At 58.1% G+C, this 57671-nt stretch carries 50 protein-coding genes, 4 tRNA genes and 1 pseudogene (1 of these 55 running past the window's edge); 37 read left to right on the top strand and 18 right to left on the bottom strand.

Annotation, left to right across the window (positions count from 1 at the left end):
* Window positions 1-90 precede the first annotated feature (90 nt).
* The 11 genes and pseudogenes from CJU81_RS15355 to nadA all read left to right on the top strand — a co-directional run.
* Window positions 91-969, top strand: a pseudogene (locus CJU81_RS15355) (AAA family ATPase); the annotation flags it as partial.
* A 12-nt stretch (window positions 970-981) separates the two neighbouring features.
* On the top strand, window positions 982-1788 hold the full coding sequence (gene cpaB / locus CJU81_RS15360) for a Flp pilus assembly protein CpaB (RefSeq protein ID WP_095037331.1): 807 nt from the start codon (window positions 982-984) through the stop codon (window positions 1786-1788).
* Window positions 1789-1828: 40 nt separating this feature from the next.
* Window positions 1829-3169 carry a TadE/TadG family type IV pilus assembly protein gene (locus tag CJU81_RS15365; RefSeq protein WP_254924884.1) on the top strand — a complete coding sequence of 447 codons (1341 nt, stop codon included), beginning with the start codon at window positions 1829-1831 and terminating at the stop codon, window positions 3167-3169.
* An 8-nt stretch (window positions 3170-3177) separates the two neighbouring features.
* Window positions 3178-3648 carry a TadE/TadG family type IV pilus assembly protein gene (locus CJU81_RS15370; protein ID WP_095037333.1) on the top strand — a complete coding sequence of 157 codons (471 nt, stop codon included), beginning with the start codon at window positions 3178-3180 and terminating at the stop codon, window positions 3646-3648.
* Window positions 3648-4151: a TadE/TadG family type IV pilus assembly protein gene (locus CJU81_RS15375; RefSeq protein WP_095029601.1), complete on the top strand. Its 504-nt coding sequence runs from the start codon at window positions 3648-3650 to the stop codon at window positions 4149-4151. Before CJU81_RS15370 ends, CJU81_RS15375 begins: the two co-directional genes overlap by 1 nt.
* Complete coding sequence (locus tag CJU81_RS15380) at window positions 4145-5362, top strand: AAA family ATPase (RefSeq protein WP_095037334.1); 1218 nt, start codon at window positions 4145-4147, stop codon at window positions 5360-5362. Before CJU81_RS15375 ends, CJU81_RS15380 begins: the two co-directional genes overlap by 7 nt.
* 3 nt (window positions 5363-5365) lie before the next feature.
* The gene (locus tag CJU81_RS15385; protein WP_095037335.1) at window positions 5366-6805 is read left to right on the top strand and encodes a CpaF family protein; all 1440 of its coding nucleotides are present in this window, start codon (window positions 5366-5368) and stop codon (window positions 6803-6805) included.
* Window positions 6802-7788 carry a type II secretion system F family protein gene (locus CJU81_RS15390; protein ID WP_095029598.1) on the top strand — a complete coding sequence of 329 codons (987 nt, stop codon included), beginning with the start codon at window positions 6802-6804 and terminating at the stop codon, window positions 7786-7788. The genes CJU81_RS15385 and CJU81_RS15390 overlap by 4 nt, the downstream gene beginning before the upstream one ends.
* A gap of 24 nt (window positions 7789-7812) precedes the next feature.
* Entirely contained in the window at window positions 7813-8775 is a 963-nt protein-coding gene (locus CJU81_RS15395; RefSeq protein WP_095037336.1) for a type II secretion system F family protein, read from the top strand.
* 84 nt (window positions 8776-8859) lie between these two features.
* Entirely contained in the window at window positions 8860-9546 is a 687-nt protein-coding gene (locus tag CJU81_RS15400) for a type 1 glutamine amidotransferase domain-containing protein (protein WP_095037337.1), read from the top strand.
* A 213-nt stretch (window positions 9547-9759) separates the two neighbouring features.
* Complete coding sequence (gene nadA, locus CJU81_RS15405) at window positions 9760-10818, top strand: quinolinate synthase NadA (protein WP_016782293.1); 1059 nt, start codon at window positions 9760-9762, stop codon at window positions 10816-10818.
* 39 nt (window positions 10819-10857) lie between these two features.
* Here nadA and CJU81_RS15410 read toward each other — a convergent pair whose 3' ends face one another.
* Window positions 10858-12288, bottom strand: a complete 1431-nt coding sequence (locus tag CJU81_RS15410; protein WP_095037338.1) for a M48 family metalloprotease — start codon at window positions 12286-12288, stop codon at window positions 10858-10860.
* A 120-nt stretch (window positions 12289-12408) separates the two neighbouring features.
* On the opposite strand from CJU81_RS15410, the gene CJU81_RS15415 reads away from it, so the two are divergent.
* Both CJU81_RS15415 and CJU81_RS15420 read left to right on the top strand, forming a co-directional pair.
* Window positions 12409-12648 carry a sulfurtransferase TusA family protein gene (locus CJU81_RS15415; protein WP_016782295.1) on the top strand — a complete coding sequence of 80 codons (240 nt, stop codon included), beginning with the start codon at window positions 12409-12411 and terminating at the stop codon, window positions 12646-12648.
* A gap of 119 nt (window positions 12649-12767) precedes the next feature.
* Entirely contained in the window at window positions 12768-13838 is a 1071-nt protein-coding gene (locus CJU81_RS15420) for an AI-2E family transporter (protein WP_029611582.1), read from the top strand.
* A gap of 69 nt (window positions 13839-13907) precedes the next feature.
* On the opposite strand, the gene acnB is transcribed toward CJU81_RS15420, so the two are convergent.
* A complete protein-coding gene (acnB, locus tag CJU81_RS15425) occupies window positions 13908-16508 on the bottom strand; it encodes a bifunctional aconitate hydratase 2/2-methylisocitrate dehydratase (RefSeq protein WP_095037339.1) in 2601 nt (866 codons plus the stop codon).
* Between the two features lie 406 nt (window positions 16509-16914).
* Between acnB and CJU81_RS15430 the strand changes: the two genes are divergently transcribed.
* Entirely contained in the window at window positions 16915-17385 is a 471-nt protein-coding gene (locus CJU81_RS15430) for a DUF1289 domain-containing protein (RefSeq protein ID WP_095001720.1), read from the top strand.
* Between the two features lie 4 nt (window positions 17386-17389).
* Here CJU81_RS15430 and CJU81_RS15435 read toward each other — a convergent pair whose 3' ends face one another.
* The gene (locus CJU81_RS15435; protein WP_095004479.1) at window positions 17390-18253 is read right to left on the bottom strand and encodes a universal stress protein; all 864 of its coding nucleotides are present in this window, start codon (window positions 18251-18253) and stop codon (window positions 17390-17392) included.
* A 220-nt stretch (window positions 18254-18473) separates the two neighbouring features.
* On the opposite strand from CJU81_RS15435, the gene CJU81_RS15440 reads away from it, so the two are divergent.
* The 5 genes from CJU81_RS15440 (at window position 18474) to CJU81_RS15460 (ending at window position 24069) form a co-directional block, all read left to right on the top strand.
* Complete coding sequence (locus tag CJU81_RS15440; RefSeq protein WP_095037340.1) at window positions 18474-19082, top strand: tRNA-(ms[2]io[6]A)-hydroxylase; 609 nt, start codon at window positions 18474-18476, stop codon at window positions 19080-19082.
* Window positions 19083-19315: 233 nt separating this feature from the next.
* A complete protein-coding gene (locus CJU81_RS15445) occupies window positions 19316-19789 on the top strand; it encodes a MarR family winged helix-turn-helix transcriptional regulator (RefSeq protein ID WP_095037341.1) in 474 nt (157 codons plus the stop codon).
* On the top strand, window positions 19786-21261 hold the full coding sequence (locus CJU81_RS15450) for an efflux transporter outer membrane subunit (RefSeq protein ID WP_095037342.1): 1476 nt from the start codon (window positions 19786-19788) through the stop codon (window positions 21259-21261). The genes CJU81_RS15445 and CJU81_RS15450 overlap by 4 nt, the downstream gene beginning before the upstream one ends.
* Before the next feature lie 9 nt (window positions 21262-21270).
* Window positions 21271-22476 (top strand): efflux RND transporter periplasmic adaptor subunit, encoded by a 1206-nt coding sequence (locus tag CJU81_RS15455; RefSeq protein ID WP_095029590.1) that lies wholly within the window; start codon window positions 21271-21273, stop codon window positions 22474-22476.
* Between the two features lie 63 nt (window positions 22477-22539).
* The gene (locus tag CJU81_RS15460) at window positions 22540-24069 is read left to right on the top strand and encodes a DHA2 family efflux MFS transporter permease subunit (RefSeq protein WP_095029589.1); all 1530 of its coding nucleotides are present in this window, start codon (window positions 22540-22542) and stop codon (window positions 24067-24069) included.
* Between the two features lie 164 nt (window positions 24070-24233).
* Here CJU81_RS15460 and lpxH read toward each other — a convergent pair whose 3' ends face one another.
* Window positions 24234-24962 (bottom strand): UDP-2,3-diacylglucosamine diphosphatase, encoded by a 729-nt coding sequence (lpxH, locus tag CJU81_RS15465; RefSeq protein WP_095037343.1) that lies wholly within the window; start codon window positions 24960-24962, stop codon window positions 24234-24236.
* Window positions 24959-25462: a peptidylprolyl isomerase gene (locus CJU81_RS15470; RefSeq protein WP_095029587.1), complete on the bottom strand. Its 504-nt coding sequence runs from the start codon at window positions 25460-25462 to the stop codon at window positions 24959-24961. Before CJU81_RS15470 ends, lpxH begins: the two co-directional genes overlap by 4 nt.
* A 277-nt stretch (window positions 25463-25739) precedes the next feature.
* On the opposite strand from CJU81_RS15470, the gene CJU81_RS15475 reads away from it, so the two are divergent.
* Entirely contained in the window at window positions 25740-27437 is a 1698-nt protein-coding gene (locus CJU81_RS15475; RefSeq protein ID WP_095037344.1) for a glutamine--tRNA ligase/YqeY domain fusion protein, read from the top strand.
* 22 nt (window positions 27438-27459) lie between these two features.
* Window positions 27460-28842 carry a cysteine--tRNA ligase gene (gene cysS / locus CJU81_RS15480; RefSeq protein ID WP_095037345.1) on the top strand — a complete coding sequence of 461 codons (1383 nt, stop codon included), beginning with the start codon at window positions 27460-27462 and terminating at the stop codon, window positions 28840-28842.
* Between the two features lie 117 nt (window positions 28843-28959).
* On the opposite strand, the gene folD is transcribed toward cysS, so the two are convergent.
* Complete coding sequence (folD, locus tag CJU81_RS15485; RefSeq protein WP_095037346.1) at window positions 28960-29814, bottom strand: bifunctional methylenetetrahydrofolate dehydrogenase/methenyltetrahydrofolate cyclohydrolase FolD; 855 nt, start codon at window positions 29812-29814, stop codon at window positions 28960-28962.
* A gap of 280 nt (window positions 29815-30094) precedes the next feature.
* On the opposite strand from folD, the gene CJU81_RS15490 reads away from it, so the two are divergent.
* The 10 genes from CJU81_RS15490 (at window position 30095) to CJU81_RS15540 (ending at window position 39467) form a co-directional block, all read left to right on the top strand.
* A tRNA-Arg gene (locus CJU81_RS15490) sits at window positions 30095-30171 on the top strand.
* A gap of 41 nt (window positions 30172-30212) precedes the next feature.
* A tRNA-His gene (locus CJU81_RS15495) sits at window positions 30213-30288 on the top strand.
* Window positions 30289-30344: 56 nt separating this feature from the next.
* Window positions 30345-30429, top strand: a tRNA-Leu gene (locus tag CJU81_RS15500).
* A gap of 86 nt (window positions 30430-30515) precedes the next feature.
* A tRNA-His gene (locus CJU81_RS15505) sits at window positions 30516-30591 on the top strand.
* A gap of 360 nt (window positions 30592-30951) precedes the next feature.
* On the top strand, window positions 30952-32262 hold the full coding sequence (tig, locus tag CJU81_RS15510) for a trigger factor (protein WP_095037347.1): 1311 nt from the start codon (window positions 30952-30954) through the stop codon (window positions 32260-32262).
* Window positions 32263-32352: 90 nt separating this feature from the next.
* Complete coding sequence (gene clpP / locus CJU81_RS15515; protein ID WP_016782312.1) at window positions 32353-32994, top strand: ATP-dependent Clp endopeptidase proteolytic subunit ClpP; 642 nt, start codon at window positions 32353-32355, stop codon at window positions 32992-32994.
* Between the two features lie 107 nt (window positions 32995-33101).
* Complete coding sequence (gene clpX, locus CJU81_RS15520) at window positions 33102-34385, top strand: ATP-dependent Clp protease ATP-binding subunit ClpX (RefSeq protein ID WP_095029581.1); 1284 nt, start codon at window positions 33102-33104, stop codon at window positions 34383-34385.
* A gap of 163 nt (window positions 34386-34548) precedes the next feature.
* Window positions 34549-36945, top strand: a complete 2397-nt coding sequence (gene lon, locus CJU81_RS15525) for an endopeptidase La (RefSeq protein ID WP_095037348.1) — start codon at window positions 34549-34551, stop codon at window positions 36943-36945.
* Between the two features lie 148 nt (window positions 36946-37093).
* A complete protein-coding gene (locus tag CJU81_RS15530; RefSeq protein ID WP_095037349.1) occupies window positions 37094-37366 on the top strand; it encodes an HU family DNA-binding protein in 273 nt (90 codons plus the stop codon).
* A 229-nt stretch (window positions 37367-37595) separates the two neighbouring features.
* Window positions 37596-39467, top strand: coding sequence for a SurA N-terminal domain-containing protein (locus CJU81_RS15540; protein WP_095029579.1), 1872 nt, complete (start codon window positions 37596-37598; stop codon window positions 39465-39467).
* 240 nt (window positions 39468-39707) lie between these two features.
* On the opposite strand, the gene fabI is transcribed toward CJU81_RS15540, so the two are convergent.
* From fabI to gloB, 8 genes are all read right to left on the bottom strand, one after another.
* On the bottom strand, window positions 39708-40502 hold the full coding sequence (gene fabI / locus CJU81_RS15545) for an enoyl-ACP reductase FabI (protein WP_016782317.1): 795 nt from the start codon (window positions 40500-40502) through the stop codon (window positions 39708-39710).
* A 19-nt stretch (window positions 40503-40521) separates the two neighbouring features.
* Complete coding sequence (locus CJU81_RS15550) at window positions 40522-42132, bottom strand: ABC transporter ATP-binding protein (protein WP_095037350.1); 1611 nt, start codon at window positions 42130-42132, stop codon at window positions 40522-40524.
* A gap of 1 nt (window position 42133) precedes the next feature.
* On the bottom strand, window positions 42134-43153 hold the full coding sequence (locus CJU81_RS15555; protein ID WP_016782319.1) for an ABC transporter permease: 1020 nt from the start codon (window positions 43151-43153) through the stop codon (window positions 42134-42136).
* A gap of 1 nt (window position 43154) precedes the next feature.
* Complete coding sequence (locus CJU81_RS15560; protein ID WP_095037351.1) at window positions 43155-44228, bottom strand: microcin C ABC transporter permease YejB; 1074 nt, start codon at window positions 44226-44228, stop codon at window positions 43155-43157.
* Window positions 44229-46070 carry an extracellular solute-binding protein gene (locus CJU81_RS15565; RefSeq protein WP_095037352.1) on the bottom strand — a complete coding sequence of 614 codons (1842 nt, stop codon included), beginning with the start codon at window positions 46068-46070 and terminating at the stop codon, window positions 44229-44231.
* On the bottom strand, window positions 46067-47899 hold the full coding sequence (locus CJU81_RS15570) for an extracellular solute-binding protein (protein ID WP_095029575.1): 1833 nt from the start codon (window positions 47897-47899) through the stop codon (window positions 46067-46069). Before CJU81_RS15570 ends, CJU81_RS15565 begins: the two co-directional genes overlap by 4 nt.
* A gap of 153 nt (window positions 47900-48052) precedes the next feature.
* Window positions 48053-49453: a lytic transglycosylase domain-containing protein gene (locus tag CJU81_RS15575; RefSeq protein WP_095037353.1), complete on the bottom strand. Its 1401-nt coding sequence runs from the start codon at window positions 49451-49453 to the stop codon at window positions 48053-48055.
* Between the two features lie 98 nt (window positions 49454-49551).
* The gene (gloB, locus tag CJU81_RS15580) at window positions 49552-50331 is read right to left on the bottom strand and encodes a hydroxyacylglutathione hydrolase (protein WP_095037354.1); all 780 of its coding nucleotides are present in this window, start codon (window positions 50329-50331) and stop codon (window positions 49552-49554) included.
* 109 nt (window positions 50332-50440) lie between these two features.
* On the opposite strand from gloB, the gene CJU81_RS15585 reads away from it, so the two are divergent.
* From CJU81_RS15585 to CJU81_RS15600, 4 genes are all read left to right on the top strand, one after another.
* Entirely contained in the window at window positions 50441-51199 is a 759-nt protein-coding gene (locus CJU81_RS15585; protein ID WP_095037355.1) for a class I SAM-dependent methyltransferase, read from the top strand.
* 87 nt (window positions 51200-51286) lie between these two features.
* Window positions 51287-51739, top strand: coding sequence for a ribonuclease HI (gene rnhA / locus CJU81_RS15590; protein WP_095037356.1), 453 nt, complete (start codon window positions 51287-51289; stop codon window positions 51737-51739).
* On the top strand, window positions 51732-52490 hold the full coding sequence (dnaQ, locus tag CJU81_RS15595) for a DNA polymerase III subunit epsilon (RefSeq protein WP_095037357.1): 759 nt from the start codon (window positions 51732-51734) through the stop codon (window positions 52488-52490). Before rnhA ends, dnaQ begins: the two co-directional genes overlap by 8 nt.
* 67 nt (window positions 52491-52557) lie before the next feature.
* The gene (locus CJU81_RS15600; protein ID WP_095037358.1) at window positions 52558-53133 is read left to right on the top strand and encodes a GNAT family N-acetyltransferase; all 576 of its coding nucleotides are present in this window, start codon (window positions 52558-52560) and stop codon (window positions 53131-53133) included.
* Between the two features lie 97 nt (window positions 53134-53230).
* On the opposite strand, the gene CJU81_RS15605 is transcribed toward CJU81_RS15600, so the two are convergent.
* Window positions 53231-54142: a LysR family transcriptional regulator gene (locus CJU81_RS15605; protein ID WP_095037359.1), complete on the bottom strand. Its 912-nt coding sequence runs from the start codon at window positions 54140-54142 to the stop codon at window positions 53231-53233.
* Between the two features lie 86 nt (window positions 54143-54228).
* Window positions 54229-54447 carry a hypothetical protein gene (locus CJU81_RS15610; protein ID WP_095037360.1) on the bottom strand — a complete coding sequence of 73 codons (219 nt, stop codon included), beginning with the start codon at window positions 54445-54447 and terminating at the stop codon, window positions 54229-54231.
* Between the two features lie 196 nt (window positions 54448-54643).
* Here CJU81_RS15610 and CJU81_RS15615 point away from each other — a divergent pair, with 196 nt between their 5' ends.
* Window positions 54644-55192 carry an NADPH-dependent FMN reductase gene (locus tag CJU81_RS15615; RefSeq protein ID WP_095037361.1) on the top strand — a complete coding sequence of 183 codons (549 nt, stop codon included), beginning with the start codon at window positions 54644-54646 and terminating at the stop codon, window positions 55190-55192.
* A 57-nt stretch (window positions 55193-55249) separates the two neighbouring features.
* Here the strand turns inward: CJU81_RS15615 and phnX are convergent, their stop codons facing one another.
* Together phnX and CJU81_RS15625 are read right to left on the bottom strand one after the other, a co-directional pair.
* On the bottom strand, window positions 55250-56077 hold the full coding sequence (gene phnX / locus CJU81_RS15620; protein ID WP_095037362.1) for a phosphonoacetaldehyde hydrolase: 828 nt from the start codon (window positions 56075-56077) through the stop codon (window positions 55250-55252).
* A gap of 72 nt (window positions 56078-56149) precedes the next feature.
* Window positions 56150-57259, bottom strand: coding sequence for a 2-aminoethylphosphonate--pyruvate transaminase (locus CJU81_RS15625; RefSeq protein ID WP_095037363.1), 1110 nt, complete (start codon window positions 57257-57259; stop codon window positions 56150-56152).
* Window positions 57260-57372: 113 nt separating this feature from the next.
* Here CJU81_RS15625 and CJU81_RS15630 point away from each other — a divergent pair, with 113 nt between their 5' ends.
* On the top strand, window positions 57373-57671 hold the 5' portion of the coding sequence (locus CJU81_RS15630) for a LysR substrate-binding domain-containing protein (RefSeq protein WP_095037364.1). Its footprint extends 559 nt past the window's final position; the window shows 299 of its 858 coding nt (coding positions 1-299); the start codon lies at window positions 57373-57375; its stop codon lies off the right edge, out of view.

A 57671-nucleotide genomic window follows, 5' to 3' on the forward strand; every position in this document is an offset into this window, starting at 1 on the left:
TCGCTGGTTGCTCATGGCACCTCCTAATGGGCCTCATTTTAAGGCTTGGAGGTGTCTACGAAACTAGGGGCGATTCACTGTTTCGGTTCGATGGTGCTGGCGCAAAGCATGCTCGACCAACTGGGCGTTGCCCTGAACTCCGGGCGCGCCATCATGATTTACGGGCCTGCGGGTACCGGCAAGACCTATGTCAGCAGCCGGTTGATCCGCTTGTTTGCCGAAGCGATCTGGGTGCCCCATGCCATCGCCATCAATGAATCGGTGATCGAGATCTACGACCCTCAGGTACACAAACGCCTGGGCGATGACGAACATCAAAACGGCTTGATGCTCAATGAGGGCATAGACCGTCGCCTGCTGTGCTGCGAACGGCCGATCGTGATCACCGGCGGTGAGTTGACGATGGAACAGCTGGATGTGCGGTATGACCCTTATGCCCGTCAGTACCAGGCACCGTTGCAACTCAAGGCCAGTAACGGCCTGCTGATCATCGATGATCTGGGTCGTCAGCGCATGACCCCGGGCGAATTGTTGAACCGCTGGATTGTGCCCATGGAAGAGCGCCGCGACTTCCTCAACCTGGGGGGCGGACGCCACTGCGAGCTGCCGTTTGACCTGATTCTGGTGTTCTCCACCAACCTCAATCCGCTGGAGCTGGCTGACGAAGCATTTTTGCGGCGCATTGGCTACAAGCTGCAATTTGGCTACCTCAAGCCTGGCGAATACGAACGCATCTGGATTCAAGAGACGCAGCGCCTGGGCATTCCCTATGACCCGCTGTTGCTCAGCTTTGTGCTTCACGATCTCTATGGCGCCGAAAACATGCCCCTGGTGCCATGTCATCCCCGGGATCTGTTGAATATGGCGTGCGATCGCCAGCGTTATCTGGAGGGGGCGGGGCCACTGACTACTCAGGAGCTTGAGTGGGCGTGGCGCAACTATTTCGTCCAACTCGATTTTCTTGGCTAAGGAGTTACCGTCATGAATACGCGCACGCTGACTTTGATTGTCCTGTCCGTGATCCTCGGGCTGGGCGCTACCTGGATGGCCAACAACTGGCTCTCGGCACGGCTTAACACCAGCCCCGACGACAACCAGCAAAACGTGGTGATTGCCACGGTGGAAATCGCTTTCGGGCAGATGATCGAGCCCCAGCAAGTGACGGTGGTGCGCATGCCCAAGGATGCAGCCCCCGAAGACGCCTTCGACGCCACTGAAAAAGTGGTCGGTAAAATCGCCACCTTCTCCCTGCTGCGCGGCGACATTCTGCGTGGGGCACGCTTGGCCGAGCATATGGGCGGCAGCACCCTGGCCTCGCTGATCGAGCCCAGCAAACGGGCCATTTCGGTGCGGGTGGATGACGTGGTTGGCGTCGGCGGTTTCCTGCTGCCGGGTAATCGGGTCGACGTGCTGGCAACCCGGCAGGTCGGCACTGAAGGCAACGCCGAGTCCAAGACCATTCTCCAGGACCTGCGGGTATTGGCCGTTGACCAGACCGCCAGCACTGACAAGACCCAACCGGTGGTGGTGCGTGCGGTCACTCTGGAAATGACTCCCGCCCAGGCCGAAGTGCTGGTCAAGGGCATGAGCGCTGGCAAGGTGCAACTGGCCTTGCGCAACCCGCTGGATAACAACAAGACACCCATTGCGGCTGAACCCGTTGCCATGGCGGAGCCAGTACTGCCGGCCGTGATGGCCAAGCCGGTTGCTCGCCGTCGTGCACCGGCCAATGACGGTAGCGTGATCGTGATTCGCGGTGTCGCGGCCACGGTAGAAAAAGCGATGTAGAGGGCCGGGCAGCGGCAGCGCAAGACTATCAAGGTGAAGCATCATGAACGCGCGTATCCAACAGCCCCGCAGCGCATTTCCCCGGCAACAGCGCGGCGCCATGCTTGTCCTGGTGGTGATTGCCATGGCCTCGCTCTTGTTGATGGGCGCCCTGGCTCTGGACGGCAGCCATATGCTGCTGAACAAAACTCGCCTGCAAAACGCAGTGGATGCGGCGGCGTTGAGCGGGGCCAAGACGCTGAGCATGGTGGTTGGCGCGACCGGCTCGGCCAGCCTGACGCAAACAGCGGCCCTCAATACCCTGAGCCTCAACGCCAGTGCGACGGGCAACGAGGAACTGGGCAGGGCCGTCACGGCCAACCCGTCAGGCTTTGCCAAGGTGGAACTGGCGACCAGTGTCTACGGGCCGTTTTCATTCCCGGGGCCGACCAATGCGACCTTTGTCCGGGTGACGGTGAACAACTATCCCCTGAGCAGTTTTTTCTGGGGCGTATTTCAGGCGCTGGACAACGGCAACGCCACCGGCAAGGCCGTCGCGGCGGTGGCCACTGCCGGGCCCAGCCCGAGCAGCGGTCCCTGTGATCTGACCCCGTTGCTGGTGTGCGGCGACCCTACACAAAACAACCCGGCAGCGGGGATGTTCTGGGGTTTCAAGTTCGGTGACCTGCAAGTGCTGAAAACTGCTGCGGGTAATAACTCTGCCATTGGCCCGGGGAATTTTCAGCTGCTGGACTTTGGCTCGGGCGGCAAGACGGTCAGGGAAGCACTGGCGGGAGGTATCAATCAGTGCAATATCGTCGGTGCAACCGCCCAGACCAAACCGGGCAACACCGTGGGCCCGGCCTCCCAGGGCCTCAATACGCGCTTTAACGAATACAAGGGTGGCCTCAGCGCTTCTGACTATCCGCCGGATCTGGTGATTACGGTCAATCCCAAGTCGTTTACCTACGCCGGTTCACCTGCGCCGATTCTGTATGACGGCAAGACGGTCACTTCCAGCAGCGGCAACCTGTCCACCAGCAGCGGTGCCCTGTATGACTACAACGACTGGAAGCAGGACGAGGCTGCTTGTGTGGGAGGCGGCGCCGGTTGCCAGGGCAATGGTGTATTTGAACGGCGGATTCTGAAAATCGTGATCGGCGATTGCTCAGGCAAAAACGATGGAGCCTCGGCGATTCCGGTGCTGGGCTTTGGTTGCTATTACGTGATGCAGCCAGCCGCTCAGCAGGGTAATGAAGCGCAGATTTTCGGCCAGTTCGTCAGCGTGTGTGAAGGCGACAACGTGCCGGGCCCCAACCCGTCGGCCAACGCCGGGCCACAGGTGATCCAGCTGTACAAAACCTATATCGACAACAACCAGACGCCGAGCACCGACTCCTAGGAGGCTCCATGAGACGCTGTGGATTCAGGTCGTCCCGCGCCCAGCGGGGCCTGGCGATGGTCGAGCTGGCGCTGACCCTGCCGCTGCTGGTGTTGCTGATGCTGGCCTTCGCCGAGTTCGGCCGCATGCTGTTCCAGTACAACAGCTTGCAGCAGGCCAGCCGTGATGCAGGGCGTTATGTGGCCAGCCAGGCGTGGAACACAACCCTGGGTACGCTGGATCTGAACGCGGCGCTGGTCACCAAGACCAAAAACGTTGCCGTTTACGGCCTGCCGGCCAACCCCAATGGATACCCGGCGGCGGCACCGGGCCTGACCACCGGTAATGTCACGGTCAGTGCGGTGGGCACCAACCATGTACGGGTCAGCATTGCCTACACCTTTGTCCCGGCGCTGGGCAGCGCCATTCCTGCGCTGTATGGCAGCAGCGTGCCACTGGGCCTGTTGCTGACTTCAACGGTCGTAATGAGGGCCTTGTGATGAACCGCAAACGCATGGGCGGCGTGTATATCGTCGAGTTCGCCATCACCGCTCTGGTGCTGTTCACCCTGCTGTTTGGTGCACTGGAAATGGGCCGGCTGTACTTCACCGTTAACGTGCTGAGCGAGTCGGTGCGTCGCGGCGCGCGGCTGGCAGCGGTGTGCAATATCCAGGACCCGATCATCCTGCGTCGTGCCATGTTCAATACAGCGGGCAATGCCGGGCCAAGCAGCCTGATAGCCAGCCTGACCAGTGCCAATCTGAACCTTATCTATCTGGACGCCAACGGTGCAGTGGTTGCCAGTCCCAATGATCTGGTGGGGGCCAGCGGTTTTGCCGCCATTCGCTATGTGCAACTGCAGCTCACCAACTTCAGTTTCAATCTGTTGATCCCCGGTTTCAGGGGGGTCTTCATTCTGCCCACGTTCAGGTCGACCGTGCCTCGTGAGAGTCTTGGTCGCCAGCCTGATCCGGCGGTTACACCGGGGATTACGCCATGTTGAGTGTCCGAGAGGTGACGGCGGCTGTGTCATCAGACCGTCAGGGAATGCGCCTGTTGATCAGCGGCCGTGATGCCGTGGCCTTGAACCATCTCAAGGCTTTGAGCCAGGGCATTCCCCATCTGCAGGTGAGCACGCGGCTGGTGAGCAATGGCCACACCGACCCGCTCTATGGCCTGGAGCAGATGCCTGATTTTCTGCTGCTGCGCGTCAGCCATTTATGGCGCGAGGAGCTGGCGGCGCTGTTGCAGCACCCGCTTAAAGAACGTCCACCACTCTTGGTGTGCGGGCCGCTGGATGAGCTCGAAGGCATGCGCCTGGCGATGCAGGCCGGGGCCCGTGACTTCTTGCCGGAGCCGGTGTCGGCCAACGACTTGCAGTCGGCGCTGGACCGCGTGCAAATGGAGCTGCACAGCGAGCAGGGGAGCAAGGGCAAGCTGGTGTCGGTGATGAATGCCAAGGGCGGTTCGGGGGCCTCGATGCTGGCCTGCAATCTGGCCCATCAATTGAGTGTGCAGGGCGGCAGAACCCTGCTGCTGGACCTGGACCTGCAATTCGGCAGCCTGGCTCACAGCCTGGATGTGCTGCCCACCCACAGCCATACCGATGTGCTGCAACAGATCGATACCCTGGACAGCGTGGCGTTGCGTGGTTTTTGCAGTCATTTCAGCCCCAGTTTGCATGTGCTGGGCGGACGGAACGATGAACTGTGCCTGTCCCAGGACATCCGCCTGGAGCAGCTGGATAGTTTGCTGAAACTGGCGCGCAGCACCTATGACTGGGTCGTGGTGGATTTACCGCGGCATATCGATCACCTCACCGGCATCACCTTGGAACAGTCGGACCGGGTCTATATCGTGCTGCAACAAAGCTTGAGCCATCTGCAGGACGCCAACCGCCTGGTGCGCATTCTGCGCGACGACCTGGGCGTGCAGGGCAATCGTCTGCATGTGGTACTCAACCGTTTTGACAAGGCGTCGCCCTTCAAACCCAAGGACATCAGCGAAGCCTTGCGCTGCGCGGATCTGCAAAAACTGCCCAATGACTATGCGGTGGTCAGTGAAAGCCAGAACACCGGGGTACCCCTGGAGCTGCATGCTCCCCGTGCCAGCATCACCTTGAGCCTGCGTGAACTGAGTCAGAGCCTGATTGGCATCGAGGCCGCTGAAGCGGGTTTGCTCAAACGTACATTCAACCGTCTGTTTGGAGGATAAGCCATGCTCAGCGACTTTCGTAATCGTCTGCGTCAGCAAGCCGGCAAGCTGGCCTCGGCAGAAGTGATGGCACCGCCCGTCGAGGGCGCCGATTGCACCAGTGTATTGATGGCCTGGGAAGCCGTAGTGCCGGATGTGGTGTATGAAACCCGCACCAAGCTCAGCTCCATGGAGGCCGAGTGGCGGGAGAAGATTTACCAGCAATTGCTCAAGGTCATGGACCTGTCCTTGCTCGACACCCTGGAGCTGGCCGACGCCGGGCGCCAGATTCGTGAGATCAGTTTGCGCCTGCTGGACGAGTACTCAGCGCCGGTCAGTACCAGCAGCCGTCAACTGATCATCAAGCAAATCACCGACGAGGTGCTGGGCCTCGGGCCGCTGGAGCCACTATTGGGTGACAGCAGCGTATCGGACATTCTGGTCAATGGTTTTGACTCGGTGTACGTCGAGCGCTTTGGCAAACTGCAGAGAACCGATGTGCGTTTTCGCGACGATCATCATCTGCTCAATATCATCGACCGCATCGTCTCCAGCCTCGGGCGGCGCATCGATGAGTCCTCGCCCCTGGTGGATGCACGGCTCAAGGACGGCTCGCGGGTCAACGCGATCATCCCGCCGCTGGCCATCGACGGGCCGAGCATGTCGATCCGCCGCTTCGCCGTGGACCTGCTCAATACCCAGAGCCTGGTGCAGATGGGCACCCTGACTCCGGCTATTGCCCTGATGCTAAAGGCCATCGTGCGCGGGCGGCTCAATGTGCTGATCTCCGGCGGCACCGGCAGCGGCAAGACCACCATGCTCAATGTGCTGTCCAGCTTTATCCCGCACAACGAGCGCATCGTCACCATTGAAGACTCCGCCGAACTGCAATTGCAGCAGCCCCATGTGGTGCGCCTGGAAACCCGCCCCGCGAATATTGAAGGGCGTGGCGAGGTGGGTCAGCGTGAACTGGTGCGCAACAGCCTGCGTATGCGCCCGGACCGGATCGTGATCGGTGAGGTGCGTGGCGCCGAGGCGCTGGATATGTTGACGGCCATGAATACCGGCCACGACGGGTCGCTGACGACCATCCACGCCAACACGGCTCGCGACGCGCTGGGGCGGATCGAAAACATGGTGTCGATGAGTGGCGCCACCTTTCCGATCAAGGCCATGCGTCAGCAAATTGCCTCGGCCATCGGCGTGGTGATCCAGCTGGAGCGCCAGGAGGATGGCACCCGGCGCCTGGTCAGCGTGCAGGAAATCAATGGCATGGAAGGCGACATCATTACCATGACCGAGATCTTCGCCTTTGTACGCAGCGGCATGGGCGAGAAAGGGGAAGTGCTGGGCGAGTTCCGCTCAACCGGCATGGTGCCGGCATTTCGTGATGTGCTGGCCAAACGGGGTATTGAGCTGCCGCTCAGCCTGTTCCGGCCGGAATGGATGGAGGGGCAGTCATGAATCAGGTTCCTGGCGAATTTATCCTGGCGTTCCTGGGCATGGTGTTCACGGCCATGTTCCTGCTCAGTCAGGGTTTGACGATTCCGGTGTTCGGTGAGGCCAATCAGGTGCGCAAGCGCATTCGCGGGCGCCTGAACCTGCTGGAGCGGGCGAGTAACCTGCCCAATATGCAGTCGATCCTGCGCCAGAAATACCTGCGGCGTCTGCCACCCCTTGAGGCCCGCCTCGAGCAGTTGCCGATGATGGAAACCCTGGCGCAGATGATCGAGCAGGCCGGCCATGAATACAGGGCCTACCGCGTTCTACTGCTGGGGCTGGTGCTGGCTACGGCGGTGGGGCTGGTGTTGTGGTCGTTCTTGCAACTGTGGTGGGTGGCATTGCCAGCGGCGTTTGTCTGCTTCTGGCTACCCATATGGAAGATTTCCCACGATCGCATCAAGCGTTTCGCCCAGTTCGAAGAGGGCTTGCCCGATGCGCTGGATGCCATGTGCCGCGCTTTGCGCGCCGGGCATCCTTTTAACGAAACCCTGCAACTGGTTGCCGAAGAACATCACGGGCCGGTGGCTTACGAGTTCGGTCTGGCCTTTGCCGATATCAACTATGGCAATGATGTGCGCCGGGCCATGCTCGGCCTGCTGGAGCGCGTGCCCAGCATGACGGTGATGATGCTGGTGACCACGGTGCTGATCCATCGTGAAACCGGCGGTAACCTGACCGAGGTGCTGACCCGCCTCAGCAGCCTGATTCGCGGACGCTTCCGCTTCCATCGCAAGGTCAAGACGCTCTCGGCCGAAGGGCGTATGTCCGGCTGGATTCTGGTGTCGATGCCCTTTGTGCTGGCGTTGGCCATCCTGATTTCCAGCCCGACTTACATGCCCCTGCTGTTCAAGGAGCCCATGGGTCAGAAGCTGATCATGGGGGCTTTTGTGGCCATGATCATCGGGATTTTCTGGATTCGCAAAATCATCCGGATTCAGGTTTGAACACGGCTCGCCCTGGAGGGTGACATGAACTATTTACTGGAACTGATCAACCGCATGGTGGGTGACGAGCAACTGACCCGAATGCTGTTTTCCGGGCTTATCGGCCTGAGCGTGGTGCTGGTGGTGGCGACGCTAGCGATGCTGGTCAAGGGGCTGCAAAGCCCGGTGCAGCGGCGTTTGATGCTGATCAAGCGCGGTCACGGTGCAGGCCACCGGGCGCCGCCGAGCAACCTGCAAATGATGCTTGAACAGGTCGGGCAGCGTTTCAGCTCCGGTGAGACCCGGGGGGCATCGGCCACCCGGATCCTGCTGATTCATGCCGGTTATCGCTCGCCGTCTGCGGTGCAGGTGTACTGGGCAATTCGTCTACTGCTGCCCCTGGTGCTGCTGGGCATTACGGTTATGGCATTACCGTTTATTCCCAACATGTCACTGCTGCTGGGGTGCGGGATACTGGCCGTGGCGCTCGGTGTAGGCTGGCTGGTGCCGGCGATCTATGTCAGTTCGCGCAAGGAGTCGCGCATGTCACAGCTGCTGATTGCCTTCCCGGATGCCCTGGACTTGATGGTGGTGTGTGTGGAATCAGGCCTGGCTTTGCCCCAGGCGATTGAACGGGTGGCGGAGGAAATGGCTGTCAGCCAGCCTGACCTGGCCATGGAGCTGGCCCTGGTCAACGCCGAGGTGCGGGCCGGTGTGCCCAGTACCGAAGCGCTCAAGCACCTGGCTGAGCGTACCGGGCTGGAAGATATCCGCGGGCTGGTCAGCTTGTTGGCACAAAGCATTCGCTTTGGTACCAGTGTGGGTACCACCCTGCGGATTTATGCTGAAGAGTTTCGCGATCGACGTACCCAGCTGGCTGAAGAAAAGGCCGCCAAAGTCGGTACCAAGCTGGTGTTTCCGCTGATCTTCTGCCTGTGGCCGAGTTTTTTTCTGGTGGCCATCGGGCCTGCGATCATCAGTGTGTTCAAGGTGTTTGGCAAGATTTGAGCTCACAGGACGAATGTGCATTGGCGTGGTCTATGCTCTTGTTCCCACCGGTTTGCCGGTGTTCGCACAAACAGGAGGTTGACCATGAGCAAGAAGATTTTGGTGGTACTGACCAGCGTCGAGAAATACCCGAACCTTGATCGCGCGACGGGCTTATGGCTGGGCGAGGCGGTGCATTTTGTGCACAAGGTCGAGGCCGCAGGCTATGCCGTCGACTATGTCAGCCCGCAAGGTGGGTACACGCCGATCGACCCCCACAGCCTGGCAGCCGAGATGGCCTCGCCGATCGACTGGCAGTGGTACCACAACAAGGCGTTCATGAACCGGCTCGGGGCGACGCTGACGCCGGATCAGGTCAACCCGGATGACTACATTGCCATTTATTACGCGGGCGGCCATGGCGTGATCTGGGATTTCCCTGACAACGAGAAACTGCAAGCCCTCAGCCGTCATATCTATGAGCACGGCGGGGTGGTTTCGTCGGTGTGTCATGGCGCTGTGGGTTTACTGAACATCAAACTGAGCAATGGTGAACTGCTGGTCAAGGGCAAGAAAGTCACTGGTTTTTCCAATGAAGAGGAAGACTTGGCCGGGCTAAGCCAGCATGTGCCGTACCTGACCGAAATCGAGCTGGTGAAGCGTGGTGCCTTGTATCAAAAAGCCGGTACCCCATGGGCACCGTTCGCCATCGCTGATGGGCGCCTGATTACCGGGCAAAACCCGGCATCGGGCGGGCCGGTAGCGGAGCTGGTGCTGGCGGCCATTGAGTAAAACACCCTTTCTAAAGCCGATGCAGGCCTGTCAGCCTGCATCGGCCCGCGTAATACCTACATTAAACTTTTGAATCCCAAGGATATTCTGTAGCCTTGTCGCGCTTCAGTGCTTGTCCGTGCCTGATACATACATTCTCCCAGCGGGGCTTGACGGCCCGGAGCTGGTGGTACACTCGACTTTCGCGCAACAGCGCTTGCAGGTCTTGCGAACATGACGCAAATTTCTGAACGACTTCTGGTTCAAGCCCACCTTGATGCCAAGCAGCCCAAGCCGTTGACTGAGGCTCAAGCCCTCAGCCTGCGGGCGCAGATCGCGGCTGAACTGAAAGCCCGCGACGCGGTGCTGGTGGCGCACTTTTATTGTGATCCGGTGATTCAGGCCCTGGCCGAAGAAACCGGCGGCTGTGTCTCCGATTCCCTGGAGATGGCCCGCTTTGGCGCGGCTCACCCGGCCAAGACCATTCTGGTTGCCGGTGTGCGCTTTATGGGCGAAACCGCAAAAATCCTCACGCCTGAAAAACGCGTATTGATGCCGACGCTGGAGGCCACCTGTTCTCTTGATCTGGGCTGCCCGGTGGAGGAGTTCTCGGCGTTTTGCGACAAGCATCCCGAACGCACGGTGGTGGTGTATGCCAACACGTCGGCGGCGGTCAAGGCCCGGGCGGACTGGGTGGTGACGTCAAGCTGCGCGCTGGAGATCGTCGAAAGCCTGATGGATAACGGTGAAACCATTATCTGGGGGCCGGACAAGCATCTGGGTCGTTATATCCAGCGCCAGACCGGTGCCGACATGCTGCTGTGGGACGGTGCCTGCATCGTTCACGAAGAGTTCAAGTCCAAGCAGCTGGAAGACATGAAGGCGCTGTACCCGGATGCTGCGATCCTGGTGCACCCGGAGTCGCCGGAGTCGGTGATCGATCTGGCGGATGCGGTAGGCTCTACCAGCCAGTTGATTGCTGCGGCGCAGAACCTGCCCAACAAGACCTTTATTGTGGCGACGGATCGCGGCATTTTCTACAAAATGCAGCAGCTGTGCCCGGACAAGGTGTTTATCGAGGCCCCGACTGCGGGTAACGGTGCGGCGTGCCGCAGTTGCGCGCATTGTCCGTGGATGGCCATGAATACCCTGGAGCGCACGCTGGAGTGTTTGCAGCAGGGTACGAACGAGATTTTCGTTGACCCTGCACTGGTGCCCCATGCCATTCGCCCGCTCAAGCGCATGCTCGATTTCACCCAGGCGGCGCGGTTGAAGCTGGCGGGGAATGCCTGATTAGCTAGCCCGCTCCCCCAGGAACTGAGCCAGTCAGGCTCAGTTCATCATTTCCTTGAGCGCCCGTTCCTGATCCATCAGCTCCCGCTTGCGCGCGTCCAGGCGTGCCGACAGCTGGAAGTTATTGGTCAGCTTCTGGGCAAAGTCCAGTTGCTGGATAGCCTGACGATAATCCCCCACCAACGCAAAGTACTCCGCACGGGCCTGGTGCAGGCCGATGATATTGCCTGACAGACCCCGGGTTTCGGCAACCGAATACCAGACATCCGGGTCATCAGGGCGGCTTTTGAGCAGCGCCTCAAGGGCTTTGTCGGCTTCCTTGGGGTTGTTTTGCTTGAGCAGCAAATCAACCCGGGCCTGGTTGAGCGGATAATTGCCCGGGTACAGGGTGCGCATCCGGTCGATACGTTGCTGGGCGTCAGCCAGGCGGTTGCTGTCCATGTCCAGCTCGATTTGCGCCAGGTTATAGGTGATGTCGTTGGGCGATTTATCCAGCAGCGGCTTGAGGGTCTCGCGGGCTTCATTGAACTGGCTGCCTTTGATGTAGGCAATCGCCAGGCCATAACGGGCTACGTCGTTTTTCGGGTTTTCATCCAGTTGCTGACGAAAACGTTTGGCGGCCAGCCCGGGGGTTTCTTCGTAGTTGAGCTGCACCCGGGCGCGGATCAACTGATAGCGCAGGCTGTCTTCAGTGCCGCCTGGCCGGGCCTGTTCGGCGCGGTTGCGGGTGTCGGCGATACGGGATTCGGTGACCGGGTGAGTCAGCAGGAATTCCGGCGGCCGGCCATCAAAGCGGTATTGGCGCATCAGACGTTCAAACATGGTGGGCATGGAGCGCGGGTCGTAACCGGCCTTTTCCAGATTGAGAATGCCGATTCGGTCAGCTTCCTGCTCGTTCTGACGCGAGAAGCGCCGTTGTTCCTGCAGGGCCGCAGCCTGGGTGCCGGCAATAGCAGCAATGCCGGCATCCCCTGCGCCAGAGGCCGCAACGATGATCCCGGCGAGCAACGCGGCCATCATTGGCAACTGCATACGTTGCTGGGCTTCCACGCCACGGGCAAAGTGGCGTTGGGACAAGTGGGCCAGTTCGTGGGCCATGACCGAGGCATATTCGCCTTCAGTCTGGGCGTTGAGGAACAGACCACCGTTAACCCCGATGATCCCGCCAGGTGCGGCGAAGGCGTTGAGCTGCGGGCTGTTGATCAGGATGAATTCGAGGCGGCGATCCTGCACCTGGCTGGTTTCGACCAGTTTGTAAACGCTGGTCTCGACATAGTCCTTGAGCTGCGGATCGTTGAGCTGTGACACCTGGCTACGCAACATGGCCAGCCAGGCGCGGCCCAGTTGGTACTCTTGTTGCGGCGAGACAATGGACGAACTGGCGTCACCCAGAGACGGTAAATCGTCGGCGAAACTCGGTGATGCGAGCAGGCAAGCGAGCGTCAACAGGGTAGGGCGCAGAAAAGTCATGCACAAAGCTCTGGTTGGTAAAGCGCTTACTGTAGCTGGACACTCGGCTGGCGACCAGTGGCGGGGTTGCTTGGGGTATTCTAGCCGGCATAAAAAATGCCCCCTGTGGAGACGTACGCAATGACTGATGTGCTGGCCCATGATGCCGAACTGGATGCTGCGGGCCTGAATTGCCCGTTACCGCTGCTCAAGGCCAAGATGGCGCTGAACAAGATGGGCAGTGGCCAGACCCTCAAGGTGATTGCCACGGACGCAGGCTCACAACGTGATTTTCGTACCTTCGCACGTCTGGCGGGCCATGAGCTGCTGCGTGAAGAAGAGGACGCTGGCACCTATCGCTACTGGTTACGCAAGGCCTGAGTCTTGCTAGACCTCGCTGTGGGAGCGAGCCTGCTCGCGAAGGTCGCGATAACTAATGCGATCTTTTCGCGAGCAGGCTCGCTCCCACAGACGTGCCGCTCTATTTTTAAGGAATATCGATGTTCAAGGTTTTACGTGGTTGGGTGCAGCGCTATTTCTCTGATGAAGAAGCGGTGGTGCTCGCGGTATTGCTGGTGCTGGCGTTTACTGCCGTTCTGACATTGGGCGGCATGTTGGCACCCGTGCTGGCGGGCATGGTGCTGGCGTATCTGATGCAGGGCCTGGTGGTGGCACTGGAGCGCATGCGGGTGCCGGCCGCTGCGGCGGTCGGGCTGGTGTTTGCGCTGTTTATGGGTTTGTTGCTGGTGTTTCTGGTAGTGGTGGTGCCTTTGCTCTGGCATCAGTTGATCACGCTGTTCAACGAGCTGCCGGGCATGCTTGCCAAGTGGCAATCGTTGTTGCTGTTGTTGCCTGAGCGCTACCCGCATCTGGTGTCGGATGAACAGGTGTTACAGGCCATCGAAGTCGCACGGGGTGAAATCGGCAAGTTCGGTCAACTGGCACTGACCTTTTCGCTGTCCAGTCTGCCGTTGCTGGTCAACATCATGATCTATCTGGTGCTGGTACCGATCCTGGTGTTTTTCTTTCTCAAGGACCGCGCGGTCATTGGCCGTTGGGTGCGCGGCTATCTGCCTCGCGAACGGGCATTGATTACCCGCGTGGCCGAAGAAATGAACCGCCAGATTGCCAATTACATTCGCGGCAAGGTGATCGAGATCATCATTTGTGGCGGCGTGACCTATATCGCCTTTGTCACCATGGGCCTCAACTATGCGGCCTTGCTGGCGCTGCTGGTGGGGGTTTCGGTGGTGGTGCCCTATGTCGGGGCAGTGGTAGTGACAGTACCGGTGCTGCTGATTGCACTGTTCCAGTGGGGCTGGAGCGATCAGTTTATCTATCTGATGGCGGTCTACGGGATCATCCAGACCCTGGACGGCAATGTGCTGGTACCGCTGCTGTTCTCCGAGGCGGTGAGCCTGCACCCGGTGGCGATCATCTGCGCGGTGCTGTTGTTTGGCGGGTTGTGGGGTTTCTGGGGGATATTCTTTGCCATCCCGCTGGCGACCTTGTTCAAGGCCGTGCTCGATGCCTGGCCGCGAGAGCAGCAAGTCGTGTCACCGCTGCTGTAGTTCACTGAACGCCAGACATGAAAAAGCCCCGGCTCTTGCGAACCGGGGCTTTTTCGTTACTGCATCAGCTTACGCTTGAATAACCGGGATATTGGCATTTGCAGCCGCTTCACGGAATTCGGCGATCTGATCAAAGCTCAGGTAGCGGTATACGTCCGCAGCCATGGTGTTGATCTCTGCCGCGTAGGCCATGTATTCCTCAACGGAAGGCAGACGACCCAGGATCGAGGCCACCGACGCCAACTCGGCCGAAGCCAGGTAAACGTTCGCGCCGTCACCCAGACGGTTCGGGAAGTTACGGGTCGAAGTCGACACAACAGTCGAGTTCGGCTCTACACGTGCCTGGTTACCCATGCACAGCGAGCAGCCCGGCATTTCCATGCGCGCGCCAGCTTTGCCGTAGATGCCGTAGTAGCCTTCTTCGGTCAGTTGGTGAGCGTCCATCTTGGTCGGCGGCGACAGCCACAGACGAGTTGGCAGCTGGCCTTTGACCTTGTCCAGCAACTTGCCCGCAGCGCGGAAGTGGCCGATGTTGGTCATGCACGAACCGATAAACACTTCGTCAATTTTCTCGCCAGCAACGCTGGACAGCAGACGGGCGTCATCCGGGTCGTTTGGCGCGCAGAGCACAGGCTCTTTGATGTCAGCCAGATCGATTTCGATGATGTGCGCGTATTCGGCGTCAGCATCGGCAACCATCAGCTCAGGATTGGCCACCCAGGCTTCCATCGCTTGAGCGCGACGCTCAAGGGTGCGCGCATCGCCGTAACCTTCACCGATCATCCAGCGCAGCAGGGTGATGTTGGAGTTCAGGTATTCGGTGATCGATTCTTTGGACAGCTTGATGGTGCAACCGGCTGCCGAACGTTCTGCCGAAGCGTCGGACAGTTCGAAGGCTTGCTCGATGCTCAGGTTGTCCAGACCTTCGATTTCCAGGATGCGACCCGAGAATTCGTTGATCTTGCCTTTTTTCTCTACCGTCAACAGACCCTGCTGGATTGCGACGTAAGGAATGGCGTGAACCAGGTCACGCAAGGTGATGCCCGGCTGCATTTCGCCTTTGAAGCGAACCAGAACCGATTCCGGCATGTCCAGTGGCATTACGCCAGTGGCTGCGGCGAACGCCACCAGGCCCGAACCGGCCGGGAACGAAATGCCCATCGGGAAACGGGTGTGCGAGTCACCACCGGTACCGACGGTGTCCGGCAGCAGCATGCGGTTCAGCCAGCTGTGGATGATGCCGTCGCCCGGACGCAGGGACACGCCGCCACGGGTCATGATGAAGTCAGGCAGGGTGTGGTGGGTGGTCACGTCGATCGGCTTTGGATAGGCCGCGGTGTGGCAGAACGACTGCATCACCAGATCAGCGGAGAAGCCCAGGCACGCCAGGTCTTTCAGTTCGTCACGGGTCATGGGACCGGTGGTGTCCTGAGAACCTACAGTGGTCATCTTCGGTTCGCAGTAAGTGCCCGGACGAACGCCGGTCACGCCGCACGCCTTGCCAACCATTTTCTGCGCCAGGGTGAAACCCTTGGTGCTTTCAATCGGTGCTTCAGGCTTCTTGAACAGATCGGTAGGGCCCAGACCCAGCTCAGCGCGAGCCTTCTCGGTCAGGCCACGGCCGATGATCAGCGGGATACGGCCGCCAGCGCGAACTTCGTCCAACAGAACCGGAGTTTTCAGTTCGAAGGTGGTGATGACTTCGTCAGTACCGTGCTTGCAGACTTTGCCTGCGTGCGGGTACAGGTCGATCACGTCGCCCATGTTGATGTTGGAAACATCGAATTCGATTGGCAGTGCGCCAGCATCTTCCATGGTGTTGTAGAAGATCGGAGCGATTTTGCTGCCGAAGCAGAAACCGCCGGCACGCTTGTTCGGTACATAAGGGACGTCGTCGCCGAAGAACCACAGTACGGAGTTGGTTGCCGATTTACGCGACGAACCGGTACCGACTACGTCACCGACGTAAGCGATAGGGAAGCCCTGGCCGCGCATTTCTTCGATTTGCTTCATCGGGCCGATGGAGCCTTGAACGTCCGGCACGATACCGTCACGGGCCATTTTCAGCATGGCCAGGGCGTGCAGCGGGATGTCAGGGCGCGACCAGGCGTCCGGTGCCGGCGACAGGTCGTCGGTGTTGGTTTCGCCGGTTACCTTGAACACGCGCAGGCTGATTTTGTCAGCCAGGGTAGGGCGGTTCTGGAACCACTCGCCATCAGCCCAGGATTGCACCACGGCTTTGGCGTGGGCATTGCCATTCTTGGCTTTTTCAGCGACGTCGTGGAAGGCGTCAAACATCAGCAGGGTGTGCTTGAGCTGCTCGGCGGCAACCGGTGCCAGCTCCGCGTCGTCCAGCAGGTCAACCAGCGTCACGATGTTGTAGCCGCCTTGCATGGTGCCAAGCAGTTCAACCGCGCGCTTTTTGCTGATCAGCGGGGAGGAGGCTTCGCCTTTGGCGATCGCGGCCAGGAAGCCGGCTTTCACGTAGGCAGCTTCGTCCACACCCGGCGGAATGCGGTTGGTGATCAGGTCAACGAGGAATTCTTCTTCGCCGGCAGGCGGGTTTTTCAGCAGCTCAACCAGGCCTGCAGTTTGTTCGGCGTTAAGCGGCTGGGGAACGATACCCAGTGCTGCGCGCTCTTCGATATGTTTGCGGTAGGCTTCAAGCACAGTTATTACCCTCATCATTGGTCCCAAATGGGTGTCCGGGACGCTCATCCAGGAATGCCGAGCACTCATGCGCTGCGCGGCTTTATGAGCCGCTTGGCCAGAGTTTCAAGGATTCCCAACAGAAGCTGTTTTCAAAGTTTTACGCCTTCCGAACGGGGGAGATGATGAATGTTGGTGCGGGTATCTGCAGTGCAAACACCCCTCACCAACACCGTTCTTCGGGATCAACTGTGCTCGTGACGCTTTGAAAACAGCTTCTAACGGACATTGGCGCCTTAAAAGGCAGGCCGATTCTACGGTAAAAACTTGTTAAAGGTAAGTTAGGCCCTGAAGGTTGAGGGGTGATCTGCGTTAGACAAAGGGCTAACATGGCCACCTGTTTCGTTCTGCAGTGCTCTATTTCGCCATGTCCAATCAAACCATCAAGACCCCCTGCATAGGCCTTTGCTCAACGGTTTACGGTGACCTTGTGTGCCGTGGTTGCAAGCGTTTCCACCATGAAGTGATCAACTGGAACGGTTACAACGAGGAAGAAAAGCGTGCCGTGTGGCGTCGGCTGGAGCAGCTTTTGGTGCAGGTGATGGCCGGCAAGGTCGAAGTGTTCGACCGGGCCACGCTGCGTGACCAGCTGGTGGCGCGCAAAATCCGCTTTGTGCCTGCCCAGTCCGAGTATTGCTGGGCCTACCAGCTGATTGCCCGCGGGGCGCGGGTGATCAATCAGCTGGAGCTGTACGGCATGGTGCTGTTGCCGGAGTTTCGCGGCTGGCCGCTGACCGATCTTCGCGATGCCATTGATCGGGAATTTTTCCTCCTGTCCGAAGCGCATTATCAGCGCTATATCGCTCCGGGCTTTCTGAAGGACGCGTTTGGCGAGTAAGCGCTCAGAGCTTGCTCGCCAGTTGCTCCAGGTGCTCGACGATTTCATCGGGCTTGAGCACCAGAATGTCGCTTTCCAGCTTGTCGATGACCACTTCGGCGGTATTGCCGATCAGCGCCCCGGAAAAACCGGTGCGGGCGACGGTGCCCATCACGGTGACCACGGCGTCCAGGCTTTTGGCTACTCGCGGGATGATTACGTCCGCCGGACCTTCTTCGATATGCAGGCGATCGTCGTCTATTTCGCATTGTTGCTGGAAGACTTTGCATTCAGCGCGATAGATCTGCTCCAGCTCGGTATCCAGCGGGTAGACCGCATCAACCGTCGCCAGCATCGGCGCCGGGTGGGCGCTGACCACATGCAGTTGGGCGTGGGCCAGGCTGGCGACGCGAAAACCGTGGTCAACAATGCTTGAATGCAGGGCCATGTGCTCGGGGTCATTGTTGCCAACATCGACGGCTGCCAGCACTACGCCGTGCTCCCATGAGCGGCTGGTCTTGGCCAGCAGCACCGGGCTTGGGCAGTAGCGCAGCAGTTTCCAGTCTTCCGGGGTCAGCAGGACCTTTTTCAGCGGGTTGTCGGGCACATGCTGTTTGATCACCAGACCGCAATTGTGCGCCTGCTGCACCTTGATGATGGTCGCGTGCTGGCTTTCGTGCCAGGCCTGCTCGCTGGTCACGTTGTAGGCTTCACTTTTGAGGCTGCTTTCAAGCACGCTCAGCAGGGCTGAGTGGTCATTTTTTTTATCGCAGATCAATAGATGCAGGTGCGCCTTGGTGTGGCTGGCAATGTGCTTGGCCCGCTTGAGTGCGAGGCTTTCCATCAGGTGAGGCTCGATGACGACCAACAGGCTGTTAATGCTGTGCATGACCGGTGACTCCACAAGTAATAGAAGCGGCGTGCATTCACTATAGTTGCTTGGCAGTTGACCCTGCGTTGATGCATATCAAGTTGTGCCGTTGGTGCTGCGCGTCCGGGCCCGTATAATCCCCGGCTCGCCTCAATTCAGTCTTTGTGAGCCTCATGTCAGCAATCGTTCAAAACTCTGCCGGTCTGCCGGGCAACTCCCCTTTGTCGGGAGTGTGCGTGTGATTCTTCCTGAAATTCATGAGTTCCTGGGCTGCCGCACGCCTGACGGCTGGATCGCGGCTGCGTTGGCCGATCAGGAAACCTTGCTGATCGATCACAAAAACTGTGAGTTCAAGGCTGCCAGCACGGCGCTGAGCCTGATCGCCAAGTACCACTCCCATGTTGACCTGATCAACATGATGTCGCGCCTGGCCCGTGAAGAGCTGGTGCACCATGAACAAGTCATGCGCCTGATGAAAAAGCGCAAGATCGAGCTGCGCCAGCTGTCGGCCGGGCGCTATGCCTCGGCGCTGCGCAAGGTGGTGCGCAATCATGAGCCGGTCAAACTGGTGGACACGCTGGTGGTGGGTGCGTTTATCGAGGCCCGCAGCTGCGAGCGTTTTGAGGCCCTGGTGCCCCATCTGGACGAAGAACTCGGCAAGTTCTACTTCGGTTTGCTCAAGAGTGAGGCGCGGCATTTTCAGGGCTACCTGAAACTGGCTTATCAATACGGTGAAGCCAAGGATATAGCCCAGGTTATCGAGCGGGTGAGGGCGGCGGAGCAGGAGTTGATCGAGTCGCCTGATGTTGAATTCCGCTTTCATAGCGGTGTACCAGCCGCCGCTTGAGTCCCGTAGATACCCTGTTGCCGGTCCAACCCTCCCTGTGGGAGCGAGCCTGCTCGCGAACGACCTTCGCGAGCAGGCTCGCTCCCACTGTTGAAGTTTCCTTCGCCAGCGCTAAGAAAATCGTACCCATGCAAACAGCCAGATAGATAGCTGCCTAATAATCGGCTTGACATTAGCTGCCTAGACAGTAATATTTAGAAACATTACTGCCTAGGCAGCTTCCTGGTGCCCTGATGAAACACTTTCACCCCGATAACTTCCAAAATTGCACCCTGGGTTTGCTCCTGGGGCGCACGGCCATGCTCAAGGACAAGATCATTGACCGCCATATGGAGCCTTATGGCATCACGGCGGCGCAGTTCAAGGTGCTGATCATCATGGCCCAGTTTGACGTCGATACCCCGGCCGAGCTCTGTCGTCACCTGTGTCTGGACAGTGGTTCGATGACGCGCATGCTTGATCGTCTTGAGCAAAAAAACCTGCTGGTTCGCCAGCGCTCCGAGGCTGACCGGCGCCAGGTGCGGCTGGTGCTGACCGATGATGGCAAGGCCCTGGCAGACCTGCTGCCGAAGGTCGGTGCCGATGCGATGAATCAGTTGGCCAGCGCCATCAGCCCGCAAGAACTGCAAAGCCTGGAATTGATCCTCAAGAAAATACTGTTGGCAGCGGGCGACCCGATCACTGTCATGCGTTTAGGTGAAAAATGAGCAACAGAACGCTGCGTACAGGCCTGAGCCTGGTATTTACGTCGATGGTGCTTGCCGGTTGTGCAAGCTACAGCGGGTTGTCTACCGTGGGCGTGAGTCAGGATGCGAAGAACCTCAAAGCTTCCAGGACCCTTGAGGGCGTTACGATCAGCCCTGCGGCCTGGCCGCAGAAACACTGGTGGCAAAGCCTGGGTGACGGGCAGCTGGATGGCCTGATCGAAGAAGCGTTGCGTGACAGCCCGGACATGCAAATTGCCAGCGCCCGTGCTCATCAGGCCAGCGCCGCCGCCGGTGCCGCCGATGCCGCACGCATGCCGACCCTGAATGCTGAAGCCGATGTTACGCGTTCGCGGCTGTCGCGCTCTCAGGATCCGACGGGGCAGGGTGGTCGCTATGACACGCTGCGCAACGCCAGTCTGACCTTTGATTACACCTTTGACCTGTGGGGTGGCCAGCGTGATGCCTGGGAAGCGGCATTGGGCCAGGCCCGCGCGGCCGAAGTCGACAGCCAGGCCGCAAGCCTGACCCTGGCGGCCGATGTAGCGCGGGGTTACAGCAGCCTCGGGCATGCCTTTATTGTGCTCGACCTGGCCAAAGACGACCTTGAACGCACCGGTAAAATGCTGGATTTGAGCAAGCGCCGCCTGCAAGCCGGGATCGACAGCCACTATCAGTACCAGCAGACCGAAAGCCTTGAGGCTAGCTCCCGCGAGCAGTTGATCAATGCGCAAAAGCAACTCAACAGCGCGCGCATCGCATTGGCGGTGTTGCTGGGCAAGGGGCCGGATCGCGGGGTTGATATCGCGCGTCCGAAAATTCTCGCCCCGGGCGCCGTGGCATTGCCGAGCACCTTGCCAGCCGAACTGCTGGGCCGGCGTCCCGATTTGGTGGCCGCGCGCTGGCGGGTAGAGGCGGCCAGCAAGAATATTGCCGCTGCCAAGACCCGCTTTTACCCGAATCTCAATCTGAGCGCGGCGGCAGGTACTCAGTCGTTGCTGGGGGATGCGCTGTTCGGCTCCGCCAGCCGCTTCCTCAACATTGCCCCGGCGGTGTCGTTGCCGATTTTCGATGGCGGACGCCTGCGTGCAGGGCTGGATGCTGAAGACGCCAATTACGACCTGGCGGTGGCGCAGTACAACAAGACACTGGTGAGCGCCTTGGGCGACGTCAGCGACACCCTCGCGCAATTAGGCGCTGTAAAGCAGCAGATCAACGCTCAGCAGCAGGCCACCCATATCGCCCAGGACTCGTTCGATACCGTGTTGCAACGCTACGGTTCGGGCGTCGGTAACTATCTGGACGTGCTCAGCATTGAGCAACAATTGCTTCAGGCCCAGCGCCAGCTGGCCGACCTGAATGCCGAGCAGATCGACCTTTCGATTCAACTGATGCAAGCCCTGGGTGGTGGATTTGAGCCCGGCACTACAGCCGAGACCGCTCCCACTGAAGTCCTCGCCGGCAGAATAATTTAGGTATCCGTCATGGCCACTGTGCAAACACCGAATGAAACGCAACAAACCCAGGACGCTGGCAACCAGCGCAAACGCAAGCTCTGGCTGAGCGGGCTGGCGATTCTGGTCATCCTGCTCGGGCTGGGAGTGTGGGCCTGGCATGAGCTGTATGGTCGCTGGAGCGAAAGCACCGACGATGCCTATGTAAATGGCAACGTGGTTGAAATCACGCCGCTGGTCACCGGTACGGTTGTAAGCATCGGGGCCGATGATGGCGATCTGGTGCATGAAGGCCAGGTGCTGATTAATTTCGACCCGAGCGATGCGCAGGTCGGCCTGCAAAGTGCCGAGGCCAACCTGGCGCGTACCGTGCGCCAGGTGCGTGGGCTGTTCAGTGATGTGAAGGGCATGAAGGCCCAGGTTGCTGCGCAGAAAGTTGAAGTGCAAAAAAACCAGGACAACTACAACCGTCGTAAAAGCCTGGCGGCTGGCGGGGCCATTTCCCAGGAAGAGCTGTCCCACGCTCGCGATGATCTGTCTTCGGCGCAAAGTGCTCTGCGCAATGCCGAGCAAAAGCTCGACACGACCAGCGCCCTGGTCGACAACACTGCCGTGGCCGATCACCCGGACGTCAAGGCTGCCGCAGCCCAGTTGCGTCAGGCGTACCTGGCCAATGCCCGCTCCACCCTGATCGCTCCGGTAACCGGTTATGTGGCCAAGCGTACTGTGCAACTGGGTCAGCGGGTTCAGCCGGGCACGGCGTTGATGGCGGTGATCCCGCTCAACCAGCTGTGGATCGATGCCAATTTCAAGGAAACCCAGTTGCACAAGATGCGCATCGGCCAGCCGGTGGACATTGAGTCGGATATTTACGGCAGTAATGTGAAGTACAGCGGCACTATCGACAGTATCGGTGCCGGCACCGGCAGTGCATTTGCCTTGCTGCCTGCGCAAAACGCCACGGGCAACTGGATCAAGATTGTCCAGCGCGTGCCGGTGCGTATCCATATCAATGCCGATGAGCTGGCCGAGCATCCACTGCGTGTGGGGCTGTCGACGACTGTTGACGTGAATCTGCGCGACCAGACCGGCCCGGTACTGGCCCAGCAACCGCCGCAAAAAGCCTCGTTCAGCACCAACGTGTATGCACAACAATTGGCCGATGCCGAAGCCCTGATCACGCGCTTGATTGACAGTAATAGCGCCGGGGCAGGCGACATGGCTGCCCAGCGCTGATTCGCCAATCCATAAGCCTCGCCGCACAGGCGGGGCTGCATCCCCGGTTTTAAAGGATTTGCGATGAGTACAAACGCGTCTTTTTCCCCTCCCAGCCTGGTAATGGCCACGATCGGCCTGTCGCTGGCGACCTTTATGCAGGTGCTCGACACCACCATCGCCAACGTTGCCTTGCCTACCATCTCCGGCAATCTGGGGGTGAGTTCGGAGCAGGGAACGTGGGTAATTACCTCATTTGCGGTGAGTAACGCGATTGCCTTGCCGTTGACCGGCTGGCTGAGCCGGCGTTTCGGTGAAGTGAAGTTGTTTCTGTGGGCCACGATGCTGTTCGTGCTGGCCTCGTTCCTGTGCGGTATTTCGACGTCGATGCCCGAGCTGGTCGGGTTTCGCGTGCTCCAGGGGTTGGTAGCGGGGCCGCTGTACCCTATGACCCAGACCCTGCTGATTGCAGTCTACCCCCCGGCAAAAAGGGGGATGGCATTGGCATTGCTGGCGATGGTCACGGTGGTTGCACCGATTGCCGGGCCCATTCTGGGCGGATGGATTACTGACAGTTACAGTTGGCCGTGGATCTTCTTTATCAATATCCCGATCGGCATCTTTGCCGTGATGGTGGTTCGCCAGCAACTCAAGGCACGCCCGGTGGTGATTACCCGTCAACCGATGGATTACGTGGGGCTTATCACCCTGATCATTGGTGTGGGCGCGCTGCAGATCGTGCTCGACAAAGGCAATGACCTGGACTGGTTCGAGTCCAGTTTCATCCTTTTGGGCACGGCGTTGTCGGTAGTGGCACTGGCGGCCTTTATCATTTGGGAAATGACCGACAAACATCCGATCGTCAATCTGCGTCTGTTTGCGCACCGCAATTTCCGTATCGGCACCATTGTGCTGGTGCTGGGTTATGCCGGCTTCTTTGGTATCAACCTGATTTTGCCGCAATGGCTACAGACGCAGATGGGCTATACCGCCACCTGGGCCGGGCTGGCAGTGGCGCCGATCGGGATCTTGCCGGTCTTGATGTCGCCATTTGTGGGCAAGTACGCGAATAAATTCGACTTGCGCCTGCTGGCCGGATTGGCCTTTCTGGCCATTGGCCTGAGTTGCTTTATGCGCGCCGAGTTCACCAATCAGGTGGATTTCCAGCATATCGCGATGGTGCAACTGTTTATGGGGATTGGCGTGGCGCTGTTCTTTATGCCGACGCTGACTATTTTGATGTCGGATTTGCCGCCGCATCAGATCGCCGATGGTGCCGGGCTGGCGACCTTCCTGCGTACATTGGGCGGCAGCTTCGCGGCGTCCCTGACCACCTGGATCTGGATTCGCCGGGCTGACCAGCACCATGCCTATATGAGTGAAAGCATCAGTGCCTATGACCCTGTGACCCGCCATACGCTCGAAAGCCTGGGCGGTGCAAGTACACCAGCCTATGCCCAGATGGACCAGATTCTGACCAGTCAGGCGTATATGTTCTCCACCGTGGACTACTTCACCATGATGGGCTGGCTGTTTATGGGCTTGATTCTGCTGGTGTGGCTGGCCAAACCGCCGTTTGCAGCGAAGGCGGGGCCGGCGACCAGCGGGCATTGATGTAGGTCTTTTGCCCTCACCCCAGCCCTCTCCCGGAGGGAGAGGGGGCTGATCGAGTCGTTTTTGGATTCAGTGCAAGGGTTTCAGATTGTTGAGAGTTCAGAATATCCCCCAATCAGTTCCCTCTCCCTCTGGGAGAGGGCTAGGGTGAGGGGCTTTTGACTCTAGGCAGGCGCAAAATCAAACGGCATCAGCTGCATGCCTTGCTCATCCACTTGCAGTACCCAGCCTTGATGGTCCCAGTCACCCAGCACAATACGCCGGGCGGCCTGTTCGCCGATCTGCAGTTTATGAATCGCCGGGCGGTGGGTGTGGCCGTGAATCAGGGTACGCACACCAAATTGCGCCATGATCCGGGGTACTTCCTCGGCAGTCACGTCAACGATGTCGTTGGCTTTCATGCGGGTTTGTGCGCGGCTTTCGCTGCGCAGCTTTCGCGCCAGTTTGTGCCGTGTGCTCAGTGGCAGGTGCCGCAGGACCCACAAAGTGACGGGGTTGCGCAGGATGCGTCGCAGGCGCATATAGGCTTCGTCGCGGGTACACAGGCTGTCGCCGTGCATCAGCAACACCGGCTCGCCGTAGAAGTCGACCACGCAGGGGTCTTTGATCAGGGTGCAGCCAGCCGCTTTGCAAAAGGCCTGGCCAAGTAAAAAGTCGCGGTTGCCGTGCATCAGAAAAATCTGCGTGCCGGTCTCGCTGAGTGTTCGTAGCGCTTCACAGATCGAGCGCTGATAGGGTGTCATGGCATCGTCGCCAATCCAGGCTTCAAAAAAATCGCCCAGGATGTAGAGCGCCTGAGCCGAGCGCGCACGCCCGGTCAGGAAATCCAGAAACGCCCGGGTTATGTCCGGGCGCTCCTCTTCCAGATGCAAATCTGAAATCAGCAGTATCACTCAATGATCTCTGCTTTCTCGACGATCACGTCTTCTTTTGGCACGTCCTGGTGGCCGGCTTTGGAAGTGGTGGCAACGCCTTTGATCTTGTCTACTACGTCCTGGCCTTCAACGACTTTACCGAATACGGCGTAGCCCCAACCCTGAGCGGTTTTGCCGCTGTGGTTCAGGAAGCTGTTGTCAGCCACGTTGATGAAGAACTGGGCGGAAGCCGAATGCGGCTCCATGGTGCGAGCCATGGCCACGGTGTACTTCTCGTTTGGCAGGCCGTTGTCAGCTTCGTTCTGGATGCTTGGGCGCTTGTCTTTCTTTTCTTTCATGCCTGGCTCAAAACCGCCGCCCTGGATCATGAAGTTGCCGATGACACGGTGGAAAACAGTGTTTTCGTAGTGGCCGGCTTTTACGTATTCGATGAAGTTGGCCACGGTGATCGGGGCTTTTTCAGCGTTCAGTTCGATCACGATGTCGCCGTGGTTGGTGCTCAGTTTTACTTGGGTCATGGTCGTATCGCTCTATCAGAGAATTCGTCGGGCCAGGGGGCGGGGTGAACACACCTCAATCCCCCGGGCTGGCTGGGTAGATACAGCCGCGGGCGGAGTTTAGCGTGCTCGCACGGCATTTCGATGGTGTTTTTGCCATATGGGGACTAAAAGCCGGCATTTCAATCGCTTTGATTGAGCACCTGCTCTGTCAGTGACTTGACGGCATCGGCTATGATAGGCGCTTTGATTTAGTCGGCCGACCCAGGCCGCGCACCCTGTTACGTTCAAGGATCCTATGAGCAAGCCCACTGTCGACCCCACTCTGAATCCAAAGGCTGGCCCTGCTGTCCCGGCTAACTTCCTGCGTCCAATCGTTCAGGCGGACCTAGACTCGGGTAAATACACGCAGATCGTGACCCGCTTTCCGCCGGAGCCTAATGGCTATCTGCACATCGGTCACGCCAAATCCATTTGTGTGAACTTCGGGCTGGCTCAGGAATTCGGCGGCGTAACGCATTTGCGTTTTGACGATACCAACCCGGCCAAGGAAGACCAGGAGTACATCGACGCCATCGAAAGCGACGTCAAGTGGCTGGGCTTTGAGTGGTCTGGCGAAGTGCGTTATGCCTCGCAATATTTCGACCAGTTGCACGAGTGGGCGATTTACCTGATTAAAGAAGGTAAAGCCTATGTCTGCGACCTGACCCCCGAGCAAGCCAAGGAATACCGCGGCAGCTTGACCGAGCCTGGCAAGAACAGCCCGTTCCGCGACCGCAGCGTCGAAGAGAACCTGGACCTGTTCGCCCGCATGACCGCCGGTGAGTTTGAAGACGGCAAATGCGTACTGCGTGCCAAGATCGACATGGCCTCGCCGAACATGAACCTGCGCGACCCGATCATGTACCGCATCCGTCACGCCCATCACCACCAGACCGGTGACAAATGGTGCATTTACCCGAACTATGACTTCACCCACGGGCAGTCGGATGCCATCGAAGGCATCACTCACTCGATCTGCACCCTGGAGTTCGAAAGCCACCGTCCGCTGTACGAATGGTTCCTGGACAGCCTGCCAGTGCCGGCGCACCCGCGTCAGTACGAATTCAGCCGTCTGAACCTGAACTACACCATCACCAGCAAGCGCAAGCTCAAGCAACTGGTCGATGAAAAGCACGTCAACGGCTGGGATGATCCACGCATGTCGACGCTGTCGGGTTTCCGCCGTCGCGGTTACACGCCCAAGTCGATCCGCAATTTCTGCGATATGGTCGGCACCAACCGTTCCGACGGCGTAGTGGACTTCGGCATGCTGGAATTCAGCATTCGTGACGATCTGGACCACAGCGCGCCGCGTGCCATGTGCGTGCTGCGTCCGCTGAAAGTGATCATCACCAACTACCCTGAAGACAAGGTTGAAAACCTTGAGCTGCCTTGCCATCCGAAAGAAGACATGGGTGTACGGGTATTGCCGTTCGCCCGTGAAATCTACATCGATCGTGAAGACTTCATGGAAGAGCCGCCAAAAGGTTACAAGCGCCTTGAGCCTGCGGGCGAAGTGCGTTTGCGCGGCAGCTATGTGATCCGTGCCGACGAAGCAATCAAGGATGCCGATGGCAACATCGTTGAGCTGCATTGCTCGTACGACCCTGAAACCCTGGGCAAAAACCCGGAAGGTCGCAAGGTCAAAGGTGTTGTGCACTGGGTGCCGGCAGCTGCCAGCGTCGAGTGCGAAGTGCGTTTGTATGATCGTCTGTTCCGTTCGCCGAACCCTGAAAAGGCCGAAGACGGCGCAGGCTTCCTGGAAAACATCAACCCTGACTCGCTGCAGGTACTGACGGGTTGTCGTGCTGAACCCTCGCTGGGCAATGCACAGCCGGAAGACCGTTTCCAGTTCGAGCGCGAAGGCTACTTCTGCGCAGATATCAAGGACTCGAAACCCGGTCACCCGGTATTCAACCGTACCGTGACCCTGCGTGATTCGTGGGGCCAGTGATCAAGTTTTGAAGGAACAAGCCGTGCTTACGATCTACAACACGCTCACCAAGAGCAAAGAAGTTTTCAAGCCGCTGGACGGCAACAATGTGCGCATGTACGTGTGCGGCATGACTGTGTACGACTACTGCCACATCGGCCATGGTCGCAGCATGATTGCCTTCGATCTGGTGACCCGCTGGTTACGCTTCAGCGGCTACAACCTGACCTACGTGCGCAACATTACGGACATCGAAGACAAGATCATCAATCGTGCCCGCAAAAACGGCGAGCCTTTTGAAGCGCTGACCGAGCGCATGACTGCGGCAATGCATGAAGACGAAGCGCGCCTCAATATCCTCAAGCCGGATATGGAGCCTCGTGCCACGGACCATATTCCTGGTATGCACGCGATGATCCAGACCCTGATCGACAAGGGTTACGCCTATGCCCCGGGCAATGGTGACGTGTACTACCGCGTTGCCAAGTTCATGGGTTACGGCAAGCTGTCGCGCAAAAAGATCGAAGATCTGCGCATCGGCGCGCGCATCGAGGTCGACGAGGCCAAGGAAGATCCGCTGGACTTCGTGTTGTGGAAAGGCGTCAAGCCGGGCGAGCCGAGCTGGGAGTCGCCGTGGGGTCCGGGTCGTCCGGGCTGGCATATTGAATGCTCGGTAATGTCCACCTGCTGCCTGGGCGAGACGTTCGATATTCACGGCGGCGGCAGCGACCTTGAGTTTCCGCACCATGAGAACGAAATCGCGCAAAGCGAGGCGGCAACGGGTAAAACCTATGCCAATACGTGGATGCACTGCGGGATGATTCGTATCAATGGCGAGAAGATGTCCAAGTCCTTGAACAACTTCTTCACCATTCGCGACGTTCTGGAGAAATATCACCCGGAGGTGGTGCGTTATCTGTTGGTGTCGAGCCACTACCGTAGCTCGATCAACTACTCCGAAGACAATCTCAAGGATGCCAAGGCAGCCCTTGATCGCTTCTATAACGCACTGAAAGGCTTGCCCAAGGTTGCTCCGGCCGGTGGTGAAGCCTTTGTTGAGCGCTTTACCCAGGTCATGAACGACGACTTCGGTACGCCGGAAGCCTGTGCGGTGCTGTTCGAGATGGTTCGCGAGATCAACCGCTTGCGCGAAACCGATCTGCAGGCGGCTGCCGGTCTGGCGGCGCGCCTCAAGCAGTTGGCCGATGTGCTGGGTGTGTTGCAGCTTGAAGCTGATGACTTTCTGCAGGCCGGTGCTGAGGGTAAGATCGATGCGACCCAGGTGGATGCGTTGATCGAAGCGCGTCTGGCGGCTCGTGCTGCCAAGGACTGGGCGGAGTCTGACCGTATCCGTGATCAGCTCACGGCAATGGGTGTTGTGCTGGAAGACGGTAAGGGCGGGACAACCTGGCGGCTGGCTGACTAGGTTTCCCGTTGTGTGAACAAAAGCCCGCCCAGTGCGGGCTTTTGTTTGTCTGTCTTTTATCGGTGGCAATAAAAACGGCACCCTAAGGTGCCGTTTATTTTGCAGCGCTTTGCACGATCAGTCGTGCAGTGTTTCGGCCGCGTACAGCGTGTTTTCCAACAGGCAGGCACGAGTCATCGGGCCTACGCCGCCCGGTACCGGGGTGATCCAGCCGGCGCGGGGCAGGGCAGTCTCGTACACCACGTCGCCCACCAGCTTGCCATCCGCCTGGCGGTTGATGCCCACGTCGATCACGATGGCGCCTTCCTTGATCCATTCGCCCTTGACCAGGCCAGGCTTGCCGGCAGCTACCACCACCAGGTCGGCGCGGCCAACGTGGCCGGCCAGATCCTTGGTGAAACGGTGAGTTACCGTCACGGTGCAGCCAGCCAGCAGCAGCTCCATCGCCATCGGGCGGCCAACGATGTTGGACGCGCCGACAATCACTGCGTCCATGCCGTACAGATCCTGACCGGTGCTTTCCAGCAGGGCCATGATGCCTTTGGGGGTGCATGGACGCAGCAGCGGGATACGCTGTGCCAGGCGGCCGACGTTATAAGGGTGGAAACCGTCGACGTCTTTGTCCGGACGAATGCGCTCCAGCAGTTTGGAGGCGTCCAGATGGGCGGGCAATGGCAGTTGCAGCAGGATGCCGTCGATGTTCGCGTCGTCATTAAGACGGTCGATCAGGTCGGTAAGGTCCTGTTGGGTGGTGTCAGAAGGCAGGTCATAGGCTTGGGACAGAAAGCCTACCTCTTCGCAGTCTTTACGCTTGTGCGAAACATAAACCTGGGAAGCAGGATCGCTGCCGACCAGAATCACTGCCAGACCAGGGGTGCGCAGGCCTTGCTCGTGACGCTCGGCGACACGTTTGGCAATCTGCTGGCGCAGGCTGGCGGCGATCGCTTTACCGTCGATTAGTTGTGCAGTCATTACGCGTGATTAACCATCGTAAAGGGTGGAAAAAGGACGTGCATTCTCGCATGCCATGGCGTGAGGGCAAAGGCGCCTGGTCTGTTTATTGCCCTAACTCCTTTATATTTCTAAACTTTTTTTAAAAAACAGTTGACGGGTTACGGGCTCACCTATAACATTCGTCGCACTTGTCGGGCACAGCCTAGCACTGGTTAAGAAGGTAGAGCGAAGTTGTTGTCCAGCTTGGTGATACTGAAGGCAATTGGTTTGTAGTCGTCAAAGAATACAGGCTAACAATGCGCCCGTAGCTCAGCTGGATAGAGCATCCGCCTTCTAAGCGGATGGTCGCAGGTTCGAGTCCTGCCGGGTGCGCCATTAGGCAGCTTTGGCACAAGTAAAGCGGTACAGGCAATATGGTGGGCGTAGCTCAGTTGGTAGAGCACGGGATTGTGACTCCCGTTGTCGAGGGTTCGATCCCCTTCGTCCACCCCATATTTAGAAAGCCGCCAGATTAAAAGTCTGGCGTCTTTGCTTCAAGAGTTTGAAATGCGGATGTGGTGGAATTGGTAGACACACTGGATTTAGGTTCCAGCGCCGCAAGGTGTGAGAGTTCGAGTCTCTCCGTCCGCACCAAATTTGGATAGGGCCGCTTACAGCGGCTTTTTCTTTGGTTGTAACTGTTGGCTTCTCGGGGCTGGCGGGGTTGTAAGCGCACTATGGTGGGCGTAGCTCAGTTGGTAGAGCACGGGATTGTGACTCCCGTTGTCGAGGGTTCGATCCCCTTCGTCCACCCCATATTTAAAAGAAAACGCCAGACTAATCCTCTGGCGTTTTTTTGTATCTGCGGTTTGAGAATCGCACATAAGGGTGTCGCTCGGCGCCTTGTTTCCCGCATGCTTAGCGTCCTCTGCGATTTGTGTGACAATGCGCGCAGATTGGGGTGGCTCCAAAGGCCGCCCGTTATCGCCAATTGATCAGTGCAGTCTTCTATCTATATAGAAGGCGAGGCGGATGGCTGCTTTTACTTAATTTCTGTCGGCCGTTTCCCAGGGTGTTTGCGGTAGGGTGACTTCTTGAGTTTGACCCACTAGAATGCTTGCCCTTGATTATGGGGTCGGAAACGGCCGGCTAATGTCTGTGCAACGAGGAATATCCATGCAAGTTTCTGTTGAAAATACTTCCGCTCTTGAGCGTCGCATGACCATTGGCGTGCCAGCTGAGCGTATTGAGGCTGAAGTCAACAAGCGTCTGCAACAGACTGCCCAAAAGGCCAAGATCCCGGGCTTCCGTCCAGGCAAGGTGCCAATGAGCGTAATCCGTCAGCGTTACGAAGCTGATGCGCGCCAGGAAGCTCTGGGCAATGTAGTCCAGTCTTCGTTCTACGAAGCTGTGGTTGAGCAGAAGCTGAACCCGGCCGGCGCTCCTTCGATCGAGCCTAAGGTTTTCGAAAAAGGCAAGGATCTGGAATACGTTGCTACTTTCGAAGTATTCCCTGAATTCGAAGTAACCGGTCTGGACACCATCGCTATCGAGCGCCTGAGCGCCGAAGTGGCTGATGCCGACCTGGACAAAATGCTGGACGTGCTGCGCAAGCAGAACACCCGTTTTGAAGTGACTGACCGTGCTGCCCAGAACGATGATCAGCTGAACATCGATTTCGTTGGCAAGGTAGACGGCGAAGTATTCGCTGGCGGCTCCGCCACCGGTACTCAGCTTGTTCTGGGTTCGGGCCGCATGATTCCTGGCTTCGAAGAAGGCCTGGTAGGCGCTAAAGCCGGTGAAGAACGCGTTCTGAAACTGACTTTCCCTGCTGACTACCAGAACCTGGACCTGGCTGGCAAAGAAGCCGAGTTCACCGTAACCGTGAACACTGTTTCCGAGCCTAAGCTGCCAGAACTGAACGAAGAGTTCTTCGCCCAGTTCGGTATCAAGGAAACCGGTCTGGAAGGTTTCCGCGCCGAAGTTCGCAAGAACATGGAGCGTGAACTGCGTCAGGCGATCAAGTCCAAGGTCAAGAACCAGGTAATGGACGGCCTGCTGGCTGCCAACCCGATCGAAGTGCCTAAATCCCTGCTGGCCAACGAAGTTGACCGCCTGCGCGTACAGGCTGTTCAGCAGTTCGGTGGCAACATCAAGCCAGACCAACTGCCGGCCGAGCTGTTCGAAGAGCAAGCCAGTCGCCGTGTAGTGCTGGGCCTGATCGTGGCTGAAGTGGTCAAGCAGTTCGACCTCAAGCCTGACGAAGATCGCGTTCGCGAAATGATTCAGGAAATGGCTTCCGCTTACCAGGAGCCAGAGCAGGTTGTAGCCTGGTACTACAAAAACGACGCGCAATTGAACGAGGTTCGTTCGGTTGTGCTGGAAGAGCAAGTTGTGGATACTGTTCTGCAGAAGGCCAAGGTGACCGATAAAGCGGTCTCTTACGAAGAAGCTGTCAAGCCGGTGGAAGCTCCACAAGCCGACTGATTTCTGACTCGTTAGAAAACACAACCATAAGCCAGCCTCGAGCTGGCTTATGCGTATCCAGACAAGACTATTTGGGAGTGACTGCCGGACATGTCCCGCAATTCTTATATTCAGCAGAACTCTGATATCCACGCCGCTGGCGGCCTGGTCCCGATGGTTGTCGAGCAGTCCGCCCGTGGCGAGCGCGCTTACGACATCTACTCGCGCCTCCTGAAGGAGCGAATCATCTTCCTGGTCGGCCCCGTAGAAGACTACATGGCCAACCTGGTGGCGGCACAGCTGCTGTTCCTTGAAGCCGAGAACCCGGACAAGGACATCCATCTGTACATCAACTCGCCGGGCGGTTCGGTGACTGCTGGCATGTCGATCTACGACACCATGCAATTCATCAAGCCTGACGTGTCGACCATCTGCATCGGCCAGGCCTGCAGCATGGGTGCCTTCCTGTTGGCCGGTGGCGCACCGGGCAAGCGTCACTGCCTGCCGAACTCGCGCATGATGATTCACCAGCCGTTGGGCGGTTTCCAGGGTCAGGCGTCGGATATCGACATTCATGCCAAGGAAATCCTCAACATCCGTCATCGTTTGAACTCGCTGCTGGCTCACCATACGGGCCAGACTCTCGAAACCATCGAGCGCGATACCGAGCGTGACAACTTCATGAGCGCCGAGCGTGCAACCGAATACGGTTTGATCGACTCTGTGTTCAGCAAGCGTCAAATGCCCGCTTAAGCAGCTCAAATTGGGGGTGGTTGGGGTAACTGACCACCTGCGGGCTTGAAAAAGCCCGCAGTTGCCTTCATCTTGTGTTGCAAGCCTATCGGATTTGGATCGATCGAATGACTGACACCCGCAACGGCGAGGACAACGGCAAATTGCTCTATTGCTCCTTCTGTGGCAAAAGCCAGCATGAAGTGCGCAAATTGATTGCCGGCCCCTCGGTCTTTATCTGCGACGAATGCGTTGACCTGTGCAATGACATCATCCGTGAGGAGGTGCAGGAAGCCCAGGCCGAGAGCAGCGCGCATAAATTACCATCGCCAAAAGAAATCAGCGGCATCCTTGATCAATACGTCATTGGTCAGGAACGTGCCAAAAAGGTTTTGGCTGTAGCGGTGTACAACCACTACAAGCGCCTCAACCAGCGTGACAAGAAAAACGACGACGTCGAACTCGGCAAGAGCAACATCCTGCTGATCGGCCCGACCGGCTCGGGTAAGACCCTGCTGGCAGAAACCCTGGCTCGCCTGTTGAATGTGCCTTTCACCATCGCTGACGCAACCACGCTGACTGAAGCCGGTTATGTGGGCGAAGATGTTGAAAACATCATTCAGAAGCTGCTGCAGAAATGCGATTACGACGTAGAAAAAGCCCAGATGGGCATTGTCTACATCGATGAAATCGACAAGATTTCGCGCAAGTCTGACAACCCTTCGATTACCCGTGATGTTTCCGGTGAAGGTGTGCAGCAGGCATTGCTCAAGCTGATCGAAGGTACCGTGGCTTCCGTACCGCCTCAAGGCGGCCGCAAGCACCCGCAGCAGGAGTTCTTGCAGGTTGATACCCGCAACATCCTGTTTATCTGTGGTGGTGCGTTCTCGGGCCTGGAAAAGGTTGTACAGGCGCGTTCGACTCGCGGCGGCATCGGCTTCAGTGCCGAAGTGCGCAGCAAGGAAGAGGGTAAGAAGGTTGGCGAATCCCTGCGTGAAGTCGAACCTGACGATCTGGTCAAGTTTGGCCTGATCCCGGAATTCGTGGGTCGTCTGCCTGTACTTGCGACGCTGGACGAGCTGGACGAAGCTGCCTTGATGCAGATCCTCACCGAGCCGAAGAACGCCTTGACCAAGCAATACGGCAAGCTGTTCGAGATGGAAGGTGTTGATCTGGAGTTCCGTGCCGATGCCCTGAAGGCTGTGGCCAAGCGTGCTCTGGAACGTAAAACTGGCGCCCGTGGCCTGCGTTCGATTCTTGAAGGCGTGCTGCTCGACACAATGTACGAAATCCCCTCGCAGTCCGAGGTGAGTAAAGTTGTGATCGATGAAAGCGTTATAGAAGGCAAGTCCAAGCCGTTGTTGATTTATGAAAACAGCGAAGCGACTGCCAAGGTTGCACCTGACGCGTAAATGCAGTGCCGGGCATTGCACATTGCGTGTTAAAGAAGGGGCCTTCGGGCCCCTTTGTTTTTCCTGTCGTTCAACGCTTGTTTTTTTTCAAGACTGCCCCCATCTTGGCTTCAAGCTTACATCCATCTGATTACGGCCTTATGGCCGCCGTAGAGGCGAAATCATGAAGACAACCATCGAATTGCCTCTCCTGCCGTTGCGTGATGTTGTTGTGTATCCGCACATGGTGATCCCACTGTTCGTGGGACGCGAGAAGTCGATCGAGGCCCTTGAGGCTGCGATGACGGGCGACAAGCAAATTCTGCTGTTGGCTCAAAAGAATCCGGCTGACGACGATCCTGGCGAAGAAGCCCTGTATCGCGTCGGTACCATTGCAACTGTCCTGCAACTGCTTAAACTCCCGGACGGCACGGTCAAAGTGCTGGTTGAGGGAGAGCAGCGCGGTGCGGTTGAGCATTTTGGCCAGGCAGATGGATATCTGAGCGCCGAAGTCTCCCTGATTGACGAAGTGGCTGCCCCGGACCGTGAGTCCGAGGTCTTTGTGCGCAGCCTGCTTTCGCAGTTCGAGCAATACGTACAACTGGGCAAAAAAGTCCCGGCCGAGGTTCTGTCTTCGCTTAACAGCATTGATGAGCCAAGCCGTCTGGTCGATACGATGGCCGCGCACATGGCGCTGAAAATCGAGCAGAAGCAGGAAATCCTCGAAATCATCGATTTGCAGGCCCGTGTCGAGCACGTTCTGGCTCTGCTGGATGCCGAGATCGACTTGCTGCAAGTTGAAAAGCGCATCCGTGGCCGCGTCAAAAAGCAAATGGAGCGCAGCCAGCGCGAGTACTACCTGAATGAGCAGATGAAGGCCATTCAGAAAGAGCTGGGTGATGGTGACGAAGGTCACAATGAAATCGAAGAGCTGAAAAAGCGCATCGATGCTGCCGGCTTGCCCAAAGATGCAATGGCCAAGGCCCAGGCCGAGCTGAACAAGCTTAAGCAAATGTCGCCAATGTCCGCAGAAGCCACGGTGGTGCGTTCCTATATCGACTGGCTGGTGCAGGTGCCGTGGAAGGCTCAGAGCAAGGTGCGCCTCGATCTTAAGCGCGCTGAAGACATTCTGGACGCAGATCACTACGGTCTGGACGAAGTCAAAGAACGGATTCTCGAATATCTCGCCGTGCAAAAGCGCGTGAAGAAAATTCGTGGCCCGGTTCTATGCCTGGTTGGCCCTCCGGGCGTCGGTAAAACCTCGCTCGCCGAGTCTATTGCCCACGCAACAAACCGTAAGTTCGTGCGCATGGCCCTGGGTGGTGTGCGTGATGAAGCGGAAATTCGTGGTCATCGCCGTACTTATATCGGTTCGATGCCAGGAAGATTGATTCAAAAGATGACCAAGGTTGGTGTGCGCAACCCGTTGTTCCTGCTCGATGAAATCGACAAAATGGGCAGCGACATGCGTGGCGATCCGGCTTCGGCATTGCTTGAAGTGCTCGATCCCGAGCAGAACCACAATTTCAATGACCATTACCTCGAGGTCGACTACGACCTGTCAGATGTGATGTTCCTGTGTACCTCCAACTCGATGAATATCCCGCCGGCGTTGCTGGACCGGATGGAAGTCATTCGTCTGCCTGGCTACACCGAAGACGAAAAAATCAATATCGCTGTCAAATACCTGGCTCCCAAGCAAATCGAAGCCAATGGCTTGAAGAAGGGCGAACTGGCGTTTGATAACGAAGCTATCCGCGACATTATCCGCTACTACACTCGCGAAGCCGGCGTGCGGGGCCTTGAGCGCCAGATTGCGAAGATCTGCCGTAAGACGGTCAAGGAGCATGTGCTGGAAAAACGGTTTGCGGTCACCGTAACGCCGGAGCTGCTTGAGCACTTTTTGGGTGTAAGAAAATTCAGCTATGGTTTGGCTGAAGTTCAGGATCAGATCGGTCAGGTGACTGGTCTGGCCTGGACCCAGGTGGGTGGCGAATTGTTGACCATCGAAGCGGCTGTTGTTCCTGGCAAAGGCCAGCTGATCAAGACCGGTTCGCTGGGCGACGTGATGGGAGAGTCGATCACCGCTGCTTTGACGGTGGTGCGCAGTCGTGCAAAAAGTCTGGGTATCCCGTTGGATTTCCACGAAAAACGCGATATTCACATTCATATGCCGGAAGGCGCTACACCTAAGGATGGCCCTAGTGCCGGTGTGGGAATGTGTACTGCTCTGGTCTCGGCATTGACCCTGATTCCGGTACGCGCCGATGTTGCCATGACCGGTGAAATTACCCTTCGTGGCCAGGTGTTGGCGATTGGTGGCTTGAAGGAAAAATTACTTGCCGCTCACCGTGGTGGCATCAAAACTGTAATTATCCCTGAAGAAAACGTCCGTGATCTGAAAGAGATTCCTGACAACATCAAACAGGATCTTCAGATTAAACCGGTTAAATGGATTGACGAAGTCCTGCAAATTGCGCTGCAATACGCCCCGGAGCCCTTGCCGGATGTGGCTCCCGAGATTGTTGCCAAGGACGACAAGCGAGAGTCTGACTCTAAGGAAAGAATTAGCACGCATTAATACGGATTCGCCTGACGGGCTTTCTTGACGCTTTTTAGAGCCCTTGTTATAAAGCGGCTCTATAAGTGTCCGTAAGTGCTTCAGCAGTCGTTTTGCTTTAACTAAAAAACTTTAGAAACATACTCAGACAGATATAAGGGGACTTAGAGTGAACAAGTCGGAACTGATTGATGCTATCGCTGCATCTGCTGATATCCCGAAAGCTGCAGCTGGCCGTGCGCTGGACGCAGTAATCGAATCCGTCACTGGCGCTCTTAAGGCTGGCGACTCTGTGGTGCTGGTTGGTTTTGGTACTTTTTCTGTGACCGATCGTCCTGCTCGCACAGGTCGTAACCCGCAGACCGGCGAAGCACTGGAAATCGCAGCTGCCAAAAAACCAGGCTTCAAAGCCGGTAAAGCACTGAAAGAAGCGGTTAACTAAGTTTCTGCAACACCTTTTACCCAACCGGGTCAGGCGCACGCCAGGCTTGGCAGCGGAGCGGTAGTGCAGTCGGTGGCAACACCGATGTGTCACGCCGGGGGTCGCGGGTTCGAGCCCGGTCCGCTCCGCCAGTTACGAGAAGGCGCATCCTCGGATGCGCCTTTCTTCTATCCGGACTCTACCCACGCTCCACGGTTGCTCATTATGCAAGACCGTTTCTGGGGGAAGCATGCTGCAAAATATCAGGGACAATTCACAAGGCTGGATTGCCAAGACCATCATCGGAGTCATCGTCGCGTTAATGGCGTTGACCGGTTTCGATGCTATTTTTCAAGCCACCTCTACCAGCCAGGATGCCGCCAAGGTTAACGGTGAAGAAATCACCCAGGTTGAATTGAGCCAGGCCGTCGACATGCAACGCCGTCAGTTGCTGCAGCAGTTGGGCAAGGATTTTGACTCGTCGTTGCTGGATGAAAAAATGCTGCGTGAAGCGGCCCTCAAAGGGTTGATCGATCGCAAGCTGTTGCTGCAAGGCGCCAAAGACGCGAAGTTTTCGTTCTCTGAGGCCGCTTTGGATCAGGTCATTCTGCTGACCCCTGAGTTTCAGGAAGACGGCAAGTTCAGCCCTGAGCGTTTCGACCAGGTGATCCGTCAACTGGGTTACGGCCGCCTGCAATTCCGTAACATGCTGGGCGAGGAAATGCTGATTGGTCAGCTGCGTGCCGGTCTGGCGGGCAGTGGTTTCGTGACTGATGAGCAGGTGAATGCATTTGCCCGTCTGGAAAAACAAACCCGTGATTTCGCTTCGCTGAACATCAAGGCCGATCCGGCTGCGGTGAAACTGACCGATGACGAAGTCAAGGCTTACTACGACGAGCACGCCAAGGAGTTCATGACTCCTGATCAGGTCGTGATCGACTATATCGAGTTGAAGAAGTCTTCTTTCTTTGACCAGGTAGCGGTGAAGGACGACGAGCTGCAAGCCTTGTATCAAAAGGAAATCGCGAATCTGGCCGAGCAGCGCCGGGCTGCGCATATCCTGATTGAAGTCAACGACAAGGTCAGCGATGACCAGGCCAAAGCCAAGATCGCCGAGATCCAGCAGCGTCTGGCCAAGGGTGAAAGCTTCGAGGCCCTGGCCAAGGAGTTTTCCCAGGATCCAGGTTCGGCTGCCAATGGCGGTGACCTGGGCTTTGCAGGCCCGGGTGTTTACGACCCTGTGTTCGAAACAGCTGTTTACGCGTTGAAGCAGGATCAGGTTTCGGAGCCGGTGCGTACCAGCTTCGGTTATCACCTGATCAAGCTGCTGGGCGTTGAAGCACCGCAAGTGCCGAGCTTTGCCAGCCTGAAAGACAAGCTGACCCATGACCTGAAAACCCAGCAGGTTGAACGCCTGTTTGTCGATGCAACCAAGCAATTGGAAGACTCGGCGTTTGAAGCGTCAGATCTGGCTCAGCCGGCTCAAGAGCTTAAGCTGACCGTACATACCTCTGCGCCGTTTGGCCGTGAGGGCGGTGAAGGTGTTGCTGCCAACCGTGCCGTGATCCAGGCTGCATTCAGCACCGAAGTGATGGATGAGGGCGCGAACAGTACTGCGCTGGAGCTGGACCCTGAGACCGTAGTGGTATTGCGCGTCAAGGAGCACCGCAAGCCTGAGCAGTTGCCGCTGGAAGCTGTGGCCTCAAGCATTCGTGCGCAACTGGTCAAGGAGCACGCCAGTGCTGCGGCCAAAACGCGTGCTGAACAAATCATCAAGGAACTGCGCGATGGCAAACTGCCGTTGAACCAGCCAGTTGATGGTCAGTCGTGGAAGGTTCAGGAAGCGGTTGCCCGTGGTCAGGAAGGTATTGATCCTGCCGTGCTGCAAGCGGTATTCCGCATGCCTAAACCTGCAGCCAAGGACAAGCCGACTTTCGGCAGCGTCACCCTGGCTGATGGCACTGTGGTTGTGCTGCGTCTGAATGGCGTCAACGATGCAGTAGCGCCGACTGAAGAAGAGAAAGCGTCGTATCGCCGCTTCCTCGCTTCGCGTGTTGGTCAGCAAGACTTTGCTGCCTACCGCAAGCAGTTGGAAAACGAAGCCAAGGTTGAGCGCTACTAAGCGTTCTGCCTGCTTCATTAAAAAAGGCCGCTCATTGAGCGGCCTTTTTTTTCGCCTGTTTTTTTGTGGGAGCGGGCTTGCTCGCGATGGTATCAACGCAGTGTGCCTGACACACCGCGCCGCCTGCATCGCGGGCAAGCCCTCTCCCACAGGTCATCTTCCACAGATTGTCACGACACAAAAAAACGCCCGGTGCAATCACTGCACCGGGCGTTTTGTGTAGCGGCTACAGCGAAGGAGTTACTCTTCGAGGCTGCCCATGGCGGTGGTGTTGAAGCCGCCGTCTACGTACATGATTTCGCCGCTGATGCCCGATGCCAGGTCCGAGCACAGGAACGCGCCGGCATTGCCGACTTCGTCGATGGTCACGTTGCGACGCAGTGGGGTTTGCGCTTCGTTGGCCGCCAGCATTTTGCGGAAGTTCTTGATGCCCGACGCTGCCAGGGTACGGATCGGGCCAGCCGATACGCAGTTAACGCGAGTACCCTCAGGGCCCAGGCTGCCTGCCAGGTAACGTACACCGGCTTCCAGGCTGGCCTTGGCCATGCCCATCACGTTGTAGTTAGGCATGGTGCGCTCTGCGCCCAGGTAGGACAGGGTCAGCAGGCTGCCGTTGCGGCCTTTCATCATCGGGCGGCCGGCTTTGGCCAGGGCCACGAAGCTGTAGGCGCTGATGTCGTGAGCGATGCGGAAGCCTTCACGGGTGGTAGCGTCGGTGAAGTCGCCATCCAGTTGGTCGCCAGGGGCGAAGCCTACGGAGTGAACGATGCAGTCCAGGCCGTCCCACTTCTTGCTCAGGTCTTCGAAAACCTTGGCGATTTCTTCATCGCTGGCCACGTCGCAAGGGAAGCACAGCTCAGGGTTCGAGCCCCAGCCTGCGGCGAATTCTTCAACACGACCTTTCAGCTTTTCGTTCTGATAAGTGAAAGCCAGCTCGGCGCCTTCACGGTGCATGGCGGCAGCAATGCCAGAAGCGATGGACAATTTGCTAGCGACACCAACGATCAGTACGCGCTTACCGGTGAGAAAACCCATGTGTTGTTCCTCTATCAGGTTAATCGACAGCCACTGGTGCCAAAAAGGCGGCTTCCAGCAGCTGTTGTGTATATGGATGTTGCGGTGAGGCAAAGATACTTTGCGCATCACCCTGTTCGACCACTTGGCCATGCTTGACCACCATCAACTGGTGGCTCAGCGCTTTGACGACAGCCAGGTCATGGCTGATAAACAAATACGTCAGGTTGTGCCTGGTTTGCAGTGAGCGCAGCAGCTCAACCACCTGGCGTTGCACTGTGCGGTCCAACGCCGAGGTTGGCTCGTCCAGCAAAATCAACTCCGGTTTCAAGACCAGGGCTCGGGCAATGGCGATTCGTTGCCGTTGTCCGCCTGAAAACTCGTGAGGGTAACGGTGCCGGGTTTCCGGATCCAGACCTACTTCTCGCAAGGCTTCAATAATTGCAATTTCCTGCTCTGCATCGGTACCCATGCGGTGAATACGCAAGCCTTCACCGACAATCTCGCTGACGCTCATGCGCGGGCTGAGACTGCCGAAGGGGTCCTGGAACACCACCTGCATTTCCCGGCGCAGCGGCCGTACTTCTTTCTGCGACAAGCAGTCTAGCCGTTTGCCTTCAAAACTGATCGAACCCTTGCTGGCAATCAAACGTAAAATCGCCAGCCCCAGGGTCGACTTGCCCGATCCGCTTTCACCCACAATGCCCAAGGTCTGGCCCTGGGGCAGGCTGAAGTTGATGCCGTCGACCGCTTTAACGTAATCAACGGTCTTGCGCAACAGCCCTTTCTTGATCGGGAACCATACTTTCAGGTCCTCGACCTGCAGCAATGGCGGACCGGCAACGGTGTTGGCCGGGCCTCCGCTGGGCTCTGCACTGAGCAGTTCCCGGGTGTAAGGATGTTGCGGCGAACGGAACAGTTGCTCGCACGATGCTTGTTCGACGATTAAACCGCGCTGCATGACACATACGCGATGCGCAATTCTTCGCACAAGGTTCAAATCGTGACTGATCAGTAACAGCGACATGCCCAGGCGGGCCTGCAGGTCCTTGAGCAAGTCGAGGATTTTAAGCTGTACCGTGACGTCCAGTGCCGTGGTCGGTTCATCGGCAATCAGCAACTCGGGCTCGTTGGCCAGGGCCATGGCGATCATCACACGCTGTCTCTGGCCGCCTGAGAGCTCGTGTGGCAGCGCTTTGAGGCGTTTGTGAGGTTCGGGTATGCCTACCAGTTCCAGAAGCTCCAGGGTGCGCAGGGTGGCGGCCTTGCCGGTGAGCCCCTTGTGAATGCCGAGCACCTCATTGATTTGTTTTTCAATGCTGTGCAGCGGATTGAGCGAGGTCATCGGCTCTTGAAAAATCATTGCGATGCGATTGCCGCGGATGTGTCGCAGTTTTTTTTCGTCCGCGCTCAGTAAATCATGCCCGCCATAGCTGATCGTACCGGTAGGGTGGCGCGCAAGCGGGTAGGGCAACAGCCTGAGGATCGAGTGCGCAGTCACCGATTTGCCCGAACCGCTTTCGCCAACCAGGGCCAGGGTTTCGCCACGCCTGATATCAAAACTGATTCCTTGCACTACTCGCTGCGGGGTTTCCCCCGCGACAAACTCCACGCTGAGGTCGCGCACTTCGATCAGATTGTCCTGCGTCATGTTATTTCCTCGGGTCGAAGGCATCGCGGGCGGACTCACCGATAAACACCAGCAGGCTGAGCATAATGGCCAGTACCGCGAAGGCACTGATCCCCAGCCAGGGTGCCTGCAGGTTGGATTTGCCCTGGGCCACCAGTTCACCCAGGGAGGGCGCGCCAGGTGGCAGGCCGAAGCCCAGGAAGTCCAGTGCAGTGAGGGTGCCAATGGCGCCAGTGAGGATAAATGGCATGAAGGTCATGGTGGACACCATCGCGTTGGGCAGAATGTGACGGTACATAATGGCCATGTCCTGCATGCCAAGGGCGCGGGCGGCACGCACATATTCCAGATTACGCCCACGCAGGAATTCGGCGCGTACTACGTCTACCAGGCTCATCCACGAGAACAGCAGCATGATCCCCAGCAGCCACCAGAAGTTGGGCTGCACAAAACTGGCGAGGATGATCAACAGGTACAGCACCGGCAAGCCTGACCAGATTTCCAGAAAGCGCTGACCGGCAAGGTCGACCCAGCCACCATAAAAGCCCTGCAGGGCCCCGGCGATCACGCCGATGATGGAGCTCAGTACCGTCAGGGTCAGGGCGAACAGCACCGATATGCGAAAGCCATAAATCACCCGGGCCAGCACATCGCGGCCCTGGTCATCGGTGCCCAGCCAGTTCTCGGCGGAGGGCGGAGCAGGGGCCGGGACTTTCAGGTCGTAGTTGATGCTCTGATAGCTGTAGGGGATGGGCGGCCACAGCACCCAGGCATCTTTCTTGGCCAGCAGTTCACGGATATACGGGCTTTTGTAGTTGGCTTCGAGGGGGAACTCGCCACCGAAGTCGGTCTCGGGATAGCGCTTGAGTGCCGGGAAATACCACTCCCCGTCGTAATTGATCACCAGCGGCTTGTCGTTGGCAATGAACTCGGCGTTGAGGCTGAGCCCGAACAGCACCAGAAAGATCCACAGCGACCACCAGCCACGCTTATTGGCTTTGAATCTGGCAAAACGGCGTCGATTGAGGGGGGATAATTTCATCTCAATGCTCCCTGCTTTCAAAGTCGATGCGCGGATCAACCAGGGTGTATGAGAGGTCGCCGATCAGCTTCACCACCAGCCCGACCAGCGTGAAAATAAACAGGGTGCCAAATACCACGGGGTAGTCGCGGTTGATCGCCGCCTCAAAACTCATCAGGCCCAGGCCGTCGAGGGAAAAAATCACTTCGACCAGCAGCGAGCCGGTAAAGAAAATCCCGATAAAGGCCGAAGGGAAACCGGCAATCACCAGCAGCATGGCGTTGCGGAACACGTGGCCATAGAGCACGCGATGGTTGGTCAGGCCCTTGGCTTTGGCAGTAACGACGTACTGTTTGTTGATTTCATCCAGAAAGCTGTTTTTGGTCAGCAAGGTCATGGTGGCAAAGTTGCCGATCACCAGCGCCGTGACGGGTAATGCCAGATGCCAGAAATAATCGAGAATCTTGCCGCCCAGGCTCAGCTCGTCGAAGTTGTTGGAGGTCAGGCCGCGCAACGGGAACCAGTCGAAATAACTGCCCCCGGCAAACAGCACGATCAGCAGGATGGCAAACAGGAAGGCCGGGATCGCATAGCCGACGATGATCAGTGAGCTGGTCCAGACGTCGAAGTGGCTTCCGTGGCGCGTGGCCTTGGCGATCCCCAGCGGGATCGACACCAGGTACATGATCAGGGTGCTCCACAAACCCAGGGAGATGGAGACCGGCATCTTCTCCTTGATCAGGTCGATGACCTTGGCATCGCGGAAGAAACTCTCGCCGAAGTCCAGTTGTGCGTAGTTCTTGATCATGATCCACAAACGTTCCGGCGCCGACTTGTCGAAGCCGTACATCTTTTCGATTTCCTTGACCAGCTCCGGGTCGAGCCCCTGTGCGCCGCGATAGTTGGAGCCGGCCACCGAGACTTCCGAACCGCCGCCCGCGATGCGGCTGGTCGCGCCGTCAAAACCCTCGAGCTTGGCAATCATCTGCTCGACAGGGCCACCGGGGGCGGCCTGGATGATGATGAAGTTAATCAGCAGTATCCCGAAAAGCGTCGGAATGATCAGCAGCAGTCGCCTGAAAATATAAGCCAGCATTTAAGGCTCCTGGCTCGCGCTTGCAGGTTTACTGGAGGGCGCAGGTTGGACGTCAGGTTTGGCCCACCAGGTGGTGGTGCCAATATCGTATTTGGGCGTGACTTCGGGGTGGCCAATATGGTTCGAGTAAGCCACGCGCCATGTTTTGATATGCCAGTTGGGAATCACATAAAAGCCCCACTGCAGCACGCGGTCCAGTGCCCGGGCATGATTGATCAGGCTTTGCCGGGACTCTGCGTTGATCAGGCCCTCGGTCAACTGGTCGATGGCCGGGTCCTTGAGGCCGATAAAGTTGCGGCTGCCGGGTTTGTCGATGCTCTGCGACTCCCAGTATTCGCGCTGTTCGCTGCCCGGTGAGTTAGATTGCGGGAAACTGCCGACAATCATGTCGTAATCCCGTGAGCGCAGGCGGTTGAGATACTGGGAGGTGTCGACCCGGCGAATCTGCAAGTCGATGCCCAGATCGCTGAGGTTGCGCTTGTACGGCAGCAGGATGCGTTCGAACTCCGTTTGTGCCAGCAAAAATTCGATTTTCACCGGCTTGCCCTGGGCGTCGACCATCTTGTCATCGACGATGCGCCAGCCGGCGTCTTGCAGCAGTTGATAGGCGCGGCGCTGTTGCTCGCGAATCATGCCGCTGGCATCGGTAACGCTGGGCTTGAACACGTCCGTAAACACCTGCTCGGGAATCTGCCCGCGCAAGGGTTCCAGAATGGCCAGCTCGGCTTCGCTTGGAGGCGCCTTGGCGGCCATTTCCGAGTTCTCGAAGTAGCTGCCGGTACGCGCATAGGCGCCGTTGAACAGTTGCTTGTTGGCCCATTCAAAGTCGAACAGCAGGCTCAGCGCCTCGCGAACGCGCACATCCTGGAACATTGGCCTGCGCAGGTTGAAGACAAACCCCTGCATGCCTGTCGGGTTGTGGTTACGGATTTCTTCCTTTTTCAGGCGGCCCTGGGTAAATGCCGGGGCGTTGTAGGCTCCCGCCCAGTTTTTCGCGCTGATCTCCAGCCAGTAATCAAACTGACCGGCCTTGAGAGCTTCGAAGGCAACGCTGTTGTCGCGAAAGTAATCGACGGTGATGGCGTCGAAGTTGTACAGGCCCTTGTTGATGGGCAGGTCCTTGCCCCAGTAGTCCTTGTTGCGCTCGTAACGGATCGAGCGGCCGGGCTTGATTTCGGCGATGGTGTAGGGGCCGCTGCCAGGCGGGATTTCCAGGTTGCCCTTGTTGAAGTCGCGGGTTTCCCACCAGTGCTTGGGCAATACCGGGAGCTGGCCAAGGATCAGCGGCAACTCACGGTTTTTGTTGTGCTTGAAGGTGAATTTGACCTGCAGCGGGTTTTCCGCGATGGCCTGGTCGACATCACTGTAATAGCCCTTGTACAGCGGTGAGCCGCTCTTCATCAGGGTGTCGAAGCTGAATACGACATCATCGGCACGAATCGGCTGGCCATCGCTGAACTTTGCTTCTGGGCGCAGGTAATAGCGCACCCAGCTGTTGTCCGGGGCCTTTTCGATTTTCTCGGCGATCAACCCGTAGGACGTGAACGGTTCATCCAGGGTTGAACGGGCCAGGGTGTCGTAAGTCAGTTCGATATCGTCGGCCGGCACGCCTTTGTTGATAAAGGGATTGAGGCTGTCGAAGCTGCCCAGTGCGGACTTGCGAAATGTGCCGCCCTTGGGCGCATCCGGATTGACGTATTCCACATGTTTGAAGTTGGCCGGGTATTTCGGTGGCTCGTCGTAGAGGGTCAGGGCATGTTGGGGAGCGGCCAGCGCTGCGCAGGCAAAACCGGCCAATAGCATGCTGCAAAGGGGCTTTAGCAAGGTATGCAAGGGCATCATTGTGTTTTCTCCGTAGGCTTAAGCCACCACGCGCTAAGGCCCAGTGTGTAGGGCGGCGTAGTCACAAAGGCGAACCGGTTGCGGTACGCCAGGCGGTGATAGTTCAGATACCAGTTAGGAATGATGTAGTGCTGCCACAGCAGAACACGGTCCAGGGCCCGTCCAGCAGACAATTGCTCGTCGCGGGTCTGGGCGGCCAGCAAGCGTTCCAGCAACTGATCCACGACAGGGTTGGCCACACCTGCATAATTCTTGCTGCCCTTGACGTTGGCCTGGCTGGAGTGGAAGTACTGCCACTGCTCAAGACCGGGGCTCAGGGTCTGGTCGAGGGTCATCAGAATCATGTCGAAGTCGAATTGATCCAGGCGCTGTTTGTATTGCGCGCGATCCACGGTGCGCAGCCGGGCGTCGATACCGATACTGGCCAGGTTTTCCACGTAGGGTTGCAGGATGCGCTCAAGGTTGGGGTTTACCAGCAATATTTCGAACCGTAGCGGTTTGCCTTCACTGTTGAGCAGCCGTTGGCCGGATAGTTTCCAGCCGCCTTTACTGAGCAGCTCCAGCGCCTGGCGCATGGTTTCGCGGGGGATCCCGCGCCCGTCGGTTTGCGGCAGGGCAAAGGCCTGGCTGAACAGTTCGGGGGCAAGCTGGCTGCGCCAGGGTGAAAGCATCAGCCATTCATGCCCTTGGGGAATGCCGCTGGCCGAAAACTCACTGTTGGGGTAATAGCTCATGGCTCGCTGGTACGCGCCGTTGAACAGTGTGCGGTTAGTCCATTCAAAGTCGAACATCAGGCCCAGGGCTTCACGCACGTTGTCTTGGGCGAAGGTAGGGCGGCGGCTGTTCATGAACAGCCCCTGGGTTTGTGTCGGGATCTGGTGGGTAATTTCGGCTTTGATTACATCGCCCCGACGCACCGCTGGAAAGTTATAGCCGTTGGCCCAGTTCTTGGCCTGGTGCTCGATGTAAATGTCGAACTCGCGGGCTTTGAAGGCCTCGAACGCCACATCGCTGTCGCGGTAGAACTCCACCTCGACCCGCTCGAAATTGTATTTGCCGCGGTTGACCGGCAGGTTGGCGCCCCACCAGTTTTTGACGTGCTCGAATACCAACTGGCGCCCGGGGGTGACCTTGGTGATGCGATAAGGCCCGCTACCCAGCGGTGGCTCAAAGGTGGTGGCTTTGAAATCGCGTTTTGCCCAGTAATGCTGGGGCAGCACGGGCAACTCGCCCAGGCGCAGAATCAGCAAGGGGTTGCCTGCGCGCTTGAATACGAAGCGAATCCGCTTGGGCCCCAGGATATCGACCCGCTGGACTTCCTGAAGATTGGTACGGTATTGCGGATGGCCTTCTTTAAGCAGCAGGTTGTAGGAGAATGCCACGTCGTAGGCCGTTATCGGGGCACCGTCGTGAAAACGGGCTTCGGGGCGCAGGTTAAAAACCACCCAGCTGCGGTCTTCGTTGTACTCCACCGACTGGGCGATCAAGCCATAACTGGAGGTGGGCTCATCGCCGGAAGGGGCGTACTGGCCCGTGCCTGCCATCAGCGTTTCGTTGAGTTCATTGACCCCGTATTGCAGGAAGTTGGGGGTCGAGACCGGGCTGGTGCCCTTGAAAGTGTAGGGGTTGAGCGTGTCGAAGGTGCCGAACGCCATAACCTTCAATGTGCCGCCTTTGGGCGCGTCAGGGTTTACCCAGTCGAAATGGGTAAAGGTAGCGGGGTACTTGAGTGTGCCGAACTGCGCATAACCGTGGCTTTCGCTCAGGGTTGCGCTGGCGGGGAAGCTCAAGGCCAGGCTGATAAATAGCGTAAGGAGGGAACGCGTCAAGTCAGAGATCCGATCCAGGCATTGGGCTTTAGGTTTCCTTACAGTAACAGCTTGTATCTGTAGGAAAAAGACCACTCAGGAAAGCACTGCGGGCAAGCTTCGCCCTACTTTTTTGTAGGAATCAGCTTGCCCGCACGGGTATCTGTGGTGTGCTTATCGCGGCTTGGAAACGGTCAGCATTTGCCCCGGTTTGAGGGCTTTGGCGCTGTTGGGATTCCAGCGCTTGAGATGTTGCATCTCAACGTTGAAACGCTTGGCAACGATATACAGCGAATCGCCTTTTTGCACCTTGTATTGCGTAGGTTTGCGGCCTGATGGCTTGCGCGTGTCCTGCATGACCAGGATCTGTCCGGCCTTGAGGTTGTTGCCGCTGAGCTTGTTCCAGTGCTGCAGGTCTTTGACATCGACCTTGTTGGCCTTGGCAATCAGGGTCAGGTTGTCGCCGCTCTTGACCCGGTACTTGCGGTTCAGGCGGGCTGGGGATGTGCTTGCTACCTTGTCAAACACCGGTTTGTTGGGGCGCAGGCTGACCAGTTGATCGGAGCTGAGATTGGACAGGCTGGCGGTCAACAGTTGGGCTTTGGCCGTGGGCACCAGCAGGTGCTGCGGGCCATCGGTGGTGGCGCGCTGTTTATAGGCGGGGTTGAGCTGGAACATCTCGTCTTCGTCGATCTCGGCCAGGGCTGCCACGCGGGACAGGTCCATGGACTGTTTGATCTCGACCATTTCGAAGTAGGGTTCGTTGGCGATCGGGTTGAGGTTGATGCCGTAGGCTTCAGGAGCCAGAACCACTTGCGACAGGGCCAGCAGTTTTGGCACGTAGTCTTTGGTTTCCTGAGGCAGCGGCAGGTTCCAGTAGTCGGTTGGCAAACCTAGCTTTTCATTGCGCTCGATGGCCCGGCTGACCGTGCCTTCGCCGGCGTTGTAAGCCGCCAGGGCCAGCAGCCAGTCACCGTTGAACATGTCATGCAGACGGTTCAGGTAGTTCAGGGCTGCGAGGGTCGAGGCCGTGATATCACGACGACCGTCATAGGCCCGGGTTTGGCGCAGGTTGAAGTAACGGCCGGTCGAGGGAATGAACTGCCAGAGCCCGACCGCATTGGCGTGGGAGTACGCCATTGGGTTGTAGGCGCTTTCGATGGCTGGCAGCAAGGCCAGTTCCAGCGGCATGTTGCGTTCTTCGAGGCGCTCCACGATGTAGTGGATATAAAGGCTGCCGCGCTCACCCGCGTTTTCGAGAAACGACGGGTTGCTGGCAAACCACAGGCGCTGCTGTTCAATTCGGGGGTTGACGTTCTGGCCGTCCTGCAATTTGAAGCCCTGGCGCATGCGCTCCCATACATCTTGTGGGGGCAGGGGGCTGGGCTTCTGGCTGAGCCAGAGTGGATCCTGAGGAACACGTTTGGCGATTTTAAGGCTGGCCCGTTCGGTGGTTTGCGCCGAATGATCCATGGACTGGCAGCCCGCGAGAGTGGCGGACACGACCACCGCGATGGCTTTAACCAAGCGCGTCAATGCGTCTGAATTGATGGAGTTACCTTTAAATGACGACATTGTTTTGAAAAAAGTTCAGGAAAAAATGTCGGGGGATTCTAGAAAGCAGGGGGGACGCGGTCAACTGTTGAGAATTTTTGTGCTGACCGCGCCCGCTTTTAAAACTGGTCTTTCCAGCTGCGCAGGCTGGCAAAGACCGCACTGGGCGAGTCGTTGTTGAGGGAATTCCACTCGTCAGCTTTTTCTTTAACAGATGTTTCATTGACTCGCAGAAAGGGATTTGTGCGTAATTCGAGTGCTATAGATGATGGCAAGCTGATACGGCCTGCAGCGCGCCATTGCGTCACTTGCGCGACTCGTGCGGCTATATCCGGGTTGTTCGGTTCCACTGCCTGGGCGAAGCGCAGGTTGCTCAAGGTGTATTCGTGGGTGCAGTACACGCCTGTGTGGCCGGGCAGTGCCGCCAGGCGGCCGAGGGAGTGGTGCATTTGCTCGGGTGTGCCCTCGAACAGTCGCCCACAGCCTGCGGCGAACAGGGTATCGCCGCAAAACAGCAATGGCGCCACCGGGTCCAGGTGATAGTAGGCGATATGCCCAAGTGTATGGCCGGGTACCAGCAGTATCTGGAACTCTAGGCCCAGCACGCTGATGCGCTCGCCATCGTTGAGTGCCACTTGTCGGGCCGGTATGGTCTCAAGTGCCGGGCCCCAAACCTTCGCGTTAGTGTGTGCGTGAAGTTGTGCAACGCCGTCCACATGATCGAAGTGATGATGGGTGATCAGAATGTCGCTGAGCACCCAGCCCGGGTGCTGCTCCAGCCACGCCAGAACCGGCGCGGCATCACCCGGATCGACCACGGCGCAGCGCATTTGGGTAGTGTCCTGTAACAACCAGATGTAGTTGTCATTGAAGGCGGGCAGGGCGTCGATCTGTAACATGGTGCAATTCCCAAGTGCGAAACAATGGCGCATCTTAGGGTCTGTTGACGTTTAATTGCGAGCCGCGTCATCAGGGCTTGCGACAGGTAGATGGCGAGTTGGAGGAGCAATGACCGATAAAGCATTGGCTCAGGCAGACCCTGAGTGGCTGGCGCTGATCAGCTCGGCGCGGGAATGGCTGTCCGGCCCCCACGGGCAACTGTTGCTCGAAGATGAGCAGCGGGTACTCGAGGATGAGCTGGGACGCTTTTTCGGCGGCTATCTGGTGCATTACGGCCCCGCTGCCGATCCTGCCCCGCAGGCTGCGCAAGTGCGCCGCAGCGTGCGTCTTGGCGCACCTTTGCCGGGTGTGGAAATCTTCTGTGAAGAACAGGCCTGGCCGTTGTGCGAGCATGCGGCCGATGTGGTGGTGTTGCAGCATGGCCTGGATTTTTGCCTTTCACCTCACGGTCTTTTGCGCGAAGCGGCCAGGAGCGTGCGCCCCGGCGGGCACTTGCTGATTGTCGGTATCAACCCCTGGAGCAGTTGGGGATTGCGCCATGTTTTCGCCAAGGATGCACTGCGCAAGGCGCGTTGCATTTCACCTTCACGGGTTGCCGACTGGTTGAACCTGCTGGGCTTTGCGCTGGAGAAACGCCGCTTCGGGTGCTATCGTCCGCCGCTTGCGTCCAAGGCGTGGCAAAGCCGTTTATCAGGCTGGGAACGCAAGGCCGGTAGCTGGCAATTGGCCGGTGGCGGCTTCTATGTCCTGGTTGCGCGCAAAATGGTGGTGGGCTTGCGCCCTGTCAACCCAATGCGCCGCGAACCGATGGGCAAGCTGGTTCCCTTGCAGATGGCCAAGGTCAATCGGCGCCACACAGACTCTTAATTTTTATGTTGGGCCGGGTGCGCCCGGCTCAGGTGCTGGCCATTGCTGATGGTCGGGCCATAAGCAGCCTTTTCTGGATAGTTTGCAATGATCGATAGCGTTGAGATGTTCACCGATGGTGCCTGCAAGGGCAATCCTGGCCCGGGCGGCTGGGGTGCCTTGCTGGTCTGCCAGGGTGTAGAAAAGGAACTCTGGGGTGGCGAAGCCAATACCACCAACAACCGTATGGAGCTGATGGCCGCCATTCGCGGGCTCGAAGAACTCAAGCGGCCCTGCGAAGTGTTGCTGGTGACCGACTCCCAGTATGTGATGAAAGGCATCACTGAATGGATGGTCAACTGGAAAAAACGCGGCTGGAAAACCGCCTCCAAGGAGCCGGTGAAAAATGCCGATCTGTGGATGCTGCTCGATGAGCAGGTCAATCGTCACACCGTGAAATGGCAGTGGGTACGCGGCCACATTGGCCACCCTGGCAACGAACGCGCCGACCAGTTGGCCAATCGCGGGGTCGATCAGGTGCGGGGAATCAAGCATGCGTAGTGTTGTACTCGATACCGAAACCACCGGTATGCCGGTCACCGATGGCCACCGGGTGATCGAGATCGGTTGCGTCGAGTTGATGGGCCGTCGTCTGACTGGCCGCCATTTCCATGTGTACCTGCAGCCCGACCGTGAAAGTGATGAGGGCGCCATTGGCGTCCACGGCATTACCAACGAGTTTCTGGTGGGCAAGCCGCGCTTTGCTGAAGTTGCTGATGAATTTTTCGAATTTATCAAGGGCGCGCAGCTGATCATCCATAACGCTGCGTTTGACGTGGGTTTCCTCAACAACGAATTCGCCCTGATCGGCCAGACCGATCGTGCTGACCTGACCCGCCACTGCACCATCCTCGATACCCTGGCCATGGCACGGGCCCGTCACCCGGGCCAGCGCAACAGCCTCGACGCCCTGTGCAAACGCTATGGTGTCGACAACTCGGGCCGTGAGCTGCACGGCGCCTTGCTCGACTCCGAGATCCTGGCCGACGTTTACCTGACCATGACCGGCGGCCAGACCAGCCTGTCGTTGGCTGGCAATGCTTCTGACGGTAATGGCTCGGGCGAGGGATCGGGCAACCAGGCCAGCGAAATTCGCCGTCTGTCGGCGGACCGTCAGCCAGGCCGGATTATTCGTGCAAGTGAAAGTGACTTGGCCGAGCATGCGGCCCGACTTGAAGCCATTGCCAAATCGGCAGGCGGCCCGTCGCTTTGGGCTCAACTCCTCGACGCGAAAGGGCAGACGCTGCAATAACCTGGCGCCGACCTTGTTGCCGCTGCCGCTTATTGTCAGCGTCGACGACAGGAAAGAAGGATTTTTCATGCATCTGGTTATCAACCCCAAAGACCCTCACGTCTCGGTACGCCTGGCCGATGAGGGTTTCGCGCCGTATGTATGGTGCAACGATTTCAGCTTTGAAGTGGGCGCCTATGCCCGTGCCGATCGCCATAAAAAGGTCGAGCACTGGCCGCTGGACCTGATTACCCCCTACCGCAAATGCTACGGCATCGACCCCGACGAGTTCGCCAGCTATCGCGGTGGCAAGGACAGCGACATTTTCATGGCCTATCTGGATAACCAGCCCGTCGGACATGTGGTCGTCAGTACCAACTGGAACGGTTTCGCCCACGTCGACGAACTGGCCGTTATTGCCGGCGCCCGTCGCCACGGTGTGGCCAGGTCATTGCTGGAGGTAGTCAAGTTCTGGAGCCGCAAGAAGAATCTGCCCGGGATCATGCTGGAGACCCAGAACAACAACCTTGGTGCCTGCCGCCTGTATGAACGGTGCGGATATCAGGTGGGGGGTATCGATGATTTGCGCTATCGCGGTATTGACCCGCAGACCCGCGAAGTGGCGATTTTCTGGTATCTGATATTCGAGAATAGAGCCCTGTAGTCGCTGCCGAAGGCTGCGAAGGAGGGCGTAGCCCTCCGTTTTCCCAAAGCGCCCCCAATTTCCTTCGCACCCTTCGGCAGCGGCTACAGGGTGTGCTTTAAAGCACCACCAGGCCCTGATCCGCGATTAACGCCTCTGCCTTTGTCCGCACAATTTCAATCAGCGCAGCCAGCGCCAGGCCGGGCTGCGTGCCCTTGCGTGTTAGCGCATAGAGCGTCACCGGGATCGCCGGAGAGACCGGGCACACGTCCAGCCCGCTGGCCCTGGCCCCTACGGCCGTGAACGGGTCGACCAGCGCCAGCCCCTCGCCAGCTTCGACCATGCTGCGCATCATCCGGTAACTCTGCACCTGAATGTGCACCACCGGCGCCGGGCGCAAGGCCTGCAGCTTGCTGTCGAGGCTGCGGCTCAACCCGTCGTGCTCTTGCAGACCAATCATTGCCTGGCCGGCCAGTTCTTGCAGGGCGATGTATTTATGCTTGGGCGATAGCCAGCCGTGAGGCGCCAGAAACTGCACTTTGCCCTGCACCAGCGGCAGGCAGTCGAGCCCGGTCTGTTCCGATGGCTGCAAGCTGAAGCCGATATCGCACTCATCCATCAACAGGCGCCGCACGATTTCAGCGCAGGGGTGGCTGCCAAGTACGGTAGGAGTGTCGGGAAAACGACGTCTCAGAGCGCCGATGCAAGAAGGCAGCAGAGGTTGGGCCAGGGTTTCGCTGCAGGCTACGCGTAAGGCCGGTTCCTGATGCTGGCGCAACTCGTTGCCAAGCTGGCGCAGAGGCTCAAGTGCCTGGTACAGCTGATTGATCAGGGGTTGCAGCACAAGGGTGTCGCGGGTGGCTTGCAGCCGCCCGCGAACACTTGAAAACAGCATAAAGCCCAATTGCTGCTCGGCTTCCTGCAGCGTTGCGCTGAGGGTGGCCGTGGGCAATTGCAGCAACTCGGCAGCATGGCCGAGGTTGCCGGTTTGCAAGATGGCTTGAATCACTTCGATGTGGCGTAGACGCATGCTTGTGTCCGACAGATGAGGTTTCAGCGTTGCGAAGCCTTATCCGGGTCTGATCCTTGGACTGGCGCGTAAGGCCGTGGAGCAGGTCAGGCAGCGACAACCGGAGAGGGGTCACGAACCAGTATGACGCCCGATTGCACCAGTTCGAAGTTATTGTCATCGGTCTTTTTAACGCGATCGCCAATGGCCAGTTTGTAGGTTTTTACGAGGTCGCCTGTTGCATTTGATTCTTCAAACTCATGCACGGAATAGACGCGACCTTCCGCATCCCTTGCATGAAATTGCCCAACGAGAACTGCAGCCATTTGTAGAGAACCTCTGGAGATAAACACCCAATTTGCGGTTCTGTAGACCGTTGTTCAGCAGGGGAAGTTTAACAATGTGAAAAAAATAGTCCCCCTACTTTACAGGCTTGCAGGCCGATAGGGTGAACTGGGGTGCAAGAAAGGCGTCCGATCATCTATAACTACTCTTCCTACAGCTTCTGACTCGGGGTTTTCCATGAGCAAGGTCTACAGCGTTGCAGTGTTGGTTGGCAGTTTGAGGAAGGACTCCCTCAATCGAAAAGTGGCCCTGGCTCTGGCAGAACTGGCTCCGCCAAGCCTGAAACTGTTTATTGTCGAAATCGGTGAGCTGGCGCTTTATAACGAAGATATTGATGGTGCGTCTCCGCCTGCGGCCTACACGGTTTTTCGCGATCAGATCCGCCCGGCCGATGCCATCCTGTTTGTGACCCCCGAGTACAACCGCTCGGTGCCAGGGGTGTTGAAAAACGCCATTGATGTCGGTTCGCGACCTTATGGCCAGAGTGTGTTCAGTGGCAAACCCGGTGCGGTGATCAGCGTTTCGCCAGGGGCCATTGGTGGCTTTGGAGCCAATCATCATTTGCGCCAGTCGCTGGTGTTCCTCAATGTGCCGTGCATGCAGCAGCCCGAGGCTTATCTGGGCGGGGCGGGGGATGCATTTGATGCGTCCGGCAAGCTGTCAGAAAAAGTCCGACCGTTTTTGCAGAAATTTATCGACGAGTTTGCCGGGTGGGTAGAGCGGTAGGATTCCCGCAAGCCGCAAGCCGCAAGCCGCAAGCGAGAAGCTTGCGGCTTGAAGTTATCAGCTGCTTTGCGGCATCTCGCCCTTGGCCAGGCGCTGGTTGATGTCGGCAATCACCTCAGGCAGGTCGCTGATGGTGTCAATCAGGTAGTGCGGGCGCGAGCCGGCAAACAGGGCGTGAATGCGGCTGCGCTCACTGGCCAGGATTGCCGGGTCCAGAGCCTTGTATTGCTCCCAGGTCAGGCCCAGTGCGTTGCCCGAACACACCAGCGCCACGGTCCACATGCCGGCGCGGCGACCTTCAAGAATGCCAGGCACGGTATCGTCGATCTTCACGCAGGCGCCTACATCGTCAATACCCAGTGCAATCACGTTGGCCAGTGCCTGAGCTGGCCATGGGCGACCGTTTGGCACTTCATCGGTGGCCACCACGTGGTCGGCAACATAGCCATTGGTAGCGGCCAGCTCAACCACTTTGGCCATCACTTGCGCCGGGTAACCCGAGCATGAACCGATTTTGATGCCTTGCTCGCGCAGTTGGGCGATGGTGTCCAGTGCGCCGGGGATCAGGGCAGAGTGCTCGGCGATCTTTTCGATCTGCAGCGGCATGAAACGCTGATAAATCGCGGTCACGTCATCGTCAGTCGGGGCGCGACCGAACACCTTTTTATAGCGCTCGGTGATCTGCGGCTGGTCACACAGGGTACGGATATGGTCCCACTTGCCCATGCCCATCGGCCCGCGAGCCTCTTCGATAGAGACCTGCACGTCAAATTCTGCAAAGGCTTCGACAAAAATCTGGGTCGGGGCGAATGAGCCGAAATCGACCACGGTGCCGGCCCAGTCGAGAATGGCGGCTTGCAGCTTGCTTGGGTTGGTGTAGTTCATGTCAGTGAATCCTGTAAGAGCGGGCGGTGCCGCGCGAAATAATTTGGGTTGTTAGAGCCAGCATTCACACCATCAGATATCGAAGACTTCCATTTCTTCCAGCACCTGGCCTACGGCATTCACGGCAGCCTGCATCTCGGCCTGGTTGACGTGACCGATGCAGCCGACACGGAAAGTTTCGACCTGGGTCAATTTGCCCGGGTACAGGATGAAACCCTTGGCCTTGACCCGTTCGTAGAACTCCTTGAATTGGTAGCGGGGGTCTTTTGGTGCGTGAAAGGTGACGATAATCGGTGCCTGGATGGCTTCTGGTAAAAAGCTGCGGATGCCAATTCTGGCCATGCCATCAAGCAGCGCCTGGCAGTTGTTGACGTAGCGCTGGTGGCGGGCAGGCAAACCGCCTTCTTCGCTGTATTGCAGCAGGGCTTCGTGCAGGGCAGCCACCACGTGGGTGGGCGGGGTGAAGCGCCATTGCCCGGTTTTGGCCATATAAACGTGCTGATCGTGCAAGTCCATCGCCAGCGAGTGGCTGTTGCCCGCGGCGTTGGCCAACGCTTCCTTGCGGGCGAACACAAAGCCCATGCCCGGGACACCCTCAAGGCATTTGCCGGAGGCGGCGATCAATGCATCAAAAGGCACTTGCTGTGCATCGATGGGCAGAGCGCCGAAAGAACTCATGGCGTCGATGATCAGACGTTTGCCGTGGCTGGCAATAACAGTGGAAATTTCTGGCAGCGGGTTAAGAATCCCTGTGCTGGTTTCGCAATGGATCAACGCCACATGGGTGATGCTCGGGTCGGCGCGCAGCAGGCGGTCGACGTCGGCAGCAGTAGTTGGTTCGTCTTCTGCGGTTTCAAAGGTGCAGAAGCGGCGCCCCAGCACCTCGCAGATTCGGGCCAGGCGCTTGCCGTAGGCGCCGTTGATCAGCACCAGCACATTGCCGTCTCGTGGCACCAGTGTGCCAATGGCGGCTTCGACGGCGAAGGTACCGCTGCCTTGCAAAGGCACGCAGTGGTGGCTGTCAGTGCCGTTGATAATGGTCAGCAGTTGCTCGCAGAGGCTGGCAGTCAGCTGGTTGAAGCTGTCATCCCATGAGCCCCAGTCGACCATCATCGCCTGGCGGGTACGCGCCGACGTTGTCAGTGGGCCAGGGGTCAGCAGGATCGGCGCGGCAGTACTCATTCTCAATTCCTCACAAGCATTGGATGGCTACTTGGTACAGGGCATAAATTGCAGTTTGTGTTGCTATCAATCAAATTGTTTGTTGTTATGCCTGCCATCAGTGAGGCTTATAAATGAACTTATTTCAGCTCCGCGCATTTGACGCTGTAGCCCGCGAAGGCAGCTTCACCCGGGCGGCGGCGCGGCTGTTTATCAGCCAGCCAGCGGTGACCGGGCATATCAAGGCGCTTGAAGAGCACTACCAGATCACCTTGTTGCGGCGAACTGCGCGGCGCGTGGAGTTGACCGAAGAAGGCATCAAGCTGGCGGCCATCACCCGGGCCATGTTTGGTTTGGTGGATGAAGCGCAGGTAATGCTGGAGGCCAACCGGCAACTGCTCACCGGGCGGCTTGAGGTGGCAGCCGATGGCCC

The organism is Pseudomonas fragi (assembly GCF_002269505.1).
Classification (GTDB): Bacteria; Pseudomonadota; Gammaproteobacteria; order Pseudomonadales; family Pseudomonadaceae; genus Aquipseudomonas; species Aquipseudomonas fragi_D.

Coding starts and splice junctions, on each gene's coding strand:
- CJU81_RS15540 (WP_095029579.1), top strand. CDS start 37,596: ATGCTGCAAAATATCAGGGACAATTCACAAGGCTGGATTGCCAAGACC.
- CJU81_RS15435 (WP_095004479.1), bottom strand. CDS start 18,253: ATGCACAGCATTAACAGCCTGTTGGTCGTCATCGAGCCTCACCTGATG.
- CJU81_RS15455 (WP_095029590.1), top strand. CDS start 21,271: ATGGCCACTGTGCAAACACCGAATGAAACGCAACAAACCCAGGACGCT.
- CJU81_RS15410 (WP_095037338.1), bottom strand. CDS start 12,288: ATGACTTTTCTGCGCCCTACCCTGTTGACGCTCGCTTGCCTGCTCGCA.
- cpaB (WP_095037331.1), top strand. CDS start 982: ATGAATACGCGCACGCTGACTTTGATTGTCCTGTCCGTGATCCTCGGG.
- CJU81_RS15615 (WP_095037361.1), top strand. CDS start 54,644: ATGAGCAAGGTCTACAGCGTTGCAGTGTTGGTTGGCAGTTTGAGGAAG.
- CJU81_RS15375 (WP_095029601.1), top strand. CDS start 3,648: ATGAACCGCAAACGCATGGGCGGCGTGTATATCGTCGAGTTCGCCATC.
- CJU81_RS15395 (WP_095037336.1), top strand. CDS start 7,813: ATGAACTATTTACTGGAACTGATCAACCGCATGGTGGGTGACGAGCAA.
- CJU81_RS15605 (WP_095037359.1), bottom strand. CDS start 54,142: ATGCGTCTACGCCACATCGAAGTGATTCAAGCCATCTTGCAAACCGGC.
- CJU81_RS15575 (WP_095037353.1), bottom strand. CDS start 49,453: ATGTCGTCATTTAAAGGTAACTCCATCAATTCAGACGCATTGACGCGC.
- phnX (WP_095037362.1), bottom strand. CDS start 56,077: ATGAACTACACCAACCCAAGCAAGCTGCAAGCCGCCATTCTCGACTGG.
- CJU81_RS15555 (WP_016782319.1), bottom strand. CDS start 43,153: ATGAAATTATCCCCCCTCAATCGACGCCGTTTTGCCAGATTCAAAGCC.
- CJU81_RS15390 (WP_095029598.1), top strand. CDS start 6,802: ATGAATCAGGTTCCTGGCGAATTTATCCTGGCGTTCCTGGGCATGGTG.
- gloB (WP_095037354.1), bottom strand. CDS start 50,331: ATGTTACAGATCGACGCCCTGCCCGCCTTCAATGACAACTACATCTGG.
- CJU81_RS15420 (WP_029611582.1), top strand. CDS start 12,768: ATGTTCAAGGTTTTACGTGGTTGGGTGCAGCGCTATTTCTCTGATGAA.
- lon (WP_095037348.1), top strand. CDS start 34,549: ATGAAGACAACCATCGAATTGCCTCTCCTGCCGTTGCGTGATGTTGTT.
- tig (WP_095037347.1), top strand. CDS start 30,952: ATGCAAGTTTCTGTTGAAAATACTTCCGCTCTTGAGCGTCGCATGACC.
- CJU81_RS15470 (WP_095029587.1), bottom strand. CDS start 25,462: ATGACCCAAGTAAAACTGAGCACCAACCACGGCGACATCGTGATCGAA.
- CJU81_RS15380 (WP_095037334.1), top strand. CDS start 4,145: ATGTTGAGTGTCCGAGAGGTGACGGCGGCTGTGTCATCAGACCGTCAG.
- CJU81_RS15430 (WP_095001720.1), top strand. CDS start 16,915: ATGTCCAATCAAACCATCAAGACCCCCTGCATAGGCCTTTGCTCAACG.
- nadA (WP_016782293.1), top strand. CDS start 9,760: ATGACGCAAATTTCTGAACGACTTCTGGTTCAAGCCCACCTTGATGCC.
- CJU81_RS15550 (WP_095037350.1), bottom strand. CDS start 42,132: ATGACGCAGGACAATCTGATCGAAGTGCGCGACCTCAGCGTGGAGTTT.
- CJU81_RS15460 (WP_095029589.1), top strand. CDS start 22,540: ATGAGTACAAACGCGTCTTTTTCCCCTCCCAGCCTGGTAATGGCCACG.
- CJU81_RS15560 (WP_095037351.1), bottom strand. CDS start 44,228: ATGCTGGCTTATATTTTCAGGCGACTGCTGCTGATCATTCCGACGCTT.
- CJU81_RS15450 (WP_095037342.1), top strand. CDS start 19,786: ATGAGCAACAGAACGCTGCGTACAGGCCTGAGCCTGGTATTTACGTCG.
- CJU81_RS15445 (WP_095037341.1), top strand. CDS start 19,316: ATGAAACACTTTCACCCCGATAACTTCCAAAATTGCACCCTGGGTTTG.
- CJU81_RS15625 (WP_095037363.1), bottom strand. CDS start 57,259: ATGAGTACTGCCGCGCCGATCCTGCTGACCCCTGGCCCACTGACAACG.
- folD (WP_095037346.1), bottom strand. CDS start 29,814: ATGACTGCACAACTAATCGACGGTAAAGCGATCGCCGCCAGCCTGCGC.
- rnhA (WP_095037356.1), top strand. CDS start 51,287: ATGATCGATAGCGTTGAGATGTTCACCGATGGTGCCTGCAAGGGCAAT.
- dnaQ (WP_095037357.1), top strand. CDS start 51,732: ATGCGTAGTGTTGTACTCGATACCGAAACCACCGGTATGCCGGTCACC.
- fabI (WP_016782317.1), bottom strand. CDS start 40,502: ATGGGTTTTCTCACCGGTAAGCGCGTACTGATCGTTGGTGTCGCTAGC.
- CJU81_RS15385 (WP_095037335.1), top strand. CDS start 5,366: ATGCTCAGCGACTTTCGTAATCGTCTGCGTCAGCAAGCCGGCAAGCTG.
- clpX (WP_095029581.1), top strand. CDS start 33,102: ATGACTGACACCCGCAACGGCGAGGACAACGGCAAATTGCTCTATTGC.
- CJU81_RS15565 (WP_095037352.1), bottom strand. CDS start 46,070: ATGATGCCCTTGCATACCTTGCTAAAGCCCCTTTGCAGCATGCTATTG.
- CJU81_RS15610 (WP_095037360.1), bottom strand. CDS start 54,447: ATGGCTGCAGTTCTCGTTGGGCAATTTCATGCAAGGGATGCGGAAGGT.
- CJU81_RS15370 (WP_095037333.1), top strand. CDS start 3,178: ATGAGACGCTGTGGATTCAGGTCGTCCCGCGCCCAGCGGGGCCTGGCG.
- clpP (WP_016782312.1), top strand. CDS start 32,353: ATGTCCCGCAATTCTTATATTCAGCAGAACTCTGATATCCACGCCGCT.
- CJU81_RS15600 (WP_095037358.1), top strand. CDS start 52,558: ATGCATCTGGTTATCAACCCCAAAGACCCTCACGTCTCGGTACGCCTG.
- CJU81_RS15415 (WP_016782295.1), top strand. CDS start 12,409: ATGACTGATGTGCTGGCCCATGATGCCGAACTGGATGCTGCGGGCCTG.
- CJU81_RS15585 (WP_095037355.1), top strand. CDS start 50,441: ATGACCGATAAAGCATTGGCTCAGGCAGACCCTGAGTGGCTGGCGCTG.
- CJU81_RS15475 (WP_095037344.1), top strand. CDS start 25,740: ATGAGCAAGCCCACTGTCGACCCCACTCTGAATCCAAAGGCTGGCCCT.
- CJU81_RS15400 (WP_095037337.1), top strand. CDS start 8,860: ATGAGCAAGAAGATTTTGGTGGTACTGACCAGCGTCGAGAAATACCCG.